The sequence below is a fragment of the Parabacteroides sp. 20_3 genome (genome assembly GCF_964238835.1).
Classification (GTDB): Bacteria; Bacteroidota; Bacteroidia; order Bacteroidales; family Tannerellaceae; genus Parabacteroides; species Parabacteroides distasonis.
This window is the reverse complement of the sequence record NZ_CAXSNO010000002.1, coordinates 576,715-634,385: the sequence shown is the minus strand read 5'-3', so window position 1 is coordinate 634,385 and position 57,671 is coordinate 576,715. Positions and strand designations below refer to the sequence as shown.

General features: G+C 44.9%; 38 protein-coding genes and 2 pseudogenes (2 of these 40 only partly in view). 21 read left to right on the top strand and 19 right to left on the bottom strand.

Going from position 1 to position 57,671, the window contains the following annotated elements; translation table 11 throughout:
• Positions 1 to 439: the final stretch of a DUF6377 domain-containing protein gene (locus ACESPU_RS06375; RefSeq protein ID WP_373133212.1), read on the top strand. 1,217 nt of this gene lie to the left of the window's left edge; the window shows 439 of its 1,656 coding nt (coding positions 1,218-1,656); its start codon lies off the left edge, out of view; the stop codon is at positions 437 to 439.
• A gap of 149 nt (positions 440 to 588) precedes the next feature.
• The gene (locus ACESPU_RS06370) at positions 589 to 1,971 is read left to right on the top strand and encodes a DUF1080 domain-containing protein (RefSeq protein WP_158532843.1); all 1,383 of its coding nucleotides are present in this window, start codon (positions 589 to 591) and stop codon (positions 1,969 to 1,971) included.
• A 342-nt stretch (positions 1,972 to 2,313) separates the two neighbouring features.
• On the opposite strand, the gene ACESPU_RS06365 is transcribed toward ACESPU_RS06370, so the two are convergent.
• Together ACESPU_RS06365 and ACESPU_RS06360 are read right to left on the bottom strand one after the other, a co-directional pair.
• Positions 2,314 to 2,805, bottom strand: a complete 492-nt coding sequence (locus tag ACESPU_RS06365; protein ID WP_122379075.1) for an NUDIX domain-containing protein — start codon at positions 2,803 to 2,805, stop codon at positions 2,314 to 2,316.
• A 3-nt stretch (positions 2,806 to 2,808) separates the two neighbouring features.
• Positions 2,809 to 4,902, bottom strand: coding sequence for a DNA topoisomerase 3 (locus tag ACESPU_RS06360; protein WP_158532842.1), 2,094 nt, complete (start codon positions 4,900 to 4,902; stop codon positions 2,809 to 2,811).
• Between the two features lie 188 nt (positions 4,903 to 5,090).
• Between ACESPU_RS06360 and ACESPU_RS06355 the strand changes: the two genes are divergently transcribed.
• On the top strand, positions 5,091 to 5,669 hold the full coding sequence (locus tag ACESPU_RS06355; protein WP_005858137.1) for an RNA polymerase sigma-70 factor: 579 nt from the start codon (positions 5,091 to 5,093) through the stop codon (positions 5,667 to 5,669).
• Between the two features lie 14 nt (positions 5,670 to 5,683).
• Here the strand turns inward: ACESPU_RS06355 and ACESPU_RS06350 are convergent, their stop codons facing one another.
• From ACESPU_RS06350 to ACESPU_RS06330, 5 genes are all read right to left on the bottom strand, one after another.
• Positions 5,684 to 7,486 (bottom strand): DUF5107 domain-containing protein, encoded by a 1,803-nt coding sequence (locus tag ACESPU_RS06350; protein ID WP_154397324.1) that lies wholly within the window; start codon positions 7,484 to 7,486, stop codon positions 5,684 to 5,686.
• Positions 7,487 to 7,509: 23 nt separating this feature from the next.
• Positions 7,510 to 9,333 carry a DUF4091 domain-containing protein gene (locus tag ACESPU_RS06345; protein WP_121962239.1) on the bottom strand — a complete coding sequence of 608 codons (1,824 nt, stop codon included), beginning with the start codon at positions 9,331 to 9,333 and terminating at the stop codon, positions 7,510 to 7,512.
• A gap of 123 nt (positions 9,334 to 9,456) precedes the next feature.
• Complete coding sequence (locus ACESPU_RS06340) at positions 9,457 to 11,103, bottom strand: RagB/SusD family nutrient uptake outer membrane protein (RefSeq protein ID WP_158532841.1); 1,647 nt, start codon at positions 11,101 to 11,103, stop codon at positions 9,457 to 9,459.
• A 27-nt stretch (positions 11,104 to 11,130) separates the two neighbouring features.
• Positions 11,131 to 14,538, bottom strand: a complete 3,408-nt coding sequence (locus ACESPU_RS06335) for a TonB-dependent receptor (protein WP_022191872.1) — start codon at positions 14,536 to 14,538, stop codon at positions 11,131 to 11,133.
• 190 nt (positions 14,539 to 14,728) lie between these two features.
• Complete coding sequence (locus ACESPU_RS06330) at positions 14,729 to 15,742, bottom strand: FecR family protein (RefSeq protein WP_057318704.1); 1,014 nt, start codon at positions 15,740 to 15,742, stop codon at positions 14,729 to 14,731.
• 110 nt (positions 15,743 to 15,852) lie between these two features.
• Here ACESPU_RS06330 and ACESPU_RS06325 point away from each other — a divergent pair, with 110 nt between their 5' ends.
• Positions 15,853 to 16,395: an RNA polymerase sigma-70 factor gene (locus tag ACESPU_RS06325; RefSeq protein ID WP_005866315.1), complete on the top strand. Its 543-nt coding sequence runs from the start codon at positions 15,853 to 15,855 to the stop codon at positions 16,393 to 16,395.
• A gap of 56 nt (positions 16,396 to 16,451) precedes the next feature.
• Here ACESPU_RS06325 and ACESPU_RS06320 read toward each other — a convergent pair.
• Positions 16,452 to 17,072 (bottom strand): annotated as a pseudogene (locus ACESPU_RS06320) (HU family DNA-binding protein).
• Positions 17,073 to 17,505: 433 nt separating this feature from the next.
• Here ACESPU_RS06320 and ACESPU_RS06315 point away from each other — a divergent pair.
• The 7 genes from ACESPU_RS06315 to ACESPU_RS06285 all read left to right on the top strand — a co-directional run bounded on the left by ACESPU_RS06315 (position 17,506) and on the right by ACESPU_RS06285 (position 29,470).
• Positions 17,506 to 18,477, top strand: a complete 972-nt coding sequence (locus ACESPU_RS06315; protein ID WP_347172709.1) for a FecR domain-containing protein — start codon at positions 17,506 to 17,508, stop codon at positions 18,475 to 18,477.
• A 171-nt stretch (positions 18,478 to 18,648) separates the two neighbouring features.
• The gene (locus tag ACESPU_RS06310; RefSeq protein ID WP_227154156.1) at positions 18,649 to 21,993 is read left to right on the top strand and encodes a TonB-dependent receptor; all 3,345 of its coding nucleotides are present in this window, start codon (positions 18,649 to 18,651) and stop codon (positions 21,991 to 21,993) included.
• A 15-nt stretch (positions 21,994 to 22,008) separates the two neighbouring features.
• The gene (locus ACESPU_RS06305; RefSeq protein WP_158532839.1) at positions 22,009 to 23,514 is read left to right on the top strand and encodes a RagB/SusD family nutrient uptake outer membrane protein; all 1,506 of its coding nucleotides are present in this window, start codon (positions 22,009 to 22,011) and stop codon (positions 23,512 to 23,514) included.
• A gap of 62 nt (positions 23,515 to 23,576) precedes the next feature.
• Complete coding sequence (locus ACESPU_RS06300) at positions 23,577 to 25,010, top strand: sulfatase (protein ID WP_158532838.1); 1,434 nt, start codon at positions 23,577 to 23,579, stop codon at positions 25,008 to 25,010.
• A gap of 32 nt (positions 25,011 to 25,042) precedes the next feature.
• Positions 25,043 to 26,362, top strand: coding sequence for a sulfatase (locus ACESPU_RS06295; RefSeq protein ID WP_005866327.1), 1,320 nt, complete (start codon positions 25,043 to 25,045; stop codon positions 26,360 to 26,362).
• 106 nt (positions 26,363 to 26,468) lie between these two features.
• The gene (locus tag ACESPU_RS06290; RefSeq protein WP_005866329.1) at positions 26,469 to 27,899 is read left to right on the top strand and encodes a sulfatase; all 1,431 of its coding nucleotides are present in this window, start codon (positions 26,469 to 26,471) and stop codon (positions 27,897 to 27,899) included.
• Positions 27,896 to 29,470 carry a sulfatase gene (locus ACESPU_RS06285; protein WP_005866331.1) on the top strand — a complete coding sequence of 525 codons (1,575 nt, stop codon included), beginning with the start codon at positions 27,896 to 27,898 and terminating at the stop codon, positions 29,468 to 29,470. The genes ACESPU_RS06290 and ACESPU_RS06285 overlap by 4 nt, the downstream gene beginning before the upstream one ends.
• A gap of 396 nt (positions 29,471 to 29,866) precedes the next feature.
• Here the strand turns inward: ACESPU_RS06285 and ACESPU_RS06280 are convergent, their stop codons facing one another.
• A complete protein-coding gene (locus ACESPU_RS06280; protein WP_057329147.1) occupies positions 29,867 to 30,958 on the bottom strand; it encodes a glycoside hydrolase family 76 protein in 1,092 nt (363 codons plus the stop codon).
• 134 nt (positions 30,959 to 31,092) lie between these two features.
• Here ACESPU_RS06280 and ACESPU_RS06275 point away from each other — a divergent pair, with 134 nt between their 5' ends.
• Entirely contained in the window at positions 31,093 to 32,025 is a 933-nt protein-coding gene (locus tag ACESPU_RS06275) for an alkaline phosphatase (protein ID WP_057325930.1), read from the top strand.
• 62 nt (positions 32,026 to 32,087) lie between these two features.
• Here the strand turns inward: ACESPU_RS06275 and ACESPU_RS06270 are convergent, their stop codons facing one another.
• The gene (locus ACESPU_RS06270) at positions 32,088 to 35,024 is read right to left on the bottom strand and encodes an InlB B-repeat-containing protein (protein WP_158532837.1); all 2,937 of its coding nucleotides are present in this window, start codon (positions 35,022 to 35,024) and stop codon (positions 32,088 to 32,090) included.
• Between the two features lie 49 nt (positions 35,025 to 35,073).
• Positions 35,074 to 35,238: a hypothetical protein gene (locus ACESPU_RS06265; RefSeq protein ID WP_158532836.1), complete on the bottom strand. Its 165-nt coding sequence runs from the start codon at positions 35,236 to 35,238 to the stop codon at positions 35,074 to 35,076.
• 199 nt (positions 35,239 to 35,437) lie between these two features.
• Here ACESPU_RS06265 and ACESPU_RS06260 point away from each other — a divergent pair, with 199 nt between their 5' ends.
• The 4 genes from ACESPU_RS06260 (at position 35,438) to ACESPU_RS06245 (ending at position 40,352) form a co-directional block, all read left to right on the top strand.
• Positions 35,438 to 36,625: an AraC family transcriptional regulator gene (locus ACESPU_RS06260; protein ID WP_227154158.1), complete on the top strand. Its 1,188-nt coding sequence runs from the start codon at positions 35,438 to 35,440 to the stop codon at positions 36,623 to 36,625.
• On the top strand, positions 36,622 to 37,668 hold the full coding sequence (locus ACESPU_RS06255; protein ID WP_192922593.1) for a helix-turn-helix transcriptional regulator: 1,047 nt from the start codon (positions 36,622 to 36,624) through the stop codon (positions 37,666 to 37,668). Before ACESPU_RS06260 ends, ACESPU_RS06255 begins: the two co-directional genes overlap by 4 nt.
• 79 nt (positions 37,669 to 37,747) lie before the next feature.
• Positions 37,748 to 38,668: an endonuclease/exonuclease/phosphatase family protein gene (locus ACESPU_RS06250; RefSeq protein WP_122144126.1), complete on the top strand. Its 921-nt coding sequence runs from the start codon at positions 37,748 to 37,750 to the stop codon at positions 38,666 to 38,668.
• 106 nt (positions 38,669 to 38,774) lie between these two features.
• A complete protein-coding gene (locus tag ACESPU_RS06245; protein ID WP_036610593.1) occupies positions 38,775 to 40,352 on the top strand; it encodes a carboxylase in 1,578 nt (525 codons plus the stop codon).
• 142 nt (positions 40,353 to 40,494) lie between these two features.
• On the opposite strand, the gene rpiB is transcribed toward ACESPU_RS06245, so the two are convergent.
• From rpiB to ACESPU_RS06215, 6 genes are all read right to left on the bottom strand, one after another.
• The gene (gene rpiB, locus ACESPU_RS06240) at positions 40,495 to 40,926 is read right to left on the bottom strand and encodes a ribose 5-phosphate isomerase B (RefSeq protein WP_005866347.1); all 432 of its coding nucleotides are present in this window, start codon (positions 40,924 to 40,926) and stop codon (positions 40,495 to 40,497) included.
• 2 nt (positions 40,927 to 40,928) lie between these two features.
• Entirely contained in the window at positions 40,929 to 42,959 is a 2,031-nt protein-coding gene (locus tag ACESPU_RS06235; protein WP_022191887.1) for a transketolase, read from the bottom strand.
• Positions 42,960 to 43,139: 180 nt separating this feature from the next.
• Positions 43,140 to 43,832 (bottom strand): NUDIX domain-containing protein, encoded by a 693-nt coding sequence (locus ACESPU_RS06230; protein WP_036610602.1) that lies wholly within the window; start codon positions 43,830 to 43,832, stop codon positions 43,140 to 43,142.
• Between the two features lie 20 nt (positions 43,833 to 43,852).
• Entirely contained in the window at positions 43,853 to 44,998 is a 1,146-nt protein-coding gene (galK, locus tag ACESPU_RS06225; protein WP_048927859.1) for a galactokinase, read from the bottom strand.
• Positions 44,999 to 45,105: 107 nt separating this feature from the next.
• Entirely contained in the window at positions 45,106 to 46,380 is a 1,275-nt protein-coding gene (locus ACESPU_RS06220) for an MFS transporter (RefSeq protein WP_005866353.1), read from the bottom strand.
• A gap of 45 nt (positions 46,381 to 46,425) precedes the next feature.
• Complete coding sequence (locus ACESPU_RS06215; protein WP_005866355.1) at positions 46,426 to 47,502, bottom strand: aldose epimerase family protein; 1,077 nt, start codon at positions 47,500 to 47,502, stop codon at positions 46,426 to 46,428.
• Between the two features lie 224 nt (positions 47,503 to 47,726).
• Between ACESPU_RS06215 and ACESPU_RS06210 the strand changes: the two genes are divergently transcribed.
• A complete protein-coding gene (locus ACESPU_RS06210; RefSeq protein ID WP_057325927.1) occupies positions 47,727 to 50,186 on the top strand; it encodes a hypothetical protein in 2,460 nt (819 codons plus the stop codon).
• A 408-nt stretch (positions 50,187 to 50,594) separates the two neighbouring features.
• Here ACESPU_RS06210 and ACESPU_RS06205 read toward each other — a convergent pair whose 3' ends face one another.
• On the bottom strand, positions 50,595 to 51,125 hold the full coding sequence (locus tag ACESPU_RS06205; RefSeq protein WP_005858081.1) for a DJ-1/PfpI family protein: 531 nt from the start codon (positions 51,123 to 51,125) through the stop codon (positions 50,595 to 50,597).
• 166 nt (positions 51,126 to 51,291) lie between these two features.
• On the opposite strand from ACESPU_RS06205, the gene ACESPU_RS06200 reads away from it, so the two are divergent.
• Positions 51,292 to 51,645: a helix-turn-helix domain-containing protein gene (locus ACESPU_RS06200; protein WP_005858079.1), complete on the top strand. Its 354-nt coding sequence runs from the start codon at positions 51,292 to 51,294 to the stop codon at positions 51,643 to 51,645.
• Between the two features lie 37 nt (positions 51,646 to 51,682).
• Here the strand turns inward: ACESPU_RS06200 and ACESPU_RS06195 are convergent.
• Positions 51,683 to 53,208 (bottom strand): annotated as a pseudogene (locus tag ACESPU_RS06195) (hypothetical protein).
• Positions 53,209 to 53,546: 338 nt separating this feature from the next.
• Here ACESPU_RS06195 and ACESPU_RS06190 point away from each other — a divergent pair.
• The 3 genes in view from ACESPU_RS06190 to ACESPU_RS06180 are tightly spaced (at most 51 nt apart) and all read left to right on the top strand, a layout consistent with a single transcriptional unit that may run on beyond the window.
• On the top strand, positions 53,547 to 54,467 hold the full coding sequence (locus tag ACESPU_RS06190) for a carboxypeptidase-like regulatory domain-containing protein (RefSeq protein ID WP_227154166.1): 921 nt from the start codon (positions 53,547 to 53,549) through the stop codon (positions 54,465 to 54,467).
• Positions 54,468 to 54,518: 51 nt separating this feature from the next.
• Positions 54,519 to 56,444, top strand: coding sequence for a SusC/RagA family TonB-linked outer membrane protein (locus tag ACESPU_RS06185; RefSeq protein ID WP_229036725.1), 1,926 nt, complete (start codon positions 54,519 to 54,521; stop codon positions 56,442 to 56,444).
• A 12-nt stretch (positions 56,445 to 56,456) separates the two neighbouring features.
• A protein-coding gene (locus ACESPU_RS06180) for a RagB/SusD family nutrient uptake outer membrane protein (protein WP_022191894.1) crosses the window boundary here: on the top strand, positions 56,457 to 57,671 show its 5' portion. The gene runs 300 nt beyond the window's last position; 1,215 of the gene's 1,515 nt are visible here — the first part of the coding sequence; the start codon lies at positions 56,457 to 56,459; its stop codon lies off the right edge, out of view.

Genomic DNA, 57,671 nt, shown 5'->3' with positions numbered 1-57,671 from the left:
TCTCTGCTCCACCTATATTAATAAACTGGAGGATTACCAGAAATCGCTACAGAAAAAGGCGATGAATAAACAGTTGGACGAGTTATTCAAGATGCTCCGTTCGACCCGTATGGTGGAGAATGAGGTGGAAGCGCTTTATGTTAACTTCGATCGAATCTTTCTTGGATTATATCCTACGTTTGTCAGGGACTTCAACGCTTTGTTGCAGCCCGAGGAACGTATCGTCTTGAAATCGGAGGATCTGTTGAATAAGGAACTTCGTATATTCGCCTTGATGCGGTTGGGAGTTACGGACAGCGTAAGGATAGCCGCTTTTCTTCGTTGTTCGTTGAGTACGATCTATAACTACCGGACCAAGGTACGTAATAAGGCGTTAGTGCCTCGTGATGAGTTTGAAGGTTGGGTGATGAGGATCGGGGTTAACCTGAATCCGTTATAATCAATCTACATTTTTTAGGATAGTGATCTTTATTAACTGATTTGTATTTAATAGGATAGCGGATCATACTGTCTACATTTTTATATCAATCTTCTTTTTGCTTCTTATTCCCGGATACATTCGCGGCATAACTTTTAAAAAGAGATGCCATGAAGATTAAATTAATGATTGCCGCCGTGATCGCCTGTTGGGTGTTCACGGGATTTACGAAAGAGAACGTATCCGATACGGTCGATCACAACGCATGGAGGACATCCGGCGTCGTGGTCATACAAAATGATGTCCTTACGTTGGCCGGTTCCAACGCCCGTGCTTTGTTGAACGATGGCAAAGGCTATACGAACTTCGAGTTAGATATGGATGTACGTACCACGACCGGTGGCAAAGGTTATATTGGTATCCATACGGACGCTACGGATCGTAAAGGATACCGTATCGCCTTGAACAACGATCGGGAAGATCCGGTTTGGTGGCGGATGACGGGTAGCTTGGTGTCAGTCCGGAACCTGACGAAGAGTTTCGTGAAAGAGAACGAATGGTTCAAGATGAATATCCGGGTAGAAGGACGGCTTATCCGGGTGCGGATTAATGGTGAGACTGTCGTAGAATATATAGAGCCTTCCAAACCTTTCCGTTTGAAGGAGAACGCTAAAGCATTGTTATCCCAAGGTACTATCTCGCTGGTAGGTACGGGACGTGGAAATCTTCAGTTTAAGAATATCTCTTTAGAGGTGTTCAGCGCGAAAGGAATAGACATTCCCGCTCAATGGGCGAATGCCGTGGATGAGCAGACGGACGAGATTATTCGTTTGCATCAAGAGGACTTCCCCGTGCTTGATTATCATGTTCATTTAAAAGGTGGATTGACGAAGGAAGTAGCCGCACGGCAGTCACGCCAGACGGGTGTTAATTATGGCTTGGCTATCAATTGTGGCATCGGCTTCTCGATCACGAACGATACGGAGTTGTATAATTATCTGGATACCATGCGTACCCAACCCTTTATCTTGGCTATGCAAGCGGAAGGACGTGAGTGGGTAACCACCTTTTCGGAGGCGGCCCGCAACAGCTTCGACTATGTGTTTACCGATGCCATGACGTTTCTGGATCATAAGGGGCGGCGTACGCACCTATGGGTAAACAAGGAAGTGATTATCGACGATGAGCAGGCATATATGGATATGATGTTGGACCGTATCTGTTCTGTCTTGGAAGAGCCGGTCGATATGTACGTGAATTCCTGTTTCCTTCCCGATGCGATGAGTGACCGATATGATATGTTTTGGACAGAAGAGCGTATCGACCGTTTCGTGAATGCCTTGGCAAAAAGCGGAAAGGCTTTGGAGATAAACGAGCTTTATCATATTCCGAATAAAGCGATCATTCAGAAAGCGAAAGCCGCAGGTGTAAAGTTCACGTTCGGTTCCAACAATATCACGCCGGAGGTAGGAACGCTCGATTATTGTATCCGTATGAAAAAGGAATGCGGTTTGACAGCGCAAGATATGTATAAACCACACATTAATATATAAGATTAGTTTTAAGGTCTGAACAAACATTAGATTTAAGGTAGAGGTATTAGTGCTTTAGGCAAAGATTGTTAGGTTTCGAGGTAAGATACATATGGAGTTACAGTTATAATATAATAGGTCGATTACTATAGGACAAAACATTTATTTACTATATATAAAGATAATCATATATAGTTACATTCCACAAACCACGGCGTGAATCGTACAGACCACAGCATGGTTTGTATAATTCACGTCGTGGTCTGTACAGTTCACGCCGTGGTTTGTGGAATGTAACAGTATCTTACGAAGAATGAACAGGCTCTTGAATAACTATTCTAGCTGAAGTGTAGCGTTTTTATCCTATAGGAAAATAGCGGTGAATTCCTTTTCGAAATTCGGGGTGAATGTGCCTTTCCCCAGATTCTCCTTGATCTCCTCGATCGGCCAGAAACGTCCTCCGTCCAGTTCCTCGGGATCGGGGGTGATGGGGCCATCGTAAGTGGTCCGGAAGCTGTTTACCAATTCCTTCTCTATGGAAGACTCGAATATATAACGTTTGATGAAGACAGGCGTAAAATCAGTAATGCCCAATTCCTCACGAACCTCACGGCGCAGGGCCTCTTCCACGCTTTCTCCATAATCAATATGCCCACCTACGGCCGTGTCCCACTTTCCCGGTTGTATATCCTTGTTCATGGAACGTTTTTGGAGATATAGATCTCCATCCTTATTAAAGATATGTAAATGGATTACGGGATGTAGCAACTTCCTTCCGCTATGACATTCCTTGCGAGTAGCCTTTCCGATCGTCTCACCTTCCTCGTTTACCAGAGGAAACCATTCTGTTCTCATATTTTAAATAGACTTTAATTTACTGATAACCGTACCTAACTCCTCATCCGTTAAATTATTTCCATACGTAGCGTAATCCAAGCGGAACGTACATCCATTCTTGTATTCAGAGCAACCATAAGCGGTTTTGCCCCGGAGGATAGAGCCTTTGTGACAGATGGGGCAAATGGGCTTTTCCGTTGATGGAAGCTCCAATTCAGGAGTAGCCTCTGCTTTCTCTTTCTTAGTACGAGGCTTACGAGGTTTCTTTTCCTTTTTCTCCTTGGGTTCGTCTTTGGGAGTTTCTTTAGCTGCTTTAGACGTATCCTCAATCGTGATCGTTCGCCGGGTTTGGTCGGAAAGGACGTTTATGACGACCTCGTTTACCATCTGCTTCAACTCATCCAGAAAAGTACGGGCCTCATAAGTCCCTCGTTCAATCTGGCGTAGTTTCTTTTCCCAAAGCCCCGTCAACTCTGCGCTTTTCAGCAGTTCCTCATGGATCGTGCCGATCAATTCTGCGCCGGTAGCGGTGGGATAAAGATTCTTACGTTCCTTTCGTATATAATTACGCTTAAATAAAGTCTCGATGATCGCCGCACGGGTAGAAGGACGGCCGATGCCGTTTTCCTTTAAGGCATCCCGCAGCTCGTCATTATCCACTAATTTACCGGCGGTTTCCATCGCCCGCAATAAAGTAGCTTCTGTATAAGGTTTCGGAGGCTGGGTCCAAGTCTCTTTCAAGATCGGTTTATGCGGGCCGCTTTCTCCTTTCACGAAATCGGGCAATACGCCTTCTTCCTCGGTAGGTTCAGCCTCCGGATCTTTCTGCTCGGCTCCGAATACGACACGCCAACCCGGTTTGAGGATTTGCTTTCCAGTCACCTTGAATTCTACCTTATCCACTTGACCCAAGACCGTAGTGGTCGATATCTCGCAATCCGGATAAAAGGCGGCAATAAAACGACGGGCTACCAAATCGTACACCTTCCGTTCCGTATCCGTAAGATTGCGGGCGGGGACTCCGGTAGGGATGATCGCATGGTGATCGGTAACCTTCGAGTTATCAAACACTTTCTTGCTCTTCGGCAATTTCTGATTCATCAAAGGAGCGGTAAGCTCCGTATAATCCACCAACCCTTTCAAGGTATTGGGAACTTTCGGATAGATATCATCACTAAGGAAAGTCGTGTCTACACGTGGGTAGGTTGTCACCTTCTTCTCGTAGAGCGATTGGATCAACTTTAGCGTATCGTCCGCCGTAAACGCGAATTTCTTATTACATTCCACCTGCAACGAGGTCAAGTCGAATAGGCGGGGGGCGAATTCCTTCCCTTTCTTCTCGGTGATACTGGTAACAGTAAAATCCTGTTCCTTTACCTTCTCCAGAAAAGCCTCGCCTTCCTCTTTCTTCGTGAACTTACCTTTCGTGGCGGAGAAAGTCGTATTCCTGTAAATGGTCTTTAATTCCCAATAGGGTTCCGGCTTGAAATTGTCGATCTCGGCTTGCCGGTTTACGATCAAGGCGAGCGTTGGGGTTTGCACACGGCCGATCGATAATACCTGCCGGTTCTGCCCGTAGCGCAAGGTATAAAGGCGGGTGGCGTTCATCCCCAGCAACCAGTCGCCGATGGCACGGGATAGCCCGGCCTCATATAACTTATTGAATTCCGTCTGTTCTTTGAGTTTTTGGAAACCTTCCCGGATCGCCTCCTCCGTAAGCGAGGAGATCCAAAGGCGGTAGACCGGGCATTTACAACCTGCCTTTTGCATGACCCAGCGTTGGATCAGCTCTCCCTCTTGGCCGGCATCACCGCAGTTAATGACCATCTCGGCATTTTGCATCAGGCTCTCGATTACCTTGAATTGTTGCTCATACGTAGGATTCTCGATTAGTTTGATACCGAACCGGGGAGGGATCATAGGTAGTGACCCCAGACTCCAGCGTTTCCAGTTCTCCGCGTATTCATGCGGTTCTTTCAGGGTACACAAATGCCCGAATGTCCAAGTTACCTGATATCCGTTTCCTTCGATATACCCATTCATTCGTTGGGTTGCCCCTAATACTTCCGCAATTTCCCGGGCCACACTCGGCTTTTCGGCGATACAAACTTTCATCAATACATCATCCTTTCTTAAATGAACAGACAAAAATACATGATTATTTCCGAATGAGCAAAGATGTTTGTTATCGCGAGTTTATAAAGCTGTATGATGGAGTCGCTGATTTTGGTTCAATTTGTTTTTACTTTTGGGTATTTTGCATATATTTGAACCTATGTAATCGAAGTGGGAGATTAAGTCGAATGGCAGACATTGATTCAGAGAAAGAAAGAAGACTTGTGGCAGACTTGCTAGAAGGGGACGAGTCGGCCTTTTGTGAATTATATGCCCTGTATAAGGACCGCTTGATGTGGTTTTCCTTGAAATTCCTTAAATCCCGGGATATGGCGGAAGATGTTTTTCAGGATGCTTTCGCCTCTATTTGGCAGAATCGCCGTTTCTTGAACCCGAATGTACCTTTTGGCCCGTATGTGTATACGATCGTGAAAAATCGGATCTTAAACCTGTTGGCGGGACTGGATCGTGAGTTGGAGCTGAGGGATAAGATACGGTCCGCCTCATTGGATAGCACGAACGAGACGGAGGACTCGGTATTGGATACGGATTTAAACGCATTGTTGGATAAGGCGCTTGAAACGTTGACCCCACAACAAAAAAGGGTTTTCGATATGAGCCGTAAAGATATGAAATCCCATAAGGAGATAGCCGACAGTTTGGGTATCTCGGTATATACGGTACAACAACATATCTCTACGGCCTTGAAAGTGATCCGGGCCTTTCTTGCTAAATATGCGGAGACTTATATGAAGCTACTGCTCTAAAAACACACCTCCCTTTATTCATATTCCCGATAGGCACCGAACCGGGCTAAGCGATCCTCGCCGAGTTGTTCCGGTACAGGTTGCGGGGAGAGGCCCAAGCCTTCGTTGATCTGTTCCCAAAGTCCCGTACGGGTGTAAGTTTGATGCACTTTCTGGAAATGGGTGGATAGTAATAAATCCTTGGCTTCTTGATATTGCTTCTTATCAATCAGTAGCTGTACCTTTCGCTCGACCACCCATTCATCAGAGGACGCGTTTATCTTATCCAACCATTTTTCCCGTTCCGGTAAAGCCTCTGTTCCAAACTTCTTTAATACTTTATCCCGCTCGATAACCAACTGGGGATGTAGGTTCAACCACGAGGTCTCGGGGATAGCGGCGTAAGTATCTCTCGCCTTTTCCCACGCCTGCCGACGAACATATAGCCTTGCCAATAAAGCTTTCGCCAGATCGATATCCGGGATGGATAGTTGTTCGATCGCCTCCTCTACACGTTCTCTTCCAGCCAACCAAGTCCCATAGTGGAATTGCCAATAATCCCGTTCCGGCCGGGGAGATATTTGGATCGCCCAACGAAAAGCATCGTCCAGATCTTCCATGCCGGATGGAGCCCACTGCCCGTCTTCCGGATAGGGGGCGGCGGGAAGCGTGGACTTGTTCTTGTAGGCATCGGCTAAGGCGATCCAGATGGAAGATTCATTCTTCCGGGCCCAGTCGAATAGCGGGATGCGATCGATCGGGCGAAGCCTTAATGCCGGAACCTTTAAGGAATAGATATCCAAAGGATGATCTGTCGGTATCCAATATTCTACGTGATTCTTTTTCTCGCCGGGACGCAATTCGAGCTTGATGGACTGGTCGCTGATCGGGCCACCTTGGATTTCTACGTAAGGCTGCCGGTCGGGGGTACTGAGCATGGACCATTCTTTGTCGCCGGCTACGCCATAACTCCATAATTTGATACCGGGCGTACTGGATTCGTCGGCGATATGATAGAGCCCGCTACCCAAGGAGGGAGTGTAGGCCCCGAAAGCATTCACGTCTTTCGTTTTCCAGAAGTAGCCGGTCATCTCTTTGATATCCCGTTCATGATGGGTTCCTTCGGTTTTCCAGTCGATCGTGTCCAACGTGGAGGCATGGGATAATACGGTCCCGTTCGGGAAATCGTATTGGGTATCCGGTGCGCAAGGAAGGGCGGCGTTGGACCATGACATCCATGGATAGGCTTGCTTTCCCGGGTTGTAGTAAACAACCCTTTGTGTAAGGCACTCGTCCTTATCTCCTAAGGAATATTCTACGGACCATTGCATACCGTAATGAGATTCCCGTTCTCCGCATGTTACATATGTGCGGTCTCCCGTATGATCGATCTGATAAAGCACCGGCTCATTTTGCGTGGGAGAGTGGGAGATCGGGAAACTGACCTCGATCCCCCCGGCCACGAAATAGAAGCGGGGTAATATCCGTGTGTATTTGATTACGTCCGGTCTGTACAAGACCTCCTTGCCGCTCTCCTTGTGAGTGAGGGATATTACTTTCCCGCAAAGATCGGGGCAGATGATAGCCTTGACTTTCTCGTTCTCTAGCGAGATCATCCGGTACCTTTTAGGCACCGGACGATTTGAGGTCTCGCTATAACTCATATAGGGGTATACGCCATTCGGGTCCAAGGCGGTCGGTAGCGGGCCGGTGGGCGTCAATACGTGCGTCAGCTGTATCTGGTCGAACTCCTCGCAAACAACACCTGTTGTCTGCGAGAAGGCCGGCCCTGCGGCTACGCTTGCCATGAGTGATAGGATTAAACGATATGCTTTCATGTCTTTCCTGCTATATAAGCCCATTATTTCGCCAAAAGATCGGACAGTTGACGGATGATGAGGTTACCCTTACGTACATCCGCCGAGATCTTGTTCTCATCGAACTCTTTCTCTTTCGGGAAGATAGACAAATGTTGGTCTAGCTGCTTCAATAAGCCTTGAGCTTGAGCGTTACCCGATTGGGCGGTCAGTTCCCGTAAGATACGGACCTTCTCGAAATCCACGATACCTTCTCTCATTTTCTCGAAGCGGATGCAACTTTTGCCTCCCGGATATACCATGTAGCAATCGCCTGCTGCCCAAGAGCCATGACGTGCGTCGCGATCGGCATCTTCCGGCCAAGCGTCGTAAGCCCATCGCAAGAAGCCGTCGTACCCATACGCCATTACATACCAACTGATCCAACGTCCCTCGATAGGAGGTGAGAACACGAAGTTGTTCGGGATCGGCGGGTTACAGCATACGTATACGGTGGACGTGCGTCCGGTGGCGGCCCGTGCCTTTTGCTCGGCGATGGTAGGTTCCTCTCCGTAAAGGAAAGAATAATCGTCCAGCAGTCCGTCCAATTCCTTATGCCAATTGCCGGCGTAAGTGATCTTCCAGCATTTATCATGGTTGCGCACGACATTGATAGCCGCTAAGGTCTCTTCCATCGGATTCTCGTTGATTCCGATATAGGTGATGTCCAACCAGCTTTTAGCTTCCAGATGGAACTTGAAATCCGTGAGGAAGATATTCCACATCTTCTTGAATTCCTCCGAGCTTGGCGCCCAGTTGATATAAGAATAATCGCCCGTAGCCTCGTCCTTATAGCGGTGACGGAATCCCCAAGGAATCGGGGTATAGAGGGTGATTGCCTCGTTGATGCCACATTCCATCGCTAATTCTACGTACTCGTCGAAGATCTTGTAGTCGAAGGCCCATGTGCCGTCTGCTTTCTTGATCCACTCGATCATACCCCCCTCGATCATATAGGAGTTATCGGACCAAGGAGAATGTACTCCATAAGTCGTGATGTAGGTACCACCCGCATCGGCATAATGCTTCAAATGCTGCTTGAGAAGCATCTTATGTTCTGGTGACCACGGTTCCACGTGATTGTACCATGCCACGGCCCACGGGTTCTGCCATAGGTCCAGACGGTATTTCCAGTCTTTCGGATAGGGGAGCAACTGGTTTTGCACCACGATCTCCAGATTCAAGAATTGAGGAGCCTTGCCTTTCGCCCGCACCTCCACCTGTCCTTTATACGTACCGGGAGCGGTTCCTCTCGGCACATCCACCATCATCCATACCGGACGGGTGGTTTGGGAAGGGAGATCGAAGCGGTCCAGCGTCTCGAAACGGTCTGGCATCAAGAAGCCGGATTTGTAGGGAGATTCCCCGCAGATGGCTTTTTTCTCGGCATACGGATAATTGGACAATACGTAACGCACCAACTCGAAGGTAATCCGGTCTTTTGGGATGATGTTTCCCTCGGCGCTCCTCAAGTCCTGCGTAGAGACACGTACTTGTTCCAACGCTTCTGACGACCATACCAATATCTGGGCATTCGCTCTTTCCCCCCTCCAAACGGTCGTAGAGTAGGAAGATGATAAATCGTTGTCATGGTTTACGGGTACTTCCTTCCGGAAATAAAGCCGGTCGGTCGATCCGAAGGCGGAATGGATACCCGCCTGATTGCTCCAAGCGGGTTCATTCACGCAAAAATCAAATGTTAACTCCGGGTCATAGTGGTGACTCCGTACAGGGACAAACGTGGAATCCATCTGCCCCGGATACACTTGGCCTAGACTGATATGAGAATAAATAAAAAAACTAGCTACCGCTAAAAAGTATTTCTTCATGCTATAAAAATTTAAGATAATTCATATTTAAATGGGATTCCCCTCCCGGATAGGTAGGTCCTACCTATACGAGAAGGTAGGGCCTACCCTCATATATATAGTCGCTTATTCTTGGAAAAACCCTTACCAGCCCGGATTCTGTTCCAAGGTTCCTTTCGACAATTGTACCTGTTGCAAAGGTATCGGTGACAGCCAATGCTTCGGTGTCTGGAACTTGCGGGCGGATGCGGGTTGGGCGATGATAAAGCCATCGCTATCCACCTGTATATCCTGCCCGATCACCAACTCCGGGAATTTCTGTTGATACTCCGTACCCACGAATTTCACGCCACGGATCGCAAGGGGAAGAACCGTTTCCGCCGTGCCCCAACGACGTAGGTCGTCCCGGCGGTATCCTTCGAATGCCAGTTCCACGGTTCTCTCACGCCGGATCTCTTCCAGCATATTCAGTCCGTTCGTAGCTACAAACGCATTGGTCAAGCGAGGCATATTCGCCCGGTTTCGCAGGTCATTAATGGTCAGGTCTAATTGCTCGTCCGTGATCTGTCCGTTCTTCTCGTATAAAGCCTCGGCCAAGATTAATAGGACCTCTCCGTAACGAAATTCCTTGAAATCGTATTCCCCAATGAATTGTACGGCATCCAGCGTTTCATCCATAAACTTGCGGATCATGTATCCGGTCCGGGTGGAATTGTTACCGATGAATCCCGGCTCTACGGTTGCCCATCCGCCCCCTTCCGAGAAGATCTCGCTACCGGGTACGACAAACGTTTGCGCCATCCGGGAATCCCGGTTCTCAAATTCGCTTGTCTGGGTTTGGAATCCTTTGAACAACTTGGATTTATCGATAGGTAAACCATCGGTACAAAGGTATACGTCCGCAAGGTTCTTTGTCGGTACCATGGCACCTAATAATAGTTCCCGGGTCCAGTTATGAGTCGCTCTCAATTTGTAATACCGTCTAGCCAACAAGACTTCCTTGCTGTCGTCGCCTTCTAGGATATGAAGATATTTGTAACTGAGTTCTCCTTTCTCGCGATATAGTTCATACTCTTTGGAATCGACAATGGCTTGGGCCGCTTGGATAGCTAGGTCGAGGTATTTGCCTGCGTCTGCCATCCCGTGGTATTTTTGCCAAGTACCTTCGAATAAGGCTGCACGGGCCTTGAGAGCTAATGCCGCCCCTTGCGTGGTACGTCCTAATTCCTCAGCGGTCAGTCCGCTTTGCTTCGGAAGGAGAGGAATGGCCTTATCCAAGTCCTCGATAATAAAATCGATAATCTCCTGTTGGCTGGAACGAGGTGTGTAAAGTTCCTCCGAGGAGGTATTTAACGGGATGTCTATCTTGGGTACTCCTCCATAAGTTTTCACCAATTTCCAATAGTTGTAGGCACGGAAGAAATGCGCTTCTGCTTTCCAACGTCCGATCTCTTCGTCCGACAAACCGGATTCCTCCGCTTTCTTAAGCAAATAAGAGGTAGATTGGACAAATTTCCATGGGTTGTCCCAATCATCCGAGTTGACCGGGGCCAGATAGGAACCGTCGCTGACATCGTTCGTGCCGGAACCAAAGGCGATATCCGAGTTCATGTCTATATATTGGGAGACCTCTTGGAGCCCAAAATAGAAATCGTTGGCGGCCAATTCAAAGTCGGCCGGCTTTTGCCAGAATACAGCGTCCGACACTTGATCCATTGGCATTTTATCCAGCTCACAACTGAATAGTCCTAAGGTGGCGGATAACGTGATAATTATATTGAATCGTTTCATAATATTCGTTTTATTAAATAGAAAACCTTAGAAAGTCAAGTCGATACCAAATGAGTAGTAACGTTGGAACGGATAGTTGAAACCTCCGGTGTCAGACTCTGGGTCCCAACCGCCTTTTACCCCGTGTATCTCGAATAAGTCTTGTCCGCTTACATAAAAACGGGTCCGCTCGATACCGATCTTCTGCAATAAGCTTTTCGGCAGGGTATATCCGATCTGGATGTTCTTTAGGCGTACGTAAGCGGCGTTGATCTTTTGCATCGTAGACGCTTGGTAGTTCCAATGCCTGATATCGCCGTGGGTCAGACGAGGATAATATGCGTCTTGACGATCCTCATTCCAGGTTTGCCCGTAATAGAACTGAGGCGGATATCTCCACCAGTCGCTCCAAGGCATGGAGAACTCACCTTCACGGAACAAGGTGCGTTTAGCGACTCCTTGGAAGAATACGCTGATATCAAAGTTGTTCCACTTGGCACCCAAGTTTAATCCGAATGTATATCGGGGAGTGGTTGAGCCGACATACTTAGCGTCGCCGTCGTCCCCTTCCTTATCACCGTAAGTGGAGATTTTCCCATCGCCGTTCAGATCCTTGAATTTGGCATCGCCGATACCGATATTAGAGGGTACGCCTTCCAGCTTCTTGTAAGCGTCCAGATCCGCTTGGTCCTTGACTACGCCATCATATACATAGGCGAAATAGGAGTTGATGGGATATCCTTCTCTCGTCTTGTTCAAGCCTAGCTCATAAGTGTCCGAGCCTCCGTATTCCACGAGTTTGTTCTTAGCGTCGCTCAATTGGAATTGTGCGGAATATTCGACATTACCGATTTTGTCCGTCCAGTTTAAGGTAAGCTCGAAGCCATTCGTACGCAATTTGCCCGAGTTCGTATCCGGGGGAGTTGCCCCTAGCATACTGGGATAAGTTACGGGGATCAACATATTATTGTTCATCTTCACGAAGTAGTCGAAAGAGAATCCTAAGCGGGAGTCTAAGAAAGCGGCATCAATACCTGCGTTGATATTCTCCAAGATCTCCCATGTGCGATTTACGCCGGCTAAGACATCCAGCCCCATCGCTTGTGTTTGTGAACCGCTGCCGAAAGGATAGGTCAATTTAGTTCCCCAACCGTCGTCCCTGAATTTTAGCAACTGGATATAATCGTATAGACGAATACCTTCTTGATTACCTGTTTGTCCGTAAGAAGCTCTTAGTTTCAATTCGTTGAATACCTTAGAGCTCTTTAGGAATTCCTCTTGAGAGATACGCCAGCTAGCGGATACGCCGGGGAACATTCTCCAACGGTTACCCGGGGCGAAGCGGGAGGAACCATCGTAGCGGAAGTTTGTTTCCAAGATATACTTATTCTTGAAGCTGTATCCGATACGGGCGAAAGCCGAGCTTGTCGCCCAATGTTCAGCTTTGGCGTCGTTCTTCATATTTCCGGTGCCACCAAGGTTGAGTTCCCATAATTCGTCTGTGATGAAATTATCTCGGCGTGCCATGAACATACGGACCTCTTCTGCCTCATAAGCCATACCTAACATGGCATCTAAATGATGATCCAGTCCGAAGTTCTTATTATAATTCAAGTAAGCCGTATAATTTTGATAGATGGTTTCCTCGGTCGTACGATCTACAGCGGATTGTTCGGGACTACCTGCTCCCGTATAATAATTGATGTCACCGTCCCATGTATAGAGCGGGATGGCTTTCGCTATATCCTCGTTATTCTTGTTTTTGTAGTTTAAGCCCACTTGAGCGTTAAACACGAGTCCGTCCGTGATATCGGCGATCAATCTAAAGTTTCCGTTCATCTCCCGGGTATTGAACGTGGCGGTCTCGCTTTCCTTGGCCAGCGCTATCGCGTTGCTCCAGCCTCCTTGCGTGAAGAACTCTCCGTTGGCGTTATAGATCGGGAAGTTCGGCATATCAAACATCGCCTCGCCGATCACCCAAGCGCCATTACTTCCTATGTCCGTACGTTTCTGGTTATCCAAAGATACCTTTGTCTCTAATTTTAGCCACTTTGCCAATCGATAATCATAATTCATACGCAGATTGTATTTGGTATTATTATCGTCTGCGTATTTTACCACGCCAAATTGTTTGCTGTAGCCGGCGGATAGGTAATAGTTAGACTTCTCGCCTCCACCGGAGATTGTTAGGTTATGGCGATGTTGTACGCCATTGGTCAGCAACTCGTCCATCCAGTCCGTGTTCGTGAAAAAGAGCTTCCAGCCGGGTTGGGTGGGATGGTCGATAGGGTTCGGATCGTTCGCTAAGATGCGATCCAGAAGCTCTTGGGTATAGAGTGGGGCGGCACCGTTGTGTATGTTCGCCTCGTTATCCATAATCGCCATCTCATAATTTGTCGGGGCTTTCATGATTCCGGTCATTTTCGTGATCGCCAAGTTCCCGTTGTAAGTAAGTTTCGGAGCTCCGCTCTTTCCTTTCTTAGTCGTGATTAATACAACACCTCCGGCGGCACGGGAACCATATATGGAGGCTGAGGCATCTTTCAATACCGATATAGCCTCGATATCCTGCGGGTTGATCATATTCATATCCCCGGGGATTCCGTCGACCAAGACTAGCGGGGTATTCCCTCCGTTCGTGGAGGAGGCGCCACGCACGTTCAAGTCGAATTCCTCGTTACCCGGTTGTCCGGATGTTCGCTGAACGACCATACCGGGAATTTCTCCTTGCAAGGCGGACAGGACATTTGTAACCGGCTTAGAGTCGATTACCTCGGAGGATATTTTCGAGATCGCTCCGGAAAGATTGCTTCGTTTCTGTGTTCCGTAACCGATCACGACTACCTCATCAAGCTTCTGGGTGTCTTCCTTTAGCTGGATATTGAGGGTTTTGTTGTTGCCTACGGCCACTTCTTCCGATAAATAGCCGATGTAGGATATGAGTAGGATCGATTTACCGTTCGCCTCGATGCTGTACTGACCGTTCAGGTCGGTAACTGTACCATTTGACGTACCTTTTACCACGACATTCGCTCCGATGATCGGTTCGCCCCGTTCATCTGTAATGATACCGGTCACTTTTCGGTCTTGCGTCACCGGAACGGAGGCGTTGCCCGCGTTTCCGAGACTGACGGCTATCGTGTTATTCTCCCGCTTAAAATAAAGATTGGCTTGCCGGGTGATCTCGTTCAATACGCTGTTGACGGGAGCGTTTTTGAACTTTAGGTTAACCTGTACGTTCCGGTTCGCTATGGCTTCTCCATAGAAAAATTTTAATCCTGTCTGCTTCGACAAATCATCAAAGACTTTCTGTATGGGTTGGTTTTTGACTTGAATTGTTATTCTTTCTTTCTGATTTTCTTGCGCTTGCAGAGGTTCAGGGGAGCTTAACGCTAAAAAAACTAAAATAATAGAACAACACATCCAATTATACCTAGTAATAGTTGGAAAGTTCATAATTTTGTATGTTTAAAGGTTGTTTTTATACACTTTTAAAAACAGTCCGATTTATGTAATCTCCAAGGGGGTCCAATCCAAGGGTGTACATATCGGGAAAGATAAAGGGAGATCGAAGGTCAGAGGTCGGTTTCCCTTTTTTATGTGGCTATGCTTAGGTCGTATCTTTCATGGCAAATCGATTTTAAGGTTAATAACTCGTTTTGTATAACACGATCCGGTTTCCTTCCGTCCGGTATCGGATGCCGGTTGAATATTGAATTGCGTTCAGTACGGCTTCCAGACTTTTATTGTCGTGCTCGCCATAGATGTAATCGTCGAATACGCTATTCGGATCGAGTACGATCGCTTGATTATACATCCGTTCCAGATCATGTATAACGCTACTAATAGGTGTCCGGTTGAAATAAAGGCCGCCTTGCAGCCAAGCCGTTACTTTTTGGGCGTCCTCGTTCTTTTTAAGAATCTCTCCATTTGTGTTATTCACGATTATCTGCTCGTTCGGTAATAGGCGCATTACGCTTTCGGGCATATCCACCTCAACTTTTCCGGTCCGAACGCTGACGGCCATCAACTCATCCTCTTGATAGGCTTTTACGTTGAAAGAGGTTCCGAGTACTTTTACGTCGGCTTGCCGGGTACGGACGATGAAGGGCTTGCCCTCGTCTCTCATGACATTGAAAAAAGCTTCTCCTTCCATTTCTACCAAACGGATGTCAGAGGTAAATTCCGTTGGGTATCGCATGACGGTACCGGCGTTTAGATGAACGACCGTGCCATCGGGAAGGGTGACTTGCTTATGTTCGCCATGATTGACGCTTATTTCCGTTAGGAGATGGTCGCTAGCAGATGTATGCTGCTTCGCTGAATGATTTAGGTATAGTTTCGCTCCGAATCCGATGGAAACGATAATCGCTATGCTCGCCGCATACTTGATGAAAGTGGATAGGGAGATTCTTCTTTCTCTTTTACGTGTCTTATCCAACAGGTCTTGCGCCTCCTTCTTATAAAGCAGATGATTATGGGAATCGGATTGAGGTAAGTCCTGCGCTTCGTTCCAGACCCGGTCCATTTCGCTTTCTAATTCTGCTCGCTCCGTTATGGATGAGGCTAACTTCCGCAAGGTCTCTATATCGTTCCGTGTATAGAGTCCATTTACGTATCGGATTAATAAATCGCTTATATGTTTGTTTTCTTCTTCCATTATTTCTCGTGCTATATTAATAGTACAAAGAAGTCCGGGAGAACTGGGATATCATTAACTTTTATTAGTATATGATTTTATTATCTTTGCGAAACGATATGTGATGCTAAATGAAAGAGAGACAAATTATAAAGTCGTTGAAAGAAGGAGATAGGGAGGCTTTTTCGATGTTGTATAAACAATATTGGGAAAAGGTTTATCATTTCTGCGGGCTTTATTTGAATAATCGGGATGTGGCCGAGGATGTGGTACAAGAGGTGTTTATCAAGGTCTGGGAGTCGAGGGAATTCATCCGGGAGGATGATAACTTCAAGGGGCTTCTGTTTGTCATCACCCGTAACTTGATCTTTAATCAGCACCGGAAGAACGTGAACGAGGACTTTTATAAAATGACGGTCTTGTCCGCTATGGAGACCTCCTACGACTTAGAGGAAGAGATCACCGCCTATAACTTGGGGGAGTATATCGATCATTTGATAGAGGAATTGCCGGAAAGACGCCGGGTTATCTTTAATCTAAGCCGGAAGGAGCATAAAAGCTATAAAGAGATAGCCTTCCAACTCAATATTTCGGAGAAGACCGTTGAGAACCAGATCAGCGAAGCCTTGAAGTTCTTGAAGAAAAATATCATGTTACTTATCTGGTTTATCTAGCGCTTTCCTAGGTCACGTATTTATAGAGTCCGGAAGTGCCACTTTCGTCCTAAGTTTTAGTTTTGCTCGTCTTCTTTTTCAGGCAGCACATAAATCCGGTGTGTTCGATATCCTACGCTGGCTATTACGTTATCCTTGATAAATTGCTTGATATCCTCGCTCGCACGGTAGCGGGTACAATTGTTCAAGCCGGCGTAATCGGTGAGATTTATATATGAGTTTCTTTCTAGATAAGATAACATCTTAGTCTTCCTTCCCTCGATTCCCGTTTTGGGCAGATTTTCCCGTTAAACCAAGATGGGGGCGTTCTTTTTTACCATCTCCTTCAGTCGGGGAGAGCAGCGGAAGTTAACGCCGTGTATGCTAGCGCTTGATTTAGTATTTCCTTTCTGGTCCGTTACTTCTTTGCTTTTTACCGATGGCGAGAAATGTCCCAATCCTTCCAGTTCCACGCTGTACCCATAGGATAATTCCCTGCCGATATAGGAAGTAAGCGCCTCCAATACACCTTTTATGTCGGCGGAGGTGACGGATGAGCATTCGGAAATATACTCACATATATCGTTCATACGTTTGGTATCTCTGGTGATGACTCGTGCGCAGGATGTTGGCCCGCGTTGTTCATTGCCCGGTGTATTATAAATACTGACTTGGATGCCACTTCTTGGTTTTCCCATGATTTTCTCGTTATTTAAATGGATAATGTATAGGATGCCTCGGAGATTTAACGTTTATCTCTTTGGCGTTTCTATTTGATGAAATCGGTTGCCGACGCCCTCGGCAATGCTGCTGACGCTGTCGGAAATATTGCTGACGGCATCGGAAATACTGCCGACACCGTCGGCGACCAATTTCATTGAATACAAAGGACGGAAATATAAGGATGGAAAGCAAGGAAGATACTGATAAAATACAATTTCGTAAAGATAATTTTAAAGAGTTCCTATAAGTAATGGACATTTAATTGTACTTGAGGCTTTAGGCATGATTATTTTTCAATCGTATTTGGGTATCTTATCTGAATTTGATTAACCTAAGCGAATTTTTTATCTTCCAATAGGGGGGAGGGAGTCGTGGCGTGTATTTATAAATAGAACAAGAATAATAAACATGAGCGAAGATACGAGAACGATATTGAAGAAGTTGATGCGAGATGCTCTGGATGAGAAAGATCGGCAACGTTTGCTGTGTGACCCAAAAGTGGAAGAGCGTATGCGTTCCCAATGGGACGAGGCTGCGGATCGCGTGAATCCCATGGTGGGGAATCGCATGTGGGAACGAATCATAGCCCGGACAGTGGCGACAAACGGTGTCCGTAAACTCTGGGTCTATAAGATTACGGCGATAGCCGCCTCCATATTGCTACTTTTAGGTGTAGGAAGCGTAGTTTATTGGTCTCATACGAAAGAAGATCAATATATATATGTAATGGCCTCCGGTGTCCGTTGCATAGAGTCGGTTTCCTTATCGGACGGTACGACCGTGAGAATGGGGCCGAATAGCCAATTGATCTACCCAAAGAGTTTCGATGGCAAGACCCGTGATGTAGAATTAAAAGGGCAAGCCTTCTTCGACGTAGCGAAAGATCGGGAAAGACCATTTACCGTGCATACCAAGAACATGGATGTAACGGCCTTGGGTACGGCCTTCGAGGTTTTCAATTATGATTCCGAGAGCAAGTTGGAGACGATCCTGTTAAACGGTAAGGTGAAGATTGGCTTGGGAGGTCCCAATGTGAAGAACAGGCGTGAGGTGATATTGAATCCGAACGAGATGTTGGTTTTCGACAAACAAGCGAATACCGTTAGAGTTAAGACGGTTAATGCCGAGGAGTATTCGGGTTGGCGTAACGGTGTCCTCAGTTTTGAGAACGAACGCTTGAGCATGATCCTTACCCGTCTGGAGCCTTGGTTCGGGCGGAAGATAAAGTGCCCGAAGGAGATAGCGGAGAAATATCGGTTTACGTTTAAGGTACGGGATGAGTCCTTGGAGCGAATCCTATTTATGCTGAGCAATACGTCGCCCATTAAATACAGAGAGAAAGACAATGAATATGAACTATATATAAAGGGAGATAAATGAGTGTCTAACGTTAAATTCTAAGAGATATGCTTGTTAACAGTTCTTAAGTCTAATAAAAAACAGGAGGACAAACTAAGTTTCTCCTCCTGAGCAAATGTTCTTGACGGCAGGCGTTAGGAGTTGAGAGGCCGACACACCTGCTAATTTATTCATCAGAAACATTACAAAGTTATGAAAAAAATCAGAAAAGTAAACCGAGTCATGAAGATAAGTGCGTTGTTATCCTTGGCTTTCGCATGCACTGTATCCGCTTCTACCTATGGACAGAATTATAAGCTTTCCATGAATAAACAGGATTGCAGTATATCGGAAGTGCTAAAAGAAATAGAGAAAAATAGTGAGTACACGTTCTTCTTGAATGATAATCAAGTAAATGTAAATAGGAAAACGAGTGTAAAAGCAAATAATGCTTCGTTAGAGGAGGTCTTAGAGCAAGCCTTGAAAAATACGGGATACCAATATGAGATTGTAGACCGGCAGATTATAATTAAGTCAAAGAGTGTTTCAAGTGTCTCACATCCGAATGCCTTATTCCAGTCTTCGCCACGAAAGATTACCGGGCAAGTAAAAGATGCCTTGGGAGAACCTATTATCGGGGCGAATGTTGTCGTTAAAGGAACTACGAACGGAACGATTACGGATATCGATGGAAACTTCAGTCTGGAAGTACCGGACAATGCGATCTTGGTAGTTTCTTATATCGGTTATACGGATCGTACGGTCGAGGTTGGTAATTCTTCGAAAGTAATGGTTAGCCTGTCCGAGGATACCCAGAAGTTGGATGAGGTTGTGGTCGTAGGTTACGGAACGCAGAAGAAAGTGAATTTAACGGGAGCGATCTCCTCTTTGGATGCGGAGACGTTGGAGAATCGCCCGATCACCAACTCGACCCAAGCGTTGCAAGGTACGCAAGGTGTTTACGTAAATCAAGCGGGTGCTCAGCCGGGAGCGGACGGGGCGACGATTCGTATTCGTGGTCAGGGAACCTTGAACGATAATAATCCATTGATTTTGGTGGATGGCATCGAGTTCCCGTTGGAAGCGGTAAATCCGAATGATATTGAGAGTATTTCCGTATTGAAAGATGCGGCTTCTTCCGCTATCTACGGTTCTCGTGCGGCGAATGGCGTTGTCTTGGTAAAGACAAAGGGGGGAAAGAAAGGTAAGTTTACCGTCGATTATAATAACTATTTCGGCGTGCAGCAGGCTACTTATTTACCGGATTTCGTATATGATCCGATTGTTTTCATGGAAATGAGAAATCAGGCGCAACGAAATGAGGGGAAGCTCACTGTTGATTACTCAGATGAATTGATTGAGGAGTACCGTCAAGGAATGAAGACGGATCCGATCATGTATCCCCAGAACAACTGGTTGGATATCATGTATAACAATGCCTTTATCATGGAACATAATATGCGTTTCTCCGGTGGTGATGATAAATATACATATTCAGTATCTTTAGGCTATGGCGATCAAAATGGAGTATTGCGTGGTACGGATTCTAATAAATATACGTTGGCTGTGAACACGACTGCTCAAGTGAATAGCCGCTTGAAGATTGGTGCTAATATCAATGCGCATTACCAGATCTATAATGAGCCGGTTGCAGGAGTTTCTAATTTAGTTCAGATGACTTATAAGGCTCAAGCTTTTCATCCGACTTATACGGCAGATGGTCGTTATGCGGATACATTTGTTCGTACTCCGGGGCATAATATCTATCGCCATCCACTAGCGTTGGCTGATGAGGGAGAGAATAAGCATAAGTCCTTGCGTATGCTGGCAAATTTATCCGCTGAGTATAAATTGCCATTTGATATTACCTATAATTTAAATGTAGGTCTAAATAAATATGATTATCTAAATTCTCGTTTTGCTCCAGACGTATATGAGTACCAGTTGAAGACGAATGAGGAGAAACGAGTGGTTTATGATGGACAGAATACACGTCATGCTTTCAAGAAAGATAAAAATAATTTAGCGGTTACAATATTTAATACGCTATCTTGGGGGAAAAAGTTTAATGATATCCATGATGTGAAAGTATTGGCTGGATATAGTTATGAAAGTGATGACAAGACAGAGTTCTCTGGAAAAATAGAGGGTTTCTTGGGAAATGAGTTGCATGAGTTAGGAGCGGGATCTAGTAATTCTTTAGCGGATGGAACTTCTTCCAGATCGGTCTTGATGTCATATTTCGGCCGTGTGAATTATGGATTTAAAGATCGCTATTTGTTTGAGGGCAATTTCCGTTATGATGGCTCCTCTCGTTTTGCTAAAGGTAATCGTTGGGGTGTATTCCCTTCTTTTTCCGCAGGTTGGCGTTTAAGCGAGGAGGAGTTTATGAAAGATATTCCTTGGATTTACAATCTGAAGTTACGTGCTTCATGGGGACAACTTGGTAATGAGCGTATTGATTTATTCCGTTATGTGGATTTGATGAATCTGGATGCTAAATATTCATTGAATGGCGAAATCCAATCCGGTGCGGCTGTTACGGCTTATAATGATCCAAATATTACTTGGGAAACTACGACTATGACAAATATCGGATTGGACGCCTCTTTATTTAATGGCAACCTTGACTTCTCATTGGAATATTTTGATAAGCGTACATCCGATATCTTACGAAAGGTTACTTTACCTCAACAGGTGGGAAGTTTGGATGGCCCGATCCGTAATATCGGTGAGGTAAGCAATAAAGGTTTTGAGTTAAACTTGGCTTATCGTAATAATATAGGAGATTTCCGTTATGAAGTGAATGGAAATATGACTTTTATCAAGAATAAGATTGAAAGTCTAAAAGGTCAGACCATTATTGATGGTATGTTCATCTTGGAGGAAGGAAAACCTATCGACTCTTTCTACATGTTGCATGCGATTGGTATTTTCCAGTCAGAGGAAGAGATCAAGAATAGTCCATATCAGACAGCCGCTACCAAACCGGGTTATTTGAAGTTTGAGGATGTGAATGGAGACGGTAAGATCACTGAAGATGACCGTAAGATATGTGGTGGTGTGATTCCGAAGATCACGTATGGCTTCAATATCAATTTAGGTTATAAGAATTTTGATTTGGCTGCTTTCTTCCAAGGTGTAACCGATGTCAATACCTATGGAGATATGATTGGCGCTACTCCTTTATGGTTTGGTTGTGGTTTACCGGAGAAGTGGGTAACAGACTCTTGGACGCCGGAGAGAGGTACAAGTGCTACATTGCCTATTTTGACTACCTATGAAGGGTGCTTAAATGAGAATTTTAGAACAAATGATTTTTGGTTAAGAAATTCTTCGTATTTGCGTTTGAAGAATTTGCAACTCTCTTATAATGTACCTGCTTCTTTCTTGAAAAACGGTGTTATCAAGAGATTGAAGATCTTTGCCAATGCACAAAATCTATTCACCTTTTCTCCTATGAAAGATTTTGACCCTGAGAAGGATTTAAAGGCTAATACATTTTATGCTTATCCTTCTGTTCGGACATATACGGCAGGTGTTAATGTTACATTTTAAATAAAAGGAATGGTTATGAAACGTAAAATATATAAATTGTTATGTGTCTCGGTCGCTTGTATGTGTCTAACTTCATGCGACAGTTGGTTGGATGTAGATCCTTCCGACAAATATTCTACAGAAACATTTTGGAAGACGGAAGAACATGCTCATGCGGGATTGATGGGATGTTATAATGCGTTGATGCCTTGGCGTTCTTTACATACAATGGAGTTTGATATGTTGACTGCCAATGCAATGCCTTATAATGAGGCAAATGGTACTCAAGCTATAGGAAAAGGAGAACATCTGTCTACTACGGCGTTAATTGGTTCTTTGTGGAAGAACTGTTATACGGGTATTGGGCGTGCGAACACGTTTATAGCGAATATGCCTACCGTAGAAATGGAGGAAAAGGCTAAAAATGAGATGATCGGAGAGGCTAAATTCTTGCGCGCTTTTTTCTACTTGAATATGGTAGATAAATTTGGAGGGGTTCCTCTGATCACAGAAGCTCCTAATGCGGATACACAAGCGGAATTGCCGAGAAATTCCAAGGAGGAAGTAGTGGATCAAATTCTGAAGGATTTGGATGATGCTGCGGCTGTTTTACCTAAGAGTTATTCAGGATCGGACTTAGGCCGTGTTACGAAAGGTGCGGCTTTGGCTTTGAAAGCACGTGTTTTATTGTATAATTCTCGCTGGGTTGAGGCGGCTAAAGCAGCTAAGGAGGTGATGGACTTGGGAGAATATAAGTTGTTTGATGATTATCGTCACTTCTTTAGTGAGGCAAATAAACACAATTGTGAGGTAATTTTCAATATTGAGACGAGGATACCTGAGTTCTCTACGAACTATGATCAAGATATTTGGCGTTTAAATCGTCCTGCTCCTTTAAAAGAATTAGTTGATACATATTTGTGTACAGATGGTAAAACGATAGAGGAATCGCCTCTTTATAATCCAGCTCAACCTTATGAAAATCGAGATCCTCGTTTGTTAAAGTCTATCGTTTGTATTGGTTATCCTTATTTGGGAATGACTATTACTAAAGAAAATGTAGCGACTACCGGATTTGGTGTAAAGAAATATACCTCTTATGAAGATGATGTAACGATTCCTTTAGTAGAACGTTCCGCTTTTAACTTTATCTTGATTCGCTATGCGGAAGTTTTATTAACGTATGCTGAGGCTCAGAATGAGGCAAATGGACCAGATCAATCTGTTTATGATGCTATTAATCAGTTGCGTAAACGTCCGGATATCAATATGCCGGAAGTACCAAAAGGTTTGACGAAAGACCAAATGCGTAATGTAGTTCGTAGAGAACGCCGTATCGAATTAACTTTCGAAGGACTGTATTATTCCGATATTTTGCGTTGGAAAACAGCAGAGAAAGAGAATAACGGTATGATGCATAATAATGAAGGTATCGCTGTGGTTGAGCGTTCTTTCAATCCGAAGCGGGATTATCTATGGCCGATTCCTTATAATCAAATAGTTTTAAATCCAAATTTGGAACAAAATCCAAACTGGGATTAGTTGAAGTTAGAGGGTGGGCTGATGTGTTCACCCTCTAATTGAATCTTTAATATTTTAGAGTTATGAATAAGATTGCTTTATGTGGTTTGTGTTTGATTACATCAAATGTTTTTGGCGTGCTAGCAAGTGAGCGTCCAAATATTATTGTAATCATGGCAGATGATATGGGCTGGGGAGATGTTGGATTCAATGGGAATACCATAATTAAAACTCCTCATTTGGATGCTTTGGCTTCAGATGGAGTGATTATGGAGCGATTTTATTCTGCCGCTCCTCTCTCATCCCCGACACGGGCAAGTGTATTGACTGGAAGGCATCCTTTCCGAACCGGTGTGTTCTCAGCGAATGTTGGAATACTCAGAAAAAGGGAGGTCACGCTTCCTGAGTTATTGAGAGAGAACGGATATACGACAGGGCTTTTTGGAAAATGGCATTTAGGAACGTTGACATATAAGGAAAAGGATGCGAATCGTGGGAGTGTGGATAATAAACATTTGTATAATCCACCCTCTTGGCACGGATTTGAGGAGTCTTTTATTACGGAATCAAAAGTGCCGACGTTTGATCCGATGATACAGCCGATTCAGAATGATGGTTGTTTTTGGGACTATATTCGTGAGGGAGAACCTAGTCTGGCTTATGGAACCGCCTATTGGGATAAGGAGGGCACAAAGGTCACTGAAGATCTCAAAGGGGATGATTCCAAAATTATAATGGATAGGGCATTGCCTTTTATGGAGCGTTCTATTCAAGAAGGTATACCTTTTTTTAGTGTGATTTGGTTTCATGCTCCTCATTTACCTTGTGTAGCTGGTCCTCAACAGGTTGCTTTATATAAGGACTTAGATCTGCAACAACGAAATTATTATGGTTGTATTACGGCTTTAGACGAACAGATAGGACGTTTAGTGGATTATTTAAAGGCAAAAAATATATATGAGAATAGCATAATTCTCTTTTGTAGTGATAATGGCCCAGAATTGGAGACTCCGGGTTCTCCCGGGAATTTCCGGGGTAAAAAACGTTCTCTTTACGAAGGAGGGATACGGGTTCCATCGCTTATGTGTTGGCCGGCGAAATTGGCGAAAGGTAGTAAACTGGGAGTCCCTTGCTCTACCGTGGATTATATGCCGACATTATTGGATATCGTGAATGTGTCTAATAATAAAGAACTTGTATTGGATGGTGAGTCTTTATGGCCTAAGCTAATGAAGCATGAAACTAATAGGATAAAGCCTTTAGTCTTTTGCTCTGGTTATCAAGGGGCCGTGATTGATATGGATTATAAACTTTATTATACAAAAGGAAAATATGAATTATATAATATAGCGAAAGATCCGAGTGAGAAAAATGATATTTCGGCGGCTTATCCCGAGAAAAAGGAGCGATTAGAAAAGTGCTTGAAAGAGAATGTGGAGGATTACAGACAATCTTTCGAGAAAGGAAAGACTGAAGATCTTGTGGATTGGCAAGATTGGTGGAATATTTGGAAGTAATGTATCTAACAACGATATTCAATAAATAAATCATGAATATAAAACAACTCATTTTAACTACCAGCGGGCTTCTGCTCGCTGGTATCGTTGAGGCTCAGTCGGCTCATCCGAACGTGATCTTGATCTATACGGACGATCATGGATCACTGGACGTGAACTGCTTTGGGGCGAAAGATTTATGTACTCCCCATATGGATGCCTTGGCAAATCAAGGCGTTCGCTTTACCCAGTTTTATGGGGCGGCGGTTAGCTCGGTGTCGAGGGCTTCCTTATTGACGGGACAATTCGCCAAACGTGCGGGACTTACAGTGAATGCGGGAGGGAATAGTTTCTTACCGGTAGAGAAAGAGACTATAGCCGAGCGAATGAAATCGAATGGCTACCGTACCGCCTTGATCGGAAAGTGGCATTTGGGCGACCGTATAGAACAGGGGCCGAACGCACAGGGTTTCGATTACTTTTGGGGAATACGAGGAGGATGTGTGGATAATTATTCCCATTTCTATTATTGGGGTGGCCCGAATCGGCATGATTTGTGGCAGAATGAGAGGGAGATCTATTCTCCGGGCAACTTTTTCGCCGCAGAGAACCTGAAAGAGATCAAGAAATTCGCTACGGAAGATAAAGAGAAACCGTTCTTTATCTATTGGGCGGTAAATATCCCTCATTACCCATTGCAGCCCAGCGAGAAATGGTTGGATTATTATGCGGACCTACCTAATCCCAGAAGAATGTATGCGGCGTTTGTCTCTACTTTCGATGATTATTTAGGGGAGTTACGTACCTTCTTGGCTGCCGAGGGGTTGGCTGATAATACCATCTTGATCTTCCAATCGGATAACGGGCATAGCATGGAGGAACGTACTTTTAGAGGAGGAGGCTATAGCGGTCCTTACCGGGCCGGAAAATTCTCTTTGTTTGAGGGAGGTATCCGGGTTCCGGCTATCATCTGCTGGCCCAAGGAGCTGCCACAAGGTGAGGTACGTGATCAGGTTGCGATGAATATCGATTGGTTTCCTACCTTGGTCGAATTATGCGGTCTTTCAGCGGAAGGGATGGATGTGGATGGAAAGAGCTTACTCCCACTTATCAAAGACAGTTCCAAATCTTCTCCTCATAAGGCACTTCATTTTGATTTTGGGAAGCAATGGGCTGTCCGTTGCGGGGAATGGAAATTAATAGCGAATCCCCATGACGTGACTCCGGAGGGAGAGAAGGTCCTTAATGAGTTGTTCCTTTCCAACTTAGAAAAGGATAACACGGAACATATGAATTTCAAAGATCAATATCCCGAGAAAGTAAAGGAGTTGCAAGCGATGAGAGATGCTTTTGAGCGTTCTTTAGAAAAGTGATAATCCTAGGACTATTCTTGCTTTAAAAAATGTAAAAAGAAAGAACGTCTGATTATGTATGTTTATATTTGTTTAATTAAAAGCCAATATATCAATAAATAATATCATGAAGAATAAACTAATGTTACTGACGGCCGCCTCAGCCTTTTCAATGGCAGGCATAGCCGCTGATTACACGAATATCGTCCTGATTAATTTGGATGATGTGGGGTACGGAGATTTTTCTTTTAATGGGGCTTACGGATATACCACTCCGAATATCGACAAAATGGCGGCGGAAGGCGTTCGTTTTACACACTTCTTGGCGGGACAGCCGATCAGTGGAGCGTCTCGTGCCGGCTTGTTGACCGGTTGCTATCCGAATCGTATCGGTTTCGCCGGCGCTCCGGGACCGGATTCGAACTACGGAATCCATCCGGATGAGATGACGATCGCAGAGGTATTGAAACAGAAAGGATATAGTACCGCTATCTTCGGTAAATGGCATTTAGGTAGCCAAAAGGAATTTCTTCCCTTGCAAAATGGCTTCGATGAGTATTATGGTTTGCCGTATTCTAACGATATGTGGCCATTCCACCCGCAACAAGGTGAGGTCTTTAATTTCCCGGATTTGCCGACTTATGACGGAAACGAGATTATCGGTTATAATACGGACCAAACACGGTTGACTACGGATTATACCACCCGTTCTGTTAATTTCATCAAGAAGAATAAGAATAAGCCTTTCTTCTTGTATCTGGCTCATAATATGCCCCATGTACCGTTGGCCGTTTCCGATAAATTCAAGGGAAAGAGCGAGCAGGGTTTATATGGCGACGTGATGATGGAGATCGACTGGAGTGTAGGTGAGATATTCAAGACATTGCGTGAGCTGGGCTTGGAAGATAATACGTTGGTGATCTTGACTTCCGATAATGGCCCTTGGACCAATTACGGGAATCATGCCGGTTCAGCCGGTGGGTTACGTGAGGCAAAGGCTACGACCTTTGATGGTGGTAACCGGGTTCCTTGTATCATGTACTGGAAAGGTAAGACGTTACCGGGTACGACTTGTAATAAGTTAGCTTCTAATATCGACCTTCTTCCTACGTTCGCCGAGATCACGCAGGCCCCGCTGCCTACTCGCAAGATTGATGGCGTTAGTATCTTATCATTGATAGAGGGCAAGAAAGACGCGAATCCTCGTGAATCCTTTGTCTATTATTATAACAAGAATGACTTGGAGGCTGTCACGGACGGTATGTTTAAGCTGGTATTCCCTCATAAATACGTTACTTACGGGGCTTATGAGCCGGGAAACGACGGCCAGCCGGGTAAGTTGACGAATCTGGAGATCATGAAACCGGAGATGTACGACTTGCGCCGTGATCCGGGAGAGCGTTATAACGTGATCACCCAGTATCCTGAGGAAGCCGCGAAATTGATGAAGATCGCCGACCTGAAACGTCATGAGTTAGGGGATAACCTAATGCGCGTAAAGGGAACAGAGCGTAGGGAACCGGGTCTAGTACAAGGGAAAAAACGTCATGACCTATGAAACAATCGATCATAAGTATCGGAATGACTGCCTGTTGTCTTTCGGGGAACGGGCAGTTCCTTTTTGCCGCCGATAAACCAGTGCAAGAGGAACGTCCCAATATCTTGTTTATCCTTTCGGATGATCATACTTCCCAGTCTTGGGGCATTTACGGGGGGGTGTTGGGTGATTATGCCCGGAACGAGAATATCCGTCGCTTGGCTGCGGAGGGCTGCGTGTTAGATAATTGTTTTTGTACGAACTCGATCTCTTCCCCTAGTCGTGCGGCGATCTTGACCGGAGCCTATAGTCACGTGAACGGTGTCTACACGTTAAGTGATTCCTTTGATCCGGAGCAGGATAATATCGCCAAGCAAATGCGGGCGGGAGGCTATCAGACCGCTTTGGTCGGTAAATGGCATCTGAAAACGCAACCGCAAGGTTTCGACTTCTATTCCGTGTTTCATGACCAAGGCGAGTACCGGGACCCTACTTTCATAAACTGTACGGACCCTTGGCCGGGTGAGCGTAATTTCGGGGAGCGGGTACGAGGTTTCTCCACGGATATCGTGACGGATAAGGCGATCCGTTGGATGAAAGAGGCCGATAAGGACCGGCCTTTCATGATGTGTTGTCATTTCAAGGCTACACACGAGCCTTGGGATTTCCCGGAACGGATGAGGCATTTGTATGACGGCGTTGTTTTCCCGGAACCGGAGAACTTATTTGATTGGGGGCCGGAGACGAATGGACGTACCTTCTCCGGACAGCCTTTGGAGGAGTTGGCTCGTCGTTGGGACGTGGCGTCGCAAGACCCTGATAAATGGTGGTGCCGGTATCCGGAGTTGCCTTTTACGACGAAGGGCATGCATCGATCTGCCGCCCGTAGCGCCGCTTACCAGAAATTGGTGTGCGACTATCTGCGTTGCGGGGCTACGATCGACGATAATATCGGGAAGTTATTGAAAGCGCTGGACGATATGGGAATCGCCGATAATACGATCGTGGTGTACGTATCCGACCAAGGTTATTTCTTAGGAGAGCATGGTTTCTTCGATAAGCGTATGATGTATGAGGAGTCTCTACGTATGCCTTTCGTGATCCGTTACCCGAAAGAGATCCCGGCGGGGACCCGCAATAAGGATATGATCTTGAACGTGGATTTTGCCTCTTTGCTGGCGGATTACGCAGGCGTGAAGACCCCGAAAGAATCGCAGGGCCATAGTTTTCGCGATAATCTGAAAGGAAATACCCCAAAGGATTGGCGTAAGGAGATGTATTATCGTTATTGGACCCAACATTCGAACCGTCCGGCCCATATGGGTATCCGTAATGAGCGGTATAAACTGATGTTTTTCTATGGCGACCGTCTGAATATGACTGGTTCGGAGGATAAGACCACGACACCAGCATGGGAGTTTTACGACCTTCAATCCGATCCTCGTGAGAATCACAACGCTTACAACGATCCCCAATACGCCAAGATTATCCGGCAAATGAAGGAGGAGATGCTGAAGCTGCGGAAAGATGTTAAGGATGAGGACACGAATACCCCTAAAATGAAGGAGATTATGGAGACCTATTATTGGTAAAAAGAAAGCGGAGGGAGACGTAGCGTGCTGCGTCGCCTATCCTTTGTAATAGAAGTCCACGCTAGCAACCGAGAGGGAGTGTGGTATGTTATAAAGCATGTATTTCTAGAAAGAAGAAGGAATTTGTTCTTTTGTGAAAAAGAAGTCTTATGTTTGTGCACGATATGAAAAACAGGGTTTATGTGGCCCCGTTATCAGTAAACAACCAACCTTGACATGAATACAAACAGAGATAAGGCTGTCTCTTTTGGGCGGGACGGCGGAGATGTCCGCCGTCCTGTTTTTTTGTCAATGAGCCAGAGCTGTACGTGACATCCGTTCCAGCTCCGGGGGAGCCAGAGCGGAATATCGCCCGCTGGCTGTGTGAATAATGACAAGCTGCGTCTCCCCGGATACCTATTTCGTTAACTCATAAGCCTCTATCACGCACTCCAAAGCGCAGGCGTTTGCTGCCGAGCTTTCCTTGTGGAAAGGGCCGTACCAATAACAACCGAAGCTTTTGGATGTGGGGTCATAATCTTTCGTGATGATGGATTCTGCGTTTTTCAAGATGAAATCTTTATAAGCCGGATTCTTTGTCACTTCATACAGGAAGGCTAAATGACGGATGAAGATACCCTTAAATTGGACACCGTCGTTGCTATCATCGATCTCGGGCTTCATCTCACGAAGTATACCCTCGTCGGTTACCAATTGCGTGGTAATGGTAGCGTCGGCGATCTTTTCCGCTAGCTCCAAGTAAGATTTATCGTTGGTTTGGAGATACATCTCGGCTAAGACAGCGATGGCTACGCCTTGGTTATACGTGTAGTGGGCGTTGCGGTTGGGGGTACAATCGTCTTTCGTGCCGTCCTCGATTTGGTAGATGTCCGTATTGATCATGCCGGTTTGCGTATACCAATCCACGTTCTTCTTGAACCAGTCGAGATACGCCGGATTTTGGGTCGCTTTATATAATCGGATAGCTGTCAGGGAGAACAGGTTGTTCGCTATGGAGTTCTTGTAATGCAAAGGGTTCTTTTTCCAGAAGATGCCACCTCCGCAAGCGTCGCTCCAGCCAGTTGTCATATCATCGAATATGATCTCGGCCATATCTAGGTACTTTTTCTCTCCGGTCAGTTTGGAGGCCTCGATCCATGCCAATGCCCACCAACCCTCGTCATCGTAATAATCATTGATGAAGTTGTCGCAATAACGGGGAGTACCGGTTGAGTCTACGCCTACTTGGTAATGACGGGCTTTCTCGAATACATCCTCTATGACAGATGGGATGGCCGGATCTTTGGTTACGGCGCCGTAGCGAATGGTGGCGGTCAATACGTTCGCCGAGTTCCACCAGCCGGCTGTTTCCCAGATACCGGTCGTGTCGTTTCTCCAGCTTAGGGAGGTTTGTACGCTTTCTCGCATCTTTCCCTCAAAAGGGGAAGGTTTGCTACAGGATAGCATGAAAAATACAAGCAATACGCTTGTCAGGAAATGTTTGTACATACGTATTTATGAAAATAAGATTAGATTAAGCCACAAAGATAAATGATCTTTTTGAACTTTAGTTAAACTTTGTACCTTTGTCTGACGGAATCTAAGATACTTCAATATTAATCATAAAAGAAAAACACGGTAAGATGAAAAAGCAAATCTTATTTATTTGTTGTGCGGTAATCGCATACTGCCTGAGCGCCTGTAATACGGCACCTCAGCAAGCGCCTTTGAAAGAGAAGAATCTGCCAAAGCATGTAATCTTGATCGGTTTCGACGGCTTGAGCGCCCATTGCTTGAATAATGGGGCGGATATGCCTACTTTCCGTAAGATGATGGCGGAAGGCGCCTCCACGTTAGAGAATCGTTCGATCCTGCCTTCGTCGAGTGCTTGTAATTGGGCTTCCATGTTTATGGGAGCGGGACCGGAGTTGCACGGATATACGGAGTGGGGATCTCGTACGCCGGAGCTTCCTTCGCGTGTCGTGAATAGCGACAACCGTTTCCCGAATATCTTCGGCCTGTACCGGGATAAGGCTCCCGAAGCCGAGATCGGCTATATCTATGAGTGGGAAGGCATGAATTATCTGGTGGATACCTTGGCCATGAGCTTCCGTAAGCATGCCCCGATGTCGGCTGAGAACCCGAACGGATGTACCCCGGTAGCCGTTCAGTATATCAAGGAGAAGAAGCCGAATCTTTGCGCGATCATATACGATCAGCCGGATGGTACCGGACATGGCAAGGGTTGGAGCTCCCCGGAGTATTTCGCGATGGTGAATCATTTGGACAGTTGCTTGACGCAAGTGATGGATGCCGTTCGTGAGGCGGATATCATGGATGATACGGTGGTTATACTGACGGCCGACCACGGCGGTATCGAGACCGGTCACGGTGGCAAGACGATGAACGAGATGCAAACCCCGATCGTTTTCTATGGAAAGAACGTAAAGAAAGGCTTCAAGATCCCGGAGAGTACGATGGTATATGATATCGCCGGTACGATCGCCTACCTGTTGGACGTACCGCAGCCGCAAGTGTGGATCGCTCGTCCGATCATGTCTGCGTTCTCAGATTAGGCAAACCTTGGAATACAGGAACGCCCCGGAAGGATTGATTCTTTCCGGGGCGTTTTGGCTTATCACCGGGCGATTCCTACCTTGGCGGTCGTGCCGTTGGATAGCCTCACGACGTAGAAGCCGGCCGGCAGGCCGTACAAGTGGTTGCTACCGGCGGGGAGGGGAGAATGGCGGATCAGCTTTCCGGCCATTGTCGTTATCGATACGTCGAGCGGGGCGGAGGTGTCGATGTAGAGTGTACCGCCGGAGGAGCGGATACGGCTCTTGTTGTCGGTGATCCGGGCGGTGGATACGATGATATCCTCTATCGTGATCCGGATATCTTCGTAGACGGCTATCGTGTAGCTGCCGTCCCGGTTGGGGGTGATCGCCCGGCTGTTCGCCTTTACCACGGGGGTAGACTGGCTGTAGGCCGAGTCTAGCTCAAGGTAGAGGAGGAATTGATCACCCTCCTCATAGTAATAGGTACCGGGAGAGGGGGTGAGGGTCGCGTTTGCGGTCTCGGGGATTACGACCGTGTATACCGGGGGCGGAGTGGCAAGGCTGAACGTGCCCGCGCTCTCGTGCCCCGCGTGATCCGTCACCTTGTAGGTCTGGAGGCCCTCGCTTCCGGAACCGTCATAGCGGTCGGAGGTGAGCTGCACGGAAGTACCGTCGATGAGGACGGAAGCTACGCCGCTGCCCTTGCCATCGGTGGCGGTGAGGGTATAGCCGAGGTTATTGGTGGAGATGGTTACGGTTGGGGCGTTGAGGTCGAGGCGGATATCCGTGGCCTTATAGTCGTACTCTCGCGTATAAGGGGCGTCACGTTTGAGCAGGTAGGTTACGTCGAAGGTTCCCTCTTGGCTGAAGGTGAAGGAGGCGGCGAAGACTTCGCCGGAAGCGATTAGCCCGCTAATCGCTTTGGTTTGTATGCCAGTCTCTTCCGCTTCTTTCAGCTTGATGGTGAAACCGGGGGGAGCGGAGAAGGTAACGGCTCCGGCATACCATTCCCCCTTCTTGTCGCCACCAAGTTCTACACGGGCCTCTTCCGGTAGCTTGTCGGTATAGGTACATGGGATATCCGGCGTGAGTTCCAGCTTGTAGTTGGACGCTAGGAACTTGTCGTTATCTATTAGCTTGAGATCTCCCGGAATGATAAGGTTGGTTGGGGAGTCTATGGCCAGTTGCCCGGAGAAGGCTGCTGTTTCTCCTTTGGCTTCTCCGCTTGTGTCATATTTCGGGGCCTCGCCTTTATACAGTATTTGCTCGGCCCGCGGGGTGACGGTGAGTGTTCTCGGGTGGATCGTTATTGGGATGTCTACGCTCTCCGGCTTCTCGCAATTGACATGGCTGATGTCAATGCGTATCTTAGCTCCGGATGTTGCGGTAGCCTTGTTGGGGGAACCGCATAGCTTGTTATCATTGTTTACCGTCAGGCCATAAGCTGCACCGTCGATTTCGAACTTATAGTCGGACTTATCGCCGTAGGTATCGGGAGCGAGGAGCCCGGACAGGTCATAAAGCTCATTCGGCTCCAGTGGCGTGGCGTACGTCCCTTCCAGCGTGGCCGGGGAGGCGGTGGTCTTGATCAGGTTCTCTGTCCAATGGGCGTAGAGGGTCATAGGCCCGGTGATCTTGGTTATTTGATTCCCGCCTTCTCTATCGTCGTACCAGCCTTCTACTAGGGTGTAATATGTATAGGTGAGCTCACCTGGCCTTAATGCGTCAGTTTCTGATAGGTATTCTGTGCTATTAGTGCCGTCGTCGATGGGATAATTGGTTTGAAAGTTCACTTTGTACTTTATCTTCTGACCATTAAGCTGAACCTTGATATTGGTATTGTCACTCTTGAGATCCTCATTGTTCTCTATCGTTCCGTTGCCGTCGATGGTTCCACTATCTTCATTGCTGATCGTCCCTTCATTGGTGAGGGTTACGCCATCGGCGATCGTCAATGTCTGTTTCCTTCTTATATGGAGTGTATAGCCGGGCGGTATCTCGTAATCCCGGTCGATGGTATAGTGGGTAATGTCGACGTTGTTGCCATCTATCATGCTACCCTTGATGCTACCCTCAATGCTACTATAATTATATTCCTTTAGAAATATGATAGCGCTATTCTGACCGGAGGGGAGGACATAAGATGACGCGTTTATAGCTTTGCCTCCATCTTTATTCGTTATAGCGGAGATGATCCCCCCGCTTATCGTGACTGTTTCCCCTACCTTTCCTTCCCCTGCGCCCATACCGTTATATCCGGTGGCATTTACGATTCCCCCGCTGATCTCTATCGTTCCGGAAGTTATGGGTGGATTAGCATGAGCGGGAGTCCCCGATACCCCGATACCCGGCCCGGAATCACCCCCTGTGGCGGTGATATTCCCGTCTTTGATCCGGACGGTTCCACCATTGGAATTAGCACTTGTTCCGATACCGGCTCCATATCCTTTCCCATGGGCAATGATGGTACCGTTCTCGATCGTGATGGTTCCTTTCGCATCTTTACTGTATCGTGAGCCTATTCCGGCGGCTTCAATTCCTCCTTTGGCCGTTAGTTTTCCTTTACCTTTTATTATAAGCTCGGTACCATCGCCTGTAGGTGCGCAAATGGCGGGTAGGTCATGGCCACCTGCCAAGCTGTTATCTCCGACTAGGATCAATTCTACTCTCTGGGCTTCATCGGCGTATAAGGCGCAATAAGGTGCGTCTTCTGGGAAATTCTTGGTATTTACCTTGTCCAGCGTGATCTTTACCTGTATGCCTCTGGCGACCATGATAACGGCTTTCGCTTTATTCTGGGCTGTTGTGCCGTATCCGGTTTCTTGTGTTGGCACTCCTTGGTTTTCGATATCATACGTACCGTGAATATAATATTCTCTATTGTTTTCATCAATGGTAATTCCCCCTTTATAGCTATCGTTACTAAGATCTATATCTATTATGCTTGTCCCTTGCCCCCATGCCGATACGAGTGAAAGGAATAGTAAGATGCTTGTTATTAGATACTTATTTTTCATGTTCGATAAAGATTGATATTTGTGAGTATTCTTGTCGTATTAACATATTTTAGGCGGGTCGACTCGCCTTAGTAGGCGAGGCCGTATAGCCGCGTAAGGCGATGTCCTCGTTTCGTAACGTACCCGTGATGCGCGGCTTACCGGCGTAGTCGCCTTGTTTCTCTGTGAGAGCGTTGTCGTACAGGTCAACGCTTAGGATGATTTGTTCTTCCATGATGTTCATATTTAGTTGCCGCTAAGATATGGGAGGGGGCGGGTTTCCCGCATGACAATCCGTCCGAATCTATTAGGACAAATTGTAATTAGCTGATTTTATTGATAGGACAGATCGTAATTCACACGCAAAAAGGTAAAAATGTCTCTTTTCTATCAAAAAGCGGTAGGCCTTGATAAAAAAGCGATATATTTGGGGCATGGACAACCTGACAGTTTATATGATCTCTATCATGGTATTGGCACCCGTCTATTCCGCCGTGTCTTGCGGGATGGTGGTGGGGCTTTCCTTGCAGGATTGCCTGTCTCGGGAGGAGCGGGACTTGAAGAGGATATTGCTGGTTTACCTATCCGTCTCGGCTACCGGGTGGCTGGTCACATTTTGCTATCAGTTTTATCCCTCGTTGTTTGTCCAGCTCAACGTGGTTTGCCTGCTTTGTTTCGTCTTGCCGTCTATCTTCTTCTACCGGATCGTCCGTTTCCTCACGAGGCTGGGCGAGCCGGAGGAATTCCCGCCTCTCCATTATCTCGTACCCGGGCTGCTGGCGCTGGCGATGTTGGTCTGGTCGTGCTTCGTGCCTTTCGACGTGCGGCTGGAGATCGTGAGGGGGAAAGCGGAGGTGATTCCCGCGGGGTACGAGTGGTATACCCGCTTTTTTACCCTCAAGCCCCTGCTGAGGGTTGTTTTCGGCCTCTTGTATTATATCCTTACGCTGGCGTTGCTGGTATCTTATTATAAGAGGGCGAGAGGGAAGGATACGCTGGTTCGCGGGCCGGCGTGCTGGGTGATCTTCCTAGTAGGTGTGTCCATCGCCTCGCTGCTCTCATCGGTCCTGCCTACGTTCATGCCACGGAGCCGGTTCTACCATTCTATTTGGACGGCGGCCGTGTCTTGTGGTATCGCCCTCCAGCACGTTTTGCTATCGTACCATGTCATACGGCGGGAATACTGCCTCTACGTCTTGCGCCGTGAATCCCCGCCTTCTTCCTCCGGGGAAACGGATGCGGGAGACGTGCGCCTCCGCCGTAGCCATTCCGGGAAATTGACCCAGAGACGTTTCGAGCGTTTTTTCCGGGAACACAAGCCTTTTTTGAGGCCGGGCTATAAGATGACGGATCTGGTGGAGGACTTGGACGTGAACCGCACGGTGCTATCCGCCTTTATCAACCAGACGTATGGCATGAACTTCAATCGTTACCTGAACCGTTTCCGCCTGAGGGAGTTGGATAGGCTCCGCTTGCGTCCCGCCAACCAAGGTAAGAGCGTGAGCTCGCTGATCGGGCAGGTAGGTTTCAAGGATTTCCGTACCTATTCCCGTGCCGTCGCCACCGAGCGGGAGGCGGCTGCCGGGGAGCGGGAGACTAAGGAGGAAGGAGGTACGGCATGATGAGCCTTGGCCTTATGGAGGCTTTCGCTTTCAGCCTTCCCATCGTCTGCGCCATGGTATGTATGGTCATGATGTCGCTGGACGCCTGCCGGTACGGAAGGGGCGGGCAGGAAAGGCGGTTGAGGGCGCTCTTGGCGCTGACTTACTTGGTGACGTCGCTGGGTTGGCTCGGGTTGGTGCTTTATTCGGTCGCCCCGTGCGCTTTCTCGTATTACTATCCCGTTTTCTTATTGACGCTGATGCTGGATCAGGTGATGTTTTTCTGGGTGGTATCCATGATAACGGATACCGGCGAGCGGCGGAGGCTGAATCGATGGCACTGGGTGGTGCCTGTCTTCCTTATGGGGGCCTTGTTCGAGGGCGGTATACTGGTAAGTCTCGTGTTTTTTATCTACAATACGCTTTACCCGGCGCTAAACCTCCGGAACATATATCGTTACAGGCGGTTCATCGTAGATTACTCGTCGGAGGCGCAGCGTATCTCCTTGGATTGGCTGGCGGCCGTGCAAGTTTTTATCTTGGTTTGCGTACCCGTTCCGCTGGCGGGATTGTTGCTCGATATGGAGACTTTCTCCTCTTCCTATTTCGTGTGGCTGGGGGTGTTGCCAACGTTCGTGTTTTATATGATGCTCTGTTATAACATGCTCGACAAGAATTATCTCATCGTCCAGCCCGAGGCGTTGAAGACGGAGGATATGCCTCCCGATCTCCCGGCCCTAGACCGTAAACGCCTAGAACGCTACCTGCGTGAGAAGAAACCTTATCTGGACCCCAAGTTGCGGATCACCGACCTCGCCGCCGGGCTAAGTACCAACCGTAGCTACCTGTCGGCTTTTATCAACAAGGAGTATGGCATGAATTTCTGCCGCTTGATAAACCGTTGCCGTCTGATGGCTCTCGACCGCTTGCGGGTATCTCCTGCGAATGCAGGCAAGACTAATATGGAACTGGTACTTATGGCAGGCTTCAGTGGTTACCGGAATTATCTTCGGGTGAAAAAGGAGGAGGATAGGCTAGCGTTATTGAAAGTATTCGAGCGATAACCCCGATTTGGCAAACCGAGGTGAGGTGTTTTTTGAGGCATAAACGTTATCTTTGTCACGCATTTTAAATATATAAACCATGAAGAAATTCTTTTATACTTTCGCTTTTATCCTTTGCGCCTTGATGACGTTACAGGCGGAGACAATGGTGGTGGCCACCTATAACTTGCGAAACGCCAACGGCGGCGATTCCACGAACGGTAACGGTTGGGGACAACGTTATCCTTACATCGCCCAGATCGTACAGTTTCACGGGTTCGATATCTTTGGTACCCAAGAGGGCAAATATCCGCAATTGCAGGACTTGAGGCAAGCCATGCCCGGATACGATTATATCGGCGTGGGACGTGACGATGGTAAGCAGGCGGGAGAGCATTCGGCTATCTTTTACCGCACGGATAAGTTCGAGGTCTTGGAGCATGGCGATTTCTGGCTATCCGAGATCACCGACCGTCCGAACAAAGGCTGGGACGCCGTTCTGCCCCGTATCTGTACGTGGGGCGAGTTTCGGGACAAACAGACCGGCTTCACTTTCTTGTTCTTCAACCTTCATATGGACCATGTCGGCGTACAAGCCCGTGCCGAGAGCGCTAAGTTGATCTTGAAGAAGATCAAGGAATTCCCGAAGAGACTTCCCGCTATCCTGACCGGAGATTTCAATGTTGATCAAACAAGTGAGTCGTATAAGTTGTTAGATGGTTCCGGTATCATGCGTGACTCTTATGAGATCGCAGATTTCCGCTATGCCCCGAATGGTACCTTCAACGGTTTCCATCCGGACCGCAAGACCGATAGCCGTATCGACCATCTTTTCTTGACCAAGGAGTTTGAGGTGAAGAAGTATGGAATCTTAACGGATACCTATCGCTCCGAGGTGAAAGAAAGCGCCCAGAAGGAGCAAAACGGTAATTTCCCGAAAGAGGTGTCATTGAGCAAATACGAGGCCCGCACTCCTTCCGACCACTTTCCCGTAATGATCGTTGTGGAAGTAAAAGACTGAGGTTTTAGAAAAATTGGTTATTATTAACCCCGTAATCTTTATCAAATTTGTTTAGATCCTGTTATATAATCAGAATATTGACTAAAACGATCTAAACAAATTTGGTATGATACGTAAATTATTGATTCGTGATTTGACTCTTCGCGATGGTCAGCAATCGGCATTCGCTACAAGAATGTCTCAAGCGCAAATAGACCGTGTACTTCCTTACTACAAAGACGCAGGCTTTTACGCCATGGAAGTATGGGGTGGGGCGGTTCCCGATTCCGTGATGCGTTATTTAGGTGAGAATCCGTGGGATCGTTTAGAGATCATCAAAGAGAAAATAGGTAATTCTTCAAAGCTATCCGCTCTTTCCCGTGGGCGTAATTTATTCGGTTATAATCCTTATCCCGACGAGATTATAGAAGGCTTTTGCCGGAACTCGATTCGTTCCGGTATCGATATCATGCGTATTTTCGATGCTTTGAACGACGTGGATAACGTGAAATCCACGATCCGTTATGTGAAGAAATTCGGGGGAAAGGCCGATTGTGCCATCTGTTATACGATAGATCCTCACCATTCTCCGGTAGAACGTATAAAAGCCGCCTTGCATGGACGGCCCTTGCATAAGCCTGTTTTTACGAATGAGTATTTCTTAAACAAGGCCCTTCAACTGGAGTCGCTGGGCGCAGATATGATCACCCTGAAGGATATGAGTGGTTTGATACCTCCGGCTCGTACGGCGGAATTGGTGCGATTGTTCAAGAAGAGCTTGAAAGTACCGGTGGATTTCCATACGCATTGTACGCCCGGTTACGGATTGGCGTCGGTCGTATCCGCCATTATCAATGGGGTGGATATCGTTGATACGAATATATGGAACTTCGCCGGAGGACCAGCTGCTCCCGCAGTAGAACTGGTCTATATCTTCTGCAAGAAATTGGGTATCGAGCTGGATCTTGATATGGATGCGATCGCTAAGATCAACAAGGAATTATTGACGATCCGCAAGGAACTTTCCGCATTCGATACCGCTAAGAAATTCCCGAGACCCTTTAATCCCGTAGAGGATAGTTTCCCCGCCGAGATCGACCGCTTCTTCAACGATGCCATCGAGGCCGCTCGGAAAGATAAGGAGGACGATTTGCTGCTTTATTGCCGTGCGATCGAGGAGTATTTTGATTTCCCCGAGCCGAACGAGTTGGTGAAAAAAGCGCAGATTCCGGGAGGTATGTATACGAATATGGTTGCCCAGTTGAAGCAGTTGGGGCAGATCGACTTGTTGGAGAAGGCGATGTCACTCATTCCGCAAGTACGGATGGATGCCGGCTTACCTCCGTTGGTGACGCCTACGAGCCAGATTATCGGGGCGCAAGCGGTTTCCTGTGCGCTGGATGAGCTGAAAGGCCGCCCGATGTATAGTAATCCTTCCAACCAGTTTATCGCCTTGGTAAAAGGAGAGTATGGCAAGACGCCGATTCCGGTAGATCCGGCGTTCCGGTTGAAAATCACCGGCGTACAAAATGAGGTGCCTTACGACGGTTCCCATTACGTGATGCAAGAGAATCCTGTATTGGAGGATTTGGATGTGTTATTGGCTGAGAATGAGAAAGAAATACTGTTGCTGGAGTTATTCCCGACGGTAGCCCGTACATTTTTAACTAAATGGAAAGAACAAAAAGCGAGATCGAATGTTTAATAGTAGAAAGTCTTCAAATTTGGCATCCGTCATCTATTATATGTACGTTGCCGTTTAAACGGTGATACGAAAAGGCTCTCCGAATGGTAAGCGAACCATGGGAGAGCCTTCTTTATTCTATAAAGTGACTTTTTCGCGGACTTTACAAAGGGATCTTGTCTATACGACGTTGGTGGCGACCACCCTCAAAAGGTGTATCCAAGAATATCTCAACGATTTTCTTAGCCTCTTCCTTGCTGATAAAACGACCGGGCATTGATAACACGTTCGCGTCGTTATGCTCACGTGCCAGTTTCGCGATATCCTCTCGCCAGCATAAGGCGGCACGGACACCCCGATGTTTGTTCAAGGTCATACTAATGCCATTCCCTGTACCGCAGACAGCTATTCCCGGATAAACCTCGCCAGCTTCTACGGCCTTGCCCATCAGATGGGCGAAATCCGGATAATCGCAACTGTCAGAGGAATAAGTTCCAAAATCTTTATAAGACAATCCCCTTTCATCGAGGATTGTCTTTATATATTCTTTTAACTCAAAACCAGCGTGATCGCTACACAAACCTACTATACCCATCTTTATGCTAATAATTCTTTTACTTGGTTATAAACGTTCTTAGCCGTGAAACCTAATTTCTCGTCCAATACTTTGTAAGGGGCGGAGAAACCGAAGGATTCAAGTCCCCATACCTTGCCGTTAGGACCTACCAACCCTTCCAGATTAACCGGAAGACCAGCGGTTAAGCCGAAAATCTTGCTTCCTGCGGGAAGAATGGATTCTTGGTACTCTTTGCTTTGTGAACGGAATAGACCTTCGGAAGGTACGGAAACGATACGAACCTTTATGCCATCGGCACGAAGCAGGGCGGCGCCCTCGACCAAAGTCGATACCTCGGAACCGGAAGCCAAAAGAATTACATCCGCATTAGCGTCTTCATTGACGATATAGGCACCCTTTTCCGCTTGCAAAGCCTCTTGATAGCGGTTTTCCTTAGCGGGAAGATCTGTGATATTCTGACGAGAAAGAATCAATGCGGTAGGAGTGTAAACGTTCTCCATCGCTAGTTTCCATGCGACTGTTGTCTCCACAACGTCTGCCGGACGAAGTACCAACATGGAGTTGTGTCCCTTATGATTCTTCAATTTCTCTAATAAACGAACTTGAGCTTCTTGCTCTACCGGCTCGTGCGTAGGTCCGTCTTCTCCAACACGGAAAGCGTCGTGTGTCCAGATGAACTTAACGGGCTGCTCCATCAATGCGGCCATACGTAACGCAGGCTTCATGTAATCGGAGAATACGAAGAAAGTACCGCAAGCGGCGATCACGCCACCATGTAAAGACATACCGATACAGATACAAGCCATAGAAAGCTCGGCTACACCCGCTTGGAAGAAAGCTCCGCTAAAGTCGCCTTTCACGAAAGCATGAGTCTTTTTCAAGAAGCCGTCTGTCTTATCGGAATTGGAAAGGTCGGCGGAAGCTACGATCATGTTTTCTACATGGGTAGCAAGCACACCTAATACGGTAGCGGAAGCGGCACGGGTCGCTTGGTTCGCTTTCTGCTCGATTGCGGCCCAGTCGATTTTAGGAGCCTTACCGGAGAACCATTGCTCCATCTTAGCCGCTAAGTCCGGGTGAGCTTTCGCCCAGACGTCTCTCACGGCGTAACGCTCGGCGACGATTACTTCCAGTTCTTTCGCACGTTTGGCATATAATTCGGCTACCTCAGGAAGGATTGCGAACGGATGTTCCGGATCGCCTCCTAGGTTCTTGATCGTATCTGCGATGGAAGCTCCTGCCGCGGATAAAGGTTGTCCGTGAGTAGATACCTTATTCTCGTAACAGCTGTTATCAGCGCCGACAGCACCTTTCCCCATAACGGTGTTACCGATGATCAAAGTCGGTTTGGAGATCTCTGCCTTAGCCTCTTTTAAAGCCTTGCGGATCTCGTTTACGTCGTTACCGTTTATTTGAATGACTTTCCAGCCCCAAGCCTCGTATTTCATGGCTACGTTCTCCGCGTCAACGTCTTCTACCTTGGTAGATAGCTGTACGTTGTTAGCGTCGTAGAACATGATCAAGTTGTCCAGTCCTAAAGTTCCGGCGATACGTCCGGCACCTTGGGAGATTTCCTCTTGGATACCTCCATCGGAAATATATGCGTAAATAGTCTGGTTCATTACTTCCTCACCCAGACGTGCTTTCAAGAATTTAGCCGCGATAGCCGCACCTACCGCATAAGTATGTCCTTGTCCCAACGGGCCGGACGTATTTTCGATACCACGCATAACGTCTACCTCAGGATGTCCCGGAGTAACGCTTCCCCATTGGCGGAACTGTTGAAGTTCATCCAATGTGAATTTGCCGCTTAAAGCCAGTACGGAATAAAGCATCGGAGACATATGCCCCGGGTCAAGGAAGAAACGATCGCGTCCTTCCCATTTGGGATTCTTGGGATCGTATATTAAGAACTCTGAGAACAGTACGTTAACAAAGTCTGCACCACCCATAGCGCCACCCGGGTGCCCGGAGTTCGCTTTCTCCACCATTGACGCAGCCAGTATACGGATGTTATCAGCTGCTTTGTTCATTACTTGAATATCGTTCATTTTATCAGATGAATTATTTATTTGACTGCAAAGATAATCAAACTCTTTGTAAGAGCCGTTATATCAATCAAACAATTCCTTTTCGGTAAAGGTTCCTATCTTCTTATATTTTTGATAAATTGAGAGATATTTAAGATAGCCCGCTGAGCGCCTTATTCTTGCGGGTATACATCATTCGGATTAGAGCGAGAAGTCGAAACCCTGTTCAACCCATTTGTTGTATTTTTTCTCGTTGAATTTGTAGAGGAAAGCTCCTCGTTTAGAACTTTTCTTGTCTTTGATATCCAGTTTTTCCAGAATATCCATGGCGTTTAGCTTTTTGCGGAAGTTTCGTTTGTCTAAAAGGGTTTGGTAGATGGCCTCATACAATGTCTGTAGTTGGGGCAAGGTAAATTGCTCGGGAAGCAAATTGAAACCGATAGGGCGGCTTGCCGCTTTCTTTTTAAGGACGGACAACGTATCGTTTATCATTTGGTTATGGTCGAAAATCAAGTCAGGAAGCTCGGATATCTTGGTCCAAGTAGCGTTATGGTTTTCCAAGATCTCGGGACTAAAATCATTCATATTCACCAAGGAATAGTAAGCTACGGAGATAACCCGTTCCCCTAAGTCACGTGATACATCTCCGTAAGCCCCTATTTGTTCCATAAAAAGATGCTCGATGCCCGTGCAATCGGTTAATACCCGTGATGCTGCTTCATCCACGCTTTCCCCGGATTTCACGAAGCCTCCCATAAGAGACCACTGTCCTTTCATCGGCTCGAACGAACGTTTGTATAATAAAACATTCAACTCCTTATTGTTAAACCCTAGAATGATACAATCTACGGCAACATAGAATTTTACTTCGTCTTGATAAAAAGCTGCTGACATCGTTTTATGGATTTTAAAGATTAACAGAGCTTGCGTGCTCCGTCGCTGATTACTACATTATATAATTTAGGTTCACGGCCAAACTTCTCTTTATAAGCGGAGAAGGCTTTCTTCACGAAATCGTCGTACAACTCATCCTTAACCAAGTTGATCGTACAACCGCCGAATCCTCCACCCATGACACGAGAACCCGTTACACCACATTCCTTGGCGATATCGTTCAAGAAATCCAGTTCCTCGCAGCTAACTTCATAAAGCTTGCTCATACCTTGATGCGTGCCGTACATCTTTTCGCCGACAGTCTCATAGTCGCCTTTCTCCAAAGCGGCACATACGTCGAGTACACGTTGGATTTCCTCGATAACATATTCGGCACGCATGTAATCCTCTGCGCTGACATCCGCTTTTACCTCGTTCAGCATCTCCATCGTAGCGTCACGTAAGAACTCTACTTTCGGATGGTTGCGGCGAATGGCGGCTACCACGTTCTCGCAGGATTTACGGCGTTTGTTGTAGGCTGAGGACGCCAACTCATGCTTAACGACCGAATCCAATAACACGAGTTTGTAACCAACCGGATTAAACGGATAATATTTATATTCCAAAGAACGGCAATCCAAGCGGATCAAACTTCCGGCCTTGCCGAATACGGAAGCGAATTGGTCCATGATACCGCAATTCACGCCACAATAATTATGTTCTGTAGCTTGACCGATCTTAGCCAACTCGAATTTATCGATATTCAATGAGAATAAGTCATTCAATGCGAAAGCATAAGTACTTTCCAATGCGGCGGAAGAAGACATTCCAGCGCCCAGAGGCACGTCTCCAGCGAATACGGTATCGAAACCTTGGATATTACCACCTCGTTTAATAATCTCCCGGCATACGCCAAAGATATATCTTGCCCAGCTTGCGGAAGGAGCGTCCTCCTCGGTCAAGCCAAATTCAGCGTAATCATTTAAGTCGATGGAGAACGCCCGGACTTTGCCCGTCCCATTCGGTTTGATCTCGGCGATCATCCCTTTATCTACAGCACCCGGAAAAACGAAACCTCCATTATAATCAGTGTGTTCACCGATCAAGTTAATACGTCCCGGGGATGTGTATAAGCTACCTTCGGTATTAAATAACTCTTTAAATTTAGTTCTGATTTTTTGTTGCATGATACTTAATTTGATTAAGGTAAATAATTGAATAAACAAGAAGAAATTACCCATTCAGATAACTCTGCCGGATAATTTCTTCTTTATCATATTATGTCCTGTCCTTATTATTCAACAGGAATGTCTTTGTTTACGTTCTTGCTACCGATCAAAGCGTAATATAGCAAATATGCCAATCCTAGGAATACCACCCAGAAGCTAGTAATGAAACCGCCAGCGTCGGCTACAGCTCCTTGGATCAACGGAAGAATACCTCCACCGCAAACCATCACCATGAAGATACCGGAAGCGGCTGCCGTATATTTACCTAAACCTTCTACTGCCAAGTTGAAGATACCACCCCACATGATGGAAGTACATAAACCACAAAGAGCCATGAACATGATTCCAACCGGAACCTCAACCATACCGAAAGAGATATCAGACAAGAATACAGGCATACTAACTTTTGTCGTAGCAGGGGCGAAGATAGCGATCAAGATAAAGATCATACCTACCGTGGCGGCTGATGACAACATCGCCTTACTAGAGATCTTAGCTCCGAAAGAGGCACCGAACAGACGTCCGATCATCATCAAGAACCAATATGTACCCACGATAGAACCGGCTACTGTAGGATCGATACCGATCTCAGGAGAAGTAGCGAACAAGTTCATGAAGTTAGGAATACCTACTTCGACACCCACATACAAGAAGATTGCGATGGCACCTAAAATGAAGTGACGGAAAGAAAGCGCGCTGTGCTTGTCCGGAGTCTTGGCTTCATTTTCCTTAACCATATGCGGTTCCGGAATTTGCATGCAGAACAATACGATAAATACGATGGCAAAGATACCCATAGCCAAGAACAATGCCGGGTTAGCGTCACTGATCTGAGCCTTAGCAGCGTCACCGATCAAATAACCAACCAATACCGGAACGATCGTAGCGCCGATAGAGTTCACGGAACCGGCAACCTGAATTAATTGGTTACCTTTGTTTCCACCACCACCTAGCGTGTTCAACATCGGGTTTACTACGGTATTCAACATACACATAGAGAAACCGGACACGAAAGCACCTGTCAAATAAACAGCGTAGCTACCAGCCACACCGGAAAGATAAGAAATACCTACACCACAGAAACCTACGATGATCGCTAACAAAGCGGTTTTCTTGTAACCGATCTTCTGCAATAGCATACCGGCCGGAATACCCATGAAGGCATAGGCGATAAAGTTAGCCGCGTTACCCAGCTGCGACATGAAGTTGCTGGCAGCGAACTGGTTCTTAACGATGATACCGAATGGGTTCTGTAGACCCGTCACGAAAGATATCATGAAGAAGAGAGCCACCATCATGATAATAGGCAATGTGTAATTCTTTTTTGCTGTTGATTCCATTTCTTTTTTGTTGTTTTAGATTATTAGATTACTTAAATTATTCTCTTATTCTACACTGAATTTATAAATAGTAGTACTTTGGAAAACCTCGCCCGGGCGGAGTTCCGTTGTCGGATATTCCGGTTTGTTGGGGCTATCGGGGAAATGCTGGGTTTCCAGACATAAAGCGGCCCGCTCCGGGTAGCGTTGTCCGTTCTTACCTTCGAAATTCCCAGTCATCCAGTTACCTGTGTATAATTGCACGCCCGGTTGAGTCGTATAAGTTTCCATTACGATACCGGTCTTGGGGGAGGAGCAGCGAGCGCAGTAAGAAAGTTCGTTGTCCTCTTTATTTAATATGTACGTGTGGTCATATCCCTTACCGAATATAAGCTGTTCGAAATTGTCATTGATTCGTTCGCCTACCTCATGAGGAGTCCGGAAGTCCATCGGTGTACCTTCTACCTTCTCTTTAGGTCCGTACGGGATTGCCGTATTGTCTGTAGGCAGATAATAGTCGGCGTTGATCGTGAGAATATGGTCTCCTATATAAGGGTCTCCCGCACCGGATAGGTTAAAATAAGAATGATTGGTTAGATTCAAGACCGTAGGTTTGTCCGTAGAGGCTTGATAGGAGATAACGACCTCATTCTCATTTGTCAGATGATAAGTTACGGTTGTCTTTAGTTCTCCGGGGAAACCTTCCTCGCCATCGGCGGAGGTATATTTCAACTCAATGGTTTGCTCGTCTATTTGTTTGGCGTCCCATACGACCGCATTGAATCCCTTGATTCCGCCATGCAAGCTATTGGGGCCATTATTTATGGCTAATTTGTCATAAGTAATACCGTCGATCGTGAATTTTCCAGCGGCGATACGATTTCCATAACGACCGCAAATGGCACCGAAATAAGGTTCTTCTGATGTTAAGTACTCTTCAATCGAATTATGGCCAGTAACGACATCGGTCATTTTTCCGTTTTTATCCGGAACCATCAGCGAGACGATTTTCGCTCCATAATTCGTGATCGCTAGCTCTGCTCCAACCTTGTTACACAGGGTATAAAGCGCCGTTTCTTTCCCGTCAATTTGCTTGCTGAAGTTAGCAACAGACAAGCCCGACAGTGTATTTATGTTCTTCATGCGTATCAATATTATTGAAATTGCGTGTAAAAGTAACTTTCTTCTTTGTATTTATAACCTTTCTGAATAATGTTTTATAGCATGATTTTAGATTTGTCTACCAAAAATATATAATTATCGCTTGTTTATACGTCAAGTCCTTGATTCTTCTCTTAGGCTAAAAAACAAAACAACTCTTGTCTTACCCCTGTTATTAGTAAAACAGAGATAGAAAGAAATTGTCCATGCGGTCGTCCTATAAATATATCATACTCATACTCTTTGTGCTTATGCCCGGCTTGCTTTATTCCCAATCTCAAGATTGGGTACGTAAGTCCATTTATCCGCAAGCGGATAGTGGTAAAAGCAAGATCTATAATTGGATGTGGGGGAGGCATTATCGTCACCTTTATACGATCCCGATCAGGGTTCCTTCGGCTACGATAGAAACGTTGGGGGGTGGGATGGATATCGTCGGGCAAGCGGAAGGGTTTCACGGATTATTGTTGGAGAATAAGCGTAAGCAATTGTATTTGCTAAAGCCCTTGGGTGGCTCTACAAGTTTCTTGGAGTCGAAGTTTTTCCGGGAAATATATAATAAGACTGATTTTAAGAATACATATTTGGATGAGTTCTTAGGAGATGCTTATACGATTATCAATCCCTATACCTTTTTGGTCGCAGATTATTTAGCGAAGTCCGCGGGATTGAGTTTTTCTCCCTCCCGTATTTACTATATTCCTTCCCACATACGGAAAGACACAGTTGCGGACGGCAGCGATATACAAGATAGGCTGGTCAATCTAATCAATGTTCCGGATATTAATTTAAGGTCTAATTTGTATACCACGGAAGACTTTCTAGACAGCCTTCAAGTGAGTAAAAACTATATGGCGGATCAAAATCTATACATTCGGGAACGTATTTTCGATATGTGGACCGGAGATTGGAATAAGACGAACGAAAACTGGGAGTGGCAGTCACATACCGTCAATGATAGCGTAATTTATACCCCGATCGTGATCGATAGGAATCATGCTTTCACGAAGGTGGACGGAGTATTGTTCAAGCAAATGTTGAAGATATTATCGTTGGATTTTATCTGTAATTATGATAGCCTGATTTTAAAAGATACAAAGAAAATCAATAAGCTAGCTTTTGCGCTGGATATGGCGGTAGCAGGCCGCAGTGATGAGTCGGTTTGGATACGCCAAGCCCAAGAAATTCGGAGACAGATGACCGACTCTTTGATCGATAGCGCTTTTACTTATTTGCCGGAAGGTGTAAAACATGATGAGATAGAACTGATTAAACGAAAGTTGAAACGAAGGAGGCTAGAGTTGGAAGCGGTTGCCAGTCAATATTATCGCTTATTGCAACGTACGCCAGTGGTTGCCGGAACCAATCAATCCGATTATTTCTTGATCGAGCGGCAAGCGCCGGACCGGACTGTTTTACGGATTTATGATCCCGAGACCGGAGACTGTAGGTTGGAACAACAATTCTCCGGCAAGGAAACCAAGGAACTGTGGTTATATGGGCTTGCGGGAAACGATACGTTTGAAGTGAAGGGAAATACACGGAAAGATTTTCCGATATACTTGATCTCCGGAGAGGGGGAGAACCAATACCAATTGAATCATAACCGGAAAATACATGTCTATGATAAAGATTATAAATATGATTACCAGAAGATAAAATACCATAAGATATCTTTTACCCCGTGGGGAATATATGATTCGGATAAAGGTATTAGTTTGGGTACGTTCTTTACATATACGATGTATGGCTTTAAACGAGCCCCATTCACCTATCAGCATCGGATCGGGTATAATTATTTGAAAGGGTTCATGTATGCAGGTATCTTCCCTAATTATGACGGCCGGAGACGTTTATACCTAAATGCCTCCATTTCTTCACCCCGTAACTTCGAGAACTTCTTCGGATTTGGAAATAATACGGCGGGCTATAAAGAGGAGAAAAAGAATTATAACCGGGTGAAGCTCCGGACGTATATGTTTAATCCATCCTTCGAGATGGATTTGAGGAAAGAAGAGGTGATGACATTCTTTGGCTCTTTGGATATGTACAAGGCTAAACGTACGGATGATCGATATATTTATACGGTTTATGGAGAAGATCATCCTATTTTCCGCACGAATTATTTCGTAGGTCTTGGCGCTACTTACCGGATAACGAAACAGCCTTATTCGTGGCTTCCCCTATTGGAAACCGAATGGACGGCCGGATGGAAAATGAATTTGAAAAAGCCGGAACGTAATTTCCCCTATGCGCAGGGAAGCCTTTCATGGAACGTACGGTTCTCGGATCGTTTTACTTGGGCCTCCTTGATGAAGGGAACGGTATTATTCGATAATGACTATGAGTTCTATCAAGCCGCCACGATTGATTTAAGGGGATTCCGTGAGAACCGTTTTATCGGAAAGCAATCCTTTTACCAATACTCGGATTTACGCTTGGACATGGGAAAACTAAAGAATCCGTTCACTCCCTTAAAATATGGTCTATTCGCGGGCTTTGATTATGGTAGGGTCTGGTTTCCCGGTGAGCGTTCCCATAGTTGGCATACTTCCTATGGTGGCGGGATTTGGCTTACTTTCTTGAATAAGTTCACCACTAAATATTCTTGGTTCGGCTCGACGGATAGTTTCCGGTTCGCCTTTGAGTTGGGGCTTGGGTTTTGATATAGCCTCAAACTTACACGGGACTGATGAGGGAAATTCTCATCATGATAAGGAGGGTTATTGTCTATTTCTATATTTGTTCTTGTCTTCTGTCGTATGACCCGGTAAAAACGTGTACGTGTTTTCCGAAAAACATGTACGACTTTTGTGGAAAACATGTACGTGTTTTTTCAGAAATATAATCATGTTTTTAAGGCTGATGATAATCAATGATTTACATATTCGTGTTATTTGCATGCTTATTGTTTGGATTTATTATTTGAATGTATCATCTAATTTTTTATCCCTTATAGATATGTTATAGACAATACGCTACAACCTTATCAAATGATGTTAACTTCATCAGCAAAGTAACTTAACATACTTTGCCGGCGGACCTAAGATACTTTGCTGATGAAGCTAAATAACTTATTTCTTCAAGGCCTCCAATACTTGAGGCATCATAGTACAGATATAATGTTCTTCTTTCGCTGTAAAGAAATTGCCATCGACTACGGAATCCTCATCTGTAGCTTGTCCTTTGCTAATGGCAGGTTTAGCCAACGGATGTACCGCTAGCTTCTTTCCTTCCGTGATTCCGGTGAAGTCGAAGAGCATAGCAGCAGCGCAATGTCCAATCATAATCTTACCCTTTTCCCCGAAATTCTTAATCACATCCATTAGATCGATATTGTATTGTTTGCTAGCGTTCTGCTGGAAAACAGGAACCGCATCGCCACAAGCGAATACCATTGCGTCGTATTCATCTTCATGCCCTTTTAAATTAGCGATCACATCGTCTACTGTCAAAGCTATGCCAGAGTTCGTTTTGATCTCTTTTGAATCGGCTACCGCATATACTTTATAAGTAATGCCATTCTCGAAAAATGATTCCAAATATTGGAACAAACCAAATCCATTTACTGGATTTACCGCTAAAACTGCTACTTTCTTTGCCATAATCGTAAATTATTAAGTGATACAATAGTTATTTTTCGTAAGTTTATTACTTTTGTGGTGTAAAAGTAAGTCCCTTTTTTAGAGAAAACAAGAAGGCACTTATAAATAAGGAACTTACATGGATGTAACCATTGTTGAGATTCAAGTAAATAGAAAAGGTTAAAAAATGAAAAACTTTCATCCGACAGGGAATTGTCCCGTAAGAGACGTATTGAGCCGGCTAGGAGATAAATGGTCTATGTTAGTGCTTATCACTTTAAGCGCCAATGGTACCATGCGTTTTAGTGATATCCATAAAACCATCGCGGATGTATCGCAACGTATGCTGACCGTAACTTTGCGTACGTTGGAATCGGATGGTCTGATCGAACGAAAGGTCTATGCGGAAGTTCCTCCCCGAGTAGAATACTGCTTAACGGAAAGAGGATTAAGTCTTATTCCCCATATCCAAGGATTGGTGGATTGGGCGTTGCAGCAGATGAGTGGTATTATGGAAAGCCGGGTTTTACATACGTCATGACTTGAAGGTCTAAGAAAAGGGTTAAGCAAAGGTGGACTTAATAAGATTGACTTTTTTCTGCGAGAATTTCCGCTAAAGATCGGCGGGTTATTTTGTTCTCGATCCAAGATAGAACATCGAAGGTCTTTAGGAGTTGACGCTCGTATTTGTCTTCCTTTATTTTTTGAATGTCTTTTTGATATTGTTGCCATTGTTTATTTCGGGCTTTCTCATAAGAGGGGAGCGGATAATCTCGTACGAATTTGAATATTAATTTCTCTGTAATATAAGTATGTTTTTCGAATTGGATGTTTCTTTTGATAGACGTGATCTCATTTTCAAAGAACTCATAGTTCCCTAACTCTGCTTGAAATAGTAAATTTATTAATCTAGCTATCTTATAAGTAGGAAATGTGTGAAGTAGTTTTCCTAAACTGAAAATCTTTTTCATGTATTTACGGGTTTGACTATAATCTTTTGTATACATACATAAAATAGCGGAACTTAGATATAAAGATAATTGGGTTTCAAGTCTTAATGATGTTATTTTTTTAGTAACTCTTCTTCTTGTCTTTCCTTTAACTTTTTGGCTTGTTCAAAATGTCCCATATGTAATAAGCTATTAGATTTATAGATATATACTAATGTTTTTACATGTAGTATGAACTCAGTGGAATACTCACCTATTGTCAGAGCTTCTAGCTTAGAAAGGAAAAATGAGGTTTCGCGATATAGGCCAGCGACATATAAACTGTCTAAAACACCTTGTATAGCGCTAAGGTAGTAAATAGGGGGATTTAGTATTAAATGTTGGTTCTCATTGAATAATCCAATGAGTTCTTGATAATATTGAATAGCTAATTTATAATTCCCTACATTTAGATAATAAGTGGCTTGGAATAACAAATGTAACTTGTTAGCTTCAAAGCTTCGGTATGAACTATTGGCAATTAGATATAGTTCACTCAACACGAGATCGTTCAAATCTTCTTTTTGCTTATCAGAACGGATATATCCTTTATGGATAAGACGATGTTTAAGTATATCGTATAGTTGTGTGTGTTGGTTAAGGCTTTTGGCATATTTTATTACTTCATTGACTTTCATTTGTTTATTTATCAACTGTTTTTCAGATATTGTCTCAAATTCTAGGGCACTTAAATATTTTAGCTCTATTCGCCGAATTAGTAAAAGCAAGGGATCGTTTTCATACATACTTGCTAATTTCTTGGATTTATCTAACTCGATGAACGCTTCATCATACATTTCACGCTCAAATAGTATGTTTGCTTTAGATATGTAGTTGAAAATTCTTGCTTGTATATCTTGTTTCTCTCGGAGTTTAACTAAGCAATCTAAAATTGTGCGATAAAGGTGTTTAACTGCGGTTTCAAAGTTCCTTCCATTCTGGATTTTACAAAAGCATGAATACAAATCTTCAGGAGAGGTATTGGAGTCTATTAAATTAAAAAGTGATATATACACTTTATCTCCGCTTTGTAAATTTGAATAAAGATGAAAATACCTTTTTTCTGTTTTTGTCAAAGAATTGACAAGGATTATAAGTGTGTGTGTACTGCTCATATGGCTATAGATGGTTTTTTAAGTACTTGATAAATAGTAATACTAACGTAATAAACAATGCAAATATATCAATTTGGGTTTATCTGTAATGCCAATTGATTGATAATTTTTTTGTTTTTTCTCTTTTTACATTTGCAATATCAAGAGAGGAGCTAATGTGAGGATTTGTTAACATTAAATCAGTAGCCTATGGGATACAGGACGTTTTTTTGATAAGAGAGTATGTAAACTGTAAAGAATAAACCTAATCTAATCCATATTGTTATGAATAGAGAAATAAACACTTTAAGCATTAAGGGATTACTTGATAAACGATTTTGGGTAATCATTGTTTTTTTATGTTGACTTTGCCTGCCTATGCGGTAACTAATGCGTTTGTAGTGACAGGGGAGGTTATAGATGCAGTGAATAATCCTTTACCCGGGGTTAATGTCGTGGAGAAAGGAACACGTAATGGTACGATCACAGATGTAGATGGTAAATTTGAATTAACGCTGAAGGATGGCAACGCTATACTTTCATTTTCATATATAGGTTTTACTTCTATTGATGTACCTGTTGAAAATAAACAAAATTTGCGTGTAAAAATGAGAGAGGACGTTACCCAGATGGATGAAGTTGTTGTTATCGGTTATGGAACGACTACAAAAAAAGAGGTTACGGGATCAATATCTAGTTTGAAAGAAGAAAGTTTCGTGAAAGGAAATATCAGCAACCCTATGCAGTTATTACAAGGACAGGTTGCTGGTATGAATATTGTAAAGCCTAATGGAGGAGATCCTAATGGAGAATTCAAGGTTCAGTTAAGGGGTATGACGACATTGTCCGGTGGCGCTTCTCCATTGGTAGTGATCGATGGTATTATTGGGGGAAGTTTGGAGAGCGTCAATCCTGAAGAAATTGAATCGATAGATGTATTAAAAGATGGTTCTGCCGCGGCCATCTATGGTACTAGAGGTACGAATGGAGTTATTTTGATTATGACTAAAAGAGCGAGTGGTGGGGAAAAAACAACAATTGAATTTTCTACTTATGTAGCTATGCAATCCGTAGCGAAAAAATTGGATGTATTAACAGCGGAGCAATTTAGATCTGTAATCAATGATTATTATCCGACCATGAAAGATCAATATGATTTTGGGGCCTCTACAGATTGGTTTGAGGAAGTGACTCGGAAAAATCCTATAAGTCAATATTATAATGTAGCGTTTTCGGGAGGGGCAAAGTCCTTGGGCTATCGTGCTTCTCTATCTTATTAAAATGATCAAGGACTTTTAGATAAAACGAGCAATAATAAGTTGAGGGCTAAAATGAGTATCAATCAAAGAAATTTTGATGATCGTTTGTCTATAGATTATAATTTGACATATTCAAAAGGGAAAAGCGAACTAGCTGATAATTCGATTTTGCAACAAGTGGCCAGACGTAATCCAACGGAGCCTGTTTATGATCAGGAAGGTATTACACCAATATCTGGAGGATATTATTATAATCCGGGACCGTTTCAATACTTCAATCCTGTAGCGATGGTAAATGAATCTACAAGAGAAAAAGAAATGCGGGATGTTATGGGTAGCATGAAAGCTTCATTTGAAATAATTGAGGGATTAAAAGCGTCTGTAATGGGATCAATCACTCAATCGTCTTCAAATACCGGATCTTATTTTGGTCGTTACTATCCGAAAGATTTTGGGACGAATGGAAGTGCTGAAATTAAAAAATCATCCTCGACCAATAGCCTGTTAGAAGCTAGTGTTGATTATAGGAAGGCTTTTAAGGATCATACAATTCAAGCGATAGCGGGGTATTCATATAATAAAGGAGAATATGAAGAGAACTGGTCTCGTAACTATCTGTATGATACAGACTATTTTTCTTACCATAATATTGGGGCGGGAGCAGCTCTTACGCAAGGAAAAGCAGGTATGAGTAGTTACAAGGATGAAAATAAGTTGATCGCTTTTTTTGGACGTGTTATGTATAATTACCAAGAACGGTATTTGCTTTCCGCCTCAGTACGTTATGAGGGGTCATCGCGTTTCGGTGCAAATAATAAATGGGGAACATTCCCTGCTATTAGTGCTGGATGGCGTATTAATAAAGAACATTTTATGGAGGACATAAAATGGATCAATGATCTAAAATTACGTGTAGGTTATGGTGTTACTGGAAATCAAGAGATAGGAAATTATAAATCATTGCAATTATTGGAAAAAGATAGATTTTTTTATTATAAGGAAAATTGGATTAGTACGTATAAACCTGCTAGTAATCCCAACCCTGATTTAAAATGGGAGCGTAAAGGTGAGCTTAATATAGGCTTGGATTTTTCAGTGCTGGAAGGTCGTTTAGGAGGTACAGTTGACTACTATAATCGTACGACAAAAGACTTATTGTATTGGTATACAGTGCCTGTTCCTCCTAATTTGTATAATCAGCTTTTTACAAATGTAGGTACTATAAAGAATTCTGGTATTGAGGTAACGATTAATGCTATACCTGTTCAAACAAAGGATTTTCGTTGGAATTCGATGCTTACGTTAAGCCATAATACGAATAAGTTGGATAAGTTCTCAAATAAAGATTATGCGATGGTACAAATCCGGACTGGCTATATCCCAGAAGATTTTCAGCAATATACACAAAGTATCGTAGAAGGAGGTCCGATTGGAAATTTCTGGGGGCCACGTTTTTTGGGTGTAGACGAAAATGGACAGAATATATTGGAGGATTTGAATAAGGATGGAGTGATAAATGAAGAGGATTACCAAGTAATAGGAAACGCATATCCAGATGTGACATTTGGTTTCTCCAATACGTTTACCTATAAGAATTGGGAGTTAAGTTTTTTATTGCGAGGAGCGATAGGAAATGATGTTTTGAATGTTCATCGAATGTATTATGAGGGGTTTAATTACTTTGGAGGGAAGAATATCTTGGTATCCACATTGGAACATCCTGAATATAAGGGATCTGCAGTGTTTTCTGATCGTTTTGTAGAAGATGGCTCTTATATGAAACTAGATAACCTTACAATTGGATATAATTTTAGGCTGAATACTTCATGGGTCTCAAGATTGAAATTGTATCTGACCGCTCAAAATTTATTTACGATTACAGGTTATAAAGGTATTGATCCTGAAGTTGATTTATCGGGCTTAGAGCCGGGAATGGATCGGTATGAGTATTATCCGAGAACTCGGACATTCTTATTGGGATTGAATATTAACTTTTAAAAGGATTTTATCATGAAAACATTACATAAGATTCATATATTGGCGATTGCTATTTTTAGTATTCTTGCGCAATCTTGTACGAATTTAGATGAGAAGATTTATTCGACAATTCCTGCGGATGAATTTTTTAAGAATGAGGATGAAATGATAATGAATGTAGGAAGGGCATATACTCATTTGACTTCTTATCTTAATCACTGGAATATCTGGGGTACATTAGTCATTACATCAGATGAAGGTCTGTGCCCTTACCGTGAAACAAATTTATGGTGGGATAATGGGGTATGGATAGATTTGCACCGACATAATTTCCATTCTCAATCTGGTAATTTGAATAATTGTTGGAGTTTTATTTTTGATGGGGTGACTCTCTGTAATCAGATTCTATACCAGATGGAAGAATCGGAGGTTGATTTTCCGACAAAGAAAAATCTGGTGGCTGAGGTGAAAATATTGCGGGCTTGGCTTTACTTGAATGCTATCGATATGTATGGAAATGTCCCTTTGGCAATTGATTTCAAAGAAAAAGAATTACCGGATCAAGTAGGACGGCCTGCTTTGTTTGAATTCATAGAATCAGAGATTAAAGGGAATATCGATTTGTTGGATGAGGTCCCGGCGGCTAACAATTATGGACGTGTGACACAGGCTATGGCTTATACAATGTTATCAAAACTTTATTTAAACGCAAAAGAATGGATTGGAAAAGAGATGTGGAGAGAGACTTCTGATGCGTGCGATAAAGTAATAGGGTTTGGTAAATTGTCGTTAGAGCCTAATTACTTTTCTAACTTCAAGGTGAATAATGAAGATTCTAAAGAAAACATATTTGTGGTAGCTGTTGATAATATTTATACACCCTCGGCGATGATTTTTCATCAAATGTGTTTACATACGCTGAGCCAGCAGACTTTTGGTATCGTCGACTTTTGTTGGGATGGATTCTGTGCGATGGAAAGTCATTATAAATTATATACGGATCAAGATGTACGAAAGAAATCTTGGTTAGAAGGGCCTCAATTTGATTCATCAGGAAATCCTTTAATGTTAGGACCTAATCGTCAGCTAACTTATCGTCCTCAAGTAAAGGCTTTATATAATGAATATGATCCTGCATTATTAGATGATGGAGTTCGTTTTGCGAAATATGAATATGAATCAGGCTTAATGAATGGAATGAACAATGATTATGCTTTTTATCGTTATGCGGATATTTTATTGATGAAA

Excerpts from the sequence above, each read along its gene's own strand:
- ACESPU_RS06370 (WP_158532843.1), top strand. The coding sequence starts at position 589 with ATGAAGATTAAATTAATGATTGCCGCCGTGATCGCCTGTTGGGTGTTC.
- ACESPU_RS06365 (WP_122379075.1), bottom strand. The coding sequence starts at position 2,805 with ATGAGAACAGAATGGTTTCCTCTGGTAAACGAGGAAGGTGAGACGATC.
- ACESPU_RS06360 (WP_158532842.1), bottom strand. The coding sequence starts at position 4,902 with ATGAAAGTTTGTATCGCCGAAAAGCCGAGTGTGGCCCGGGAAATTGCG.
- ACESPU_RS06355 (WP_005858137.1), top strand. The coding sequence starts at position 5,091 with ATGGCAGACATTGATTCAGAGAAAGAAAGAAGACTTGTGGCAGACTTG.
- ACESPU_RS06350 (WP_154397324.1), bottom strand. The coding sequence starts at position 7,486 with ATGAAAGCATATCGTTTAATCCTATCACTCATGGCAAGCGTAGCCGCA.
- ACESPU_RS06345 (WP_121962239.1), bottom strand. The coding sequence starts at position 9,333 with ATGAAGAAATACTTTTTAGCGGTAGCTAGTTTTTTTATTTATTCTCAT.
- ACESPU_RS06340 (WP_158532841.1), bottom strand. The coding sequence starts at position 11,103 with ATGAAACGATTCAATATAATTATCACGTTATCCGCCACCTTAGGACTA.
- ACESPU_RS06335 (WP_022191872.1), bottom strand. The coding sequence starts at position 14,538 with ATGAACTTTCCAACTATTACTAGGTATAATTGGATGTGTTGTTCTATT.
- ACESPU_RS06330 (WP_057318704.1), bottom strand. The coding sequence starts at position 15,742 with ATGGAAGAAGAAAACAAACATATAAGCGATTTATTAATCCGATACGTA.
- ACESPU_RS06325 (WP_005866315.1), top strand. The coding sequence starts at position 15,853 with ATGAAAGAGAGACAAATTATAAAGTCGTTGAAAGAAGGAGATAGGGAG.
- ACESPU_RS06315 (WP_347172709.1), top strand. The coding sequence starts at position 17,506 with ATGAGCGAAGATACGAGAACGATATTGAAGAAGTTGATGCGAGATGCT.
- ACESPU_RS06310 (WP_227154156.1), top strand. The coding sequence starts at position 18,649 with ATGAAAAAAATCAGAAAAGTAAACCGAGTCATGAAGATAAGTGCGTTG.
- ACESPU_RS06305 (WP_158532839.1), top strand. The coding sequence starts at position 22,009 with ATGAAACGTAAAATATATAAATTGTTATGTGTCTCGGTCGCTTGTATG.
- ACESPU_RS06300 (WP_158532838.1), top strand. The coding sequence starts at position 23,577 with ATGAATAAGATTGCTTTATGTGGTTTGTGTTTGATTACATCAAATGTT.
- ACESPU_RS06295 (WP_005866327.1), top strand. The coding sequence starts at position 25,043 with ATGAATATAAAACAACTCATTTTAACTACCAGCGGGCTTCTGCTCGCT.
- ACESPU_RS06290 (WP_005866329.1), top strand. The coding sequence starts at position 26,469 with ATGAAGAATAAACTAATGTTACTGACGGCCGCCTCAGCCTTTTCAATG.
- ACESPU_RS06285 (WP_005866331.1), top strand. The coding sequence starts at position 27,896 with ATGAAACAATCGATCATAAGTATCGGAATGACTGCCTGTTGTCTTTCG.
- ACESPU_RS06280 (WP_057329147.1), bottom strand. The coding sequence starts at position 30,958 with ATGTACAAACATTTCCTGACAAGCGTATTGCTTGTATTTTTCATGCTA.
- ACESPU_RS06275 (WP_057325930.1), top strand. The coding sequence starts at position 31,093 with ATGAAAAAGCAAATCTTATTTATTTGTTGTGCGGTAATCGCATACTGC.
- ACESPU_RS06270 (WP_158532837.1), bottom strand. The coding sequence starts at position 35,024 with ATGAAAAATAAGTATCTAATAACAAGCATCTTACTATTCCTTTCACTC.
- ACESPU_RS06265 (WP_158532836.1), bottom strand. The coding sequence starts at position 35,238 with ATGGAAGAACAAATCATCCTAAGCGTTGACCTGTACGACAACGCTCTC.
- ACESPU_RS06260 (WP_227154158.1), top strand. The coding sequence starts at position 35,438 with ATGGACAACCTGACAGTTTATATGATCTCTATCATGGTATTGGCACCC.
- ACESPU_RS06255 (WP_192922593.1), top strand. The coding sequence starts at position 36,622 with ATGATGAGCCTTGGCCTTATGGAGGCTTTCGCTTTCAGCCTTCCCATC.
- ACESPU_RS06250 (WP_122144126.1), top strand. The coding sequence starts at position 37,748 with ATGAAGAAATTCTTTTATACTTTCGCTTTTATCCTTTGCGCCTTGATG.
- ACESPU_RS06245 (WP_036610593.1), top strand. The coding sequence starts at position 38,775 with ATGATACGTAAATTATTGATTCGTGATTTGACTCTTCGCGATGGTCAG.
- rpiB (WP_005866347.1), bottom strand. The coding sequence starts at position 40,926 with ATGGGTATAGTAGGTTTGTGTAGCGATCACGCTGGTTTTGAGTTAAAA.
- ACESPU_RS06235 (WP_022191887.1), bottom strand. The coding sequence starts at position 42,959 with ATGAACGATATTCAAGTAATGAACAAAGCAGCTGATAACATCCGTATA.
- ACESPU_RS06230 (WP_036610602.1), bottom strand. The coding sequence starts at position 43,832 with ATGTCAGCAGCTTTTTATCAAGACGAAGTAAAATTCTATGTTGCCGTA.
- galK (WP_048927859.1), bottom strand. The coding sequence starts at position 44,998 with ATGCAACAAAAAATCAGAACTAAATTTAAAGAGTTATTTAATACCGAA.
- ACESPU_RS06220 (WP_005866353.1), bottom strand. The coding sequence starts at position 46,380 with ATGGAATCAACAGCAAAAAAGAATTACACATTGCCTATTATCATGATG.
- ACESPU_RS06215 (WP_005866355.1), bottom strand. The coding sequence starts at position 47,502 with ATGAAGAACATAAATACACTGTCGGGCTTGTCTGTTGCTAACTTCAGC.
- ACESPU_RS06210 (WP_057325927.1), top strand. The coding sequence starts at position 47,727 with ATGCGGTCGTCCTATAAATATATCATACTCATACTCTTTGTGCTTATG.
- ACESPU_RS06205 (WP_005858081.1), bottom strand. The coding sequence starts at position 51,125 with ATGGCAAAGAAAGTAGCAGTTTTAGCGGTAAATCCAGTAAATGGATTT.
- ACESPU_RS06200 (WP_005858079.1), top strand. The coding sequence starts at position 51,292 with ATGAAAAACTTTCATCCGACAGGGAATTGTCCCGTAAGAGACGTATTG.
- ACESPU_RS06190 (WP_227154166.1), top strand. The coding sequence starts at position 53,547 with ATGTTGACTTTGCCTGCCTATGCGGTAACTAATGCGTTTGTAGTGACA.
- ACESPU_RS06185 (WP_229036725.1), top strand. The coding sequence starts at position 54,519 with ATGAGTATCAATCAAAGAAATTTTGATGATCGTTTGTCTATAGATTAT.